The sequence below is a fragment of the Sulfitobacter sp. 1A13679 genome (assembly GCF_043557115.1).
GTDB classification, from domain to species: Bacteria; Pseudomonadota; Alphaproteobacteria; order Rhodobacterales; family Rhodobacteraceae; genus Sulfitobacter; species Sulfitobacter faviae.
This window is the reverse complement of record NZ_JBIFFO010000011.1, coordinates 55,095-110,472: the sequence shown is the minus strand read 5'-3', so window position 1 is coordinate 110,472 and position 55,378 is coordinate 55,095. Positions and strand designations below refer to the sequence as shown.

At 63.3% G+C, this 55,378-nt stretch carries 55 protein-coding genes, 1 pseudogene and 1 riboswitch (1 of these 57 running past the window's edge); of the genes and pseudogenes, 24 read left to right on the top strand and 32 right to left on the bottom strand.

Annotated features, from left to right (window positions below; genetic code table 11):
- A protein-coding gene (rpmB, locus tag ACGYLA_RS10700; protein ID WP_067268014.1) for a 50S ribosomal protein L28 crosses the window boundary here: on the bottom strand, positions 1-46 show its beginning. 254 nt of this gene lie to the left of the window's left edge; the window shows 46 of its 300 coding nt (coding positions 1-46); its start codon is at positions 44-46; the stop codon falls past the left edge of the window.
- Positions 47-315: 269 nt separating this feature from the next.
- Between rpmB and ACGYLA_RS10695 the strand changes: the two genes are divergently transcribed.
- Positions 316-1,011, top strand: coding sequence for a CDP-alcohol phosphatidyltransferase family protein (locus ACGYLA_RS10695; protein ID WP_394432311.1), 696 nt, complete (start codon positions 316-318; stop codon positions 1,009-1,011).
- A 15-nt stretch (positions 1,012-1,026) separates the two neighbouring features.
- Here the strand turns inward: ACGYLA_RS10695 and ACGYLA_RS10690 are convergent, their stop codons facing one another.
- From ACGYLA_RS10690 to ileS, 3 genes are all read right to left on the bottom strand, one after another.
- Positions 1,027-1,482 (bottom strand): methylated-DNA--[protein]-cysteine S-methyltransferase, encoded by a 456-nt coding sequence (locus tag ACGYLA_RS10690; RefSeq protein ID WP_394432309.1) that lies wholly within the window; start codon positions 1,480-1,482, stop codon positions 1,027-1,029.
- 249 nt (positions 1,483-1,731) lie between these two features.
- Positions 1,732-1,992, bottom strand: coding sequence for a hypothetical protein (locus ACGYLA_RS10685; protein WP_394432307.1), 261 nt, complete (start codon positions 1,990-1,992; stop codon positions 1,732-1,734).
- Entirely contained in the window at positions 1,989-4,916 is a 2,928-nt protein-coding gene (ileS, locus tag ACGYLA_RS10680; protein WP_394432305.1) for an isoleucine--tRNA ligase, read from the bottom strand. Before ileS ends, ACGYLA_RS10685 begins: the two co-directional genes overlap by 4 nt.
- Positions 4,917-5,288: 372 nt before the next feature.
- Here ileS and ACGYLA_RS10675 point away from each other — a divergent pair, with 372 nt between their 5' ends.
- Positions 5,289-6,038 (top strand): Crp/Fnr family transcriptional regulator, encoded by a 750-nt coding sequence (locus tag ACGYLA_RS10675; RefSeq protein WP_394432303.1) that lies wholly within the window; start codon positions 5,289-5,291, stop codon positions 6,036-6,038.
- On the opposite strand, the gene ACGYLA_RS10670 is transcribed toward ACGYLA_RS10675, so the two are convergent.
- Genes ACGYLA_RS10670 through ACGYLA_RS10655 form a run of 4 tightly spaced genes read right to left on the bottom strand, consistent with a single transcriptional unit; the run spans position 6,035 to position 11,310 of the window.
- On the bottom strand, positions 6,035-7,192 hold the full coding sequence (locus ACGYLA_RS10670; protein ID WP_394432301.1) for a glycosyltransferase: 1,158 nt from the start codon (positions 7,190-7,192) through the stop codon (positions 6,035-6,037). The genes ACGYLA_RS10675 and ACGYLA_RS10670 overlap by 4 nt on opposite strands.
- Positions 7,189-8,133: a glycosyltransferase family 2 protein gene (locus ACGYLA_RS10665; RefSeq protein ID WP_394432299.1), complete on the bottom strand. Its 945-nt coding sequence runs from the start codon at positions 8,131-8,133 to the stop codon at positions 7,189-7,191. Before ACGYLA_RS10665 ends, ACGYLA_RS10670 begins: the two co-directional genes overlap by 4 nt.
- Positions 8,105-9,262: a glycosyltransferase gene (locus ACGYLA_RS10660; protein ID WP_394432297.1), complete on the bottom strand. Its 1,158-nt coding sequence runs from the start codon at positions 9,260-9,262 to the stop codon at positions 8,105-8,107. The genes ACGYLA_RS10665 and ACGYLA_RS10660 overlap by 29 nt, the downstream gene beginning before the upstream one ends.
- The gene (locus ACGYLA_RS10655; RefSeq protein ID WP_394432295.1) at positions 9,259-11,310 is read right to left on the bottom strand and encodes an HAD-IIB family hydrolase; all 2,052 of its coding nucleotides are present in this window, start codon (positions 11,308-11,310) and stop codon (positions 9,259-9,261) included. Before ACGYLA_RS10655 ends, ACGYLA_RS10660 begins: the two co-directional genes overlap by 4 nt.
- Before the next feature lie 152 nt (positions 11,311-11,462).
- On the opposite strand from ACGYLA_RS10655, the gene ACGYLA_RS10650 reads away from it, so the two are divergent.
- On the top strand, positions 11,463-12,242 hold the full coding sequence (locus ACGYLA_RS10650; protein WP_394432293.1) for a sulfotransferase family protein: 780 nt from the start codon (positions 11,463-11,465) through the stop codon (positions 12,240-12,242).
- 4 nt (positions 12,243-12,246) lie between these two features.
- On the opposite strand, the gene ACGYLA_RS10645 is transcribed toward ACGYLA_RS10650, so the two are convergent.
- The 3 genes from ACGYLA_RS10645 to ACGYLA_RS10635 are packed head-to-tail and all read right to left on the bottom strand — an operon-like array spanning position 12,247 to position 15,139.
- Entirely contained in the window at positions 12,247-13,251 is a 1,005-nt protein-coding gene (locus ACGYLA_RS10645) for a YcjF family protein (RefSeq protein WP_394432291.1), read from the bottom strand.
- Positions 13,251-13,703 (bottom strand): GNAT family N-acetyltransferase, encoded by a 453-nt coding sequence (locus ACGYLA_RS10640; protein ID WP_394432289.1) that lies wholly within the window; start codon positions 13,701-13,703, stop codon positions 13,251-13,253. The genes ACGYLA_RS10645 and ACGYLA_RS10640 overlap by 1 nt, the downstream gene beginning before the upstream one ends.
- An 8-nt stretch (positions 13,704-13,711) precedes the next feature.
- Positions 13,712-15,139 (bottom strand): YcjX family protein, encoded by a 1,428-nt coding sequence (locus ACGYLA_RS10635; protein ID WP_394432287.1) that lies wholly within the window; start codon positions 15,137-15,139, stop codon positions 13,712-13,714.
- Positions 15,140-15,228: 89 nt separating this feature from the next.
- Between ACGYLA_RS10635 and truA the strand changes: the two genes are divergently transcribed.
- The gene (gene truA, locus ACGYLA_RS10630) at positions 15,229-16,002 is read left to right on the top strand and encodes a tRNA pseudouridine(38-40) synthase TruA (RefSeq protein WP_322329316.1); all 774 of its coding nucleotides are present in this window, start codon (positions 15,229-15,231) and stop codon (positions 16,000-16,002) included.
- Positions 16,003-16,171: 169 nt separating this feature from the next.
- Here the strand turns inward: truA and gndA are convergent, their stop codons facing one another.
- Positions 16,172-17,620 carry an NADP-dependent phosphogluconate dehydrogenase gene (gndA, locus tag ACGYLA_RS10625; protein ID WP_394432333.1) on the bottom strand — a complete coding sequence of 483 codons (1,449 nt, stop codon included), beginning with the start codon at positions 17,618-17,620 and terminating at the stop codon, positions 16,172-16,174.
- 169 nt (positions 17,621-17,789) lie between these two features.
- On the opposite strand from gndA, the gene ACGYLA_RS10620 reads away from it, so the two are divergent.
- Together ACGYLA_RS10620 and ACGYLA_RS10615 are read left to right on the top strand one after the other, a co-directional pair.
- Positions 17,790-18,218 (top strand): NUDIX hydrolase, encoded by a 429-nt coding sequence (locus ACGYLA_RS10620; RefSeq protein ID WP_231886276.1) that lies wholly within the window; start codon positions 17,790-17,792, stop codon positions 18,216-18,218.
- Positions 18,219-18,378: 160 nt separating this feature from the next.
- Positions 18,379-19,860, top strand: coding sequence for an inorganic phosphate transporter (locus tag ACGYLA_RS10615; protein WP_394432284.1), 1,482 nt, complete (start codon positions 18,379-18,381; stop codon positions 19,858-19,860).
- 19 nt (positions 19,861-19,879) lie between these two features.
- Here the strand turns inward: ACGYLA_RS10615 and ACGYLA_RS10610 are convergent, their stop codons facing one another.
- The 3 genes from ACGYLA_RS10610 to ACGYLA_RS10600 form a co-directional block, all read right to left on the bottom strand.
- Entirely contained in the window at positions 19,880-20,914 is a 1,035-nt protein-coding gene (locus tag ACGYLA_RS10610; RefSeq protein ID WP_394432282.1) for a 2-dehydropantoate 2-reductase, read from the bottom strand.
- Positions 20,911-21,816, bottom strand: a complete 906-nt coding sequence (gene argF / locus ACGYLA_RS10605; RefSeq protein ID WP_271691836.1) for an ornithine carbamoyltransferase — start codon at positions 21,814-21,816, stop codon at positions 20,911-20,913. The genes ACGYLA_RS10610 and argF overlap by 4 nt, the downstream gene beginning before the upstream one ends.
- Positions 21,817-21,889: 73 nt before the next feature.
- Positions 21,890-23,065, bottom strand: a complete 1,176-nt coding sequence (locus ACGYLA_RS10600; protein ID WP_394432279.1) for an aspartate aminotransferase family protein — start codon at positions 23,063-23,065, stop codon at positions 21,890-21,892.
- 361 nt (positions 23,066-23,426) lie between these two features.
- Here ACGYLA_RS10600 and ACGYLA_RS10595 point away from each other — a divergent pair, with 361 nt between their 5' ends.
- On the top strand, positions 23,427-24,044 hold the full coding sequence (locus ACGYLA_RS10595; protein WP_394401407.1) for a GcrA family cell cycle regulator: 618 nt from the start codon (positions 23,427-23,429) through the stop codon (positions 24,042-24,044).
- Positions 24,045-24,120: 76 nt separating this feature from the next.
- Here ACGYLA_RS10595 and ACGYLA_RS10590 read toward each other — a convergent pair whose 3' ends face one another.
- A complete protein-coding gene (locus tag ACGYLA_RS10590) occupies positions 24,121-24,927 on the bottom strand; it encodes an SseB family protein (protein WP_394432277.1) in 807 nt (268 codons plus the stop codon).
- Positions 24,908-25,507 (bottom strand): uracil-DNA glycosylase family protein, encoded by a 600-nt coding sequence (locus ACGYLA_RS10585; RefSeq protein WP_136720430.1) that lies wholly within the window; start codon positions 25,505-25,507, stop codon positions 24,908-24,910. The genes ACGYLA_RS10590 and ACGYLA_RS10585 overlap by 20 nt, the downstream gene beginning before the upstream one ends.
- 109 nt (positions 25,508-25,616) lie before the next feature.
- Between ACGYLA_RS10585 and ACGYLA_RS10580 the strand changes: the two genes are divergently transcribed.
- Together ACGYLA_RS10580 and ACGYLA_RS10575 are read left to right on the top strand one after the other, a co-directional pair.
- On the top strand, positions 25,617-25,958 hold the full coding sequence (locus ACGYLA_RS10580; protein WP_271689446.1) for a helix-turn-helix transcriptional regulator: 342 nt from the start codon (positions 25,617-25,619) through the stop codon (positions 25,956-25,958).
- Positions 25,951-26,982 (top strand): permease, encoded by a 1,032-nt coding sequence (locus ACGYLA_RS10575; protein ID WP_394432275.1) that lies wholly within the window; start codon positions 25,951-25,953, stop codon positions 26,980-26,982. The genes ACGYLA_RS10580 and ACGYLA_RS10575 overlap by 8 nt, the downstream gene beginning before the upstream one ends.
- Positions 26,983-27,110: 128 nt before the next feature.
- Here ACGYLA_RS10575 and ACGYLA_RS10570 read toward each other — a convergent pair whose 3' ends face one another.
- On the bottom strand, positions 27,111-28,514 hold the full coding sequence (locus ACGYLA_RS10570; RefSeq protein ID WP_271689444.1) for a cell wall metabolism sensor histidine kinase WalK: 1,404 nt from the start codon (positions 28,512-28,514) through the stop codon (positions 27,111-27,113).
- A 465-nt stretch (positions 28,515-28,979) separates the two neighbouring features.
- Between ACGYLA_RS10570 and ACGYLA_RS10565 the strand changes: the two genes are divergently transcribed.
- From ACGYLA_RS10565 to ACGYLA_RS10545, 5 genes are all read left to right on the top strand, one after another.
- A complete protein-coding gene (locus tag ACGYLA_RS10565) occupies positions 28,980-29,603 on the top strand; it encodes an acyl-homoserine-lactone synthase (RefSeq protein ID WP_067261478.1) in 624 nt (207 codons plus the stop codon).
- A gap of 231 nt (positions 29,604-29,834) precedes the next feature.
- Positions 29,835-30,494, top strand: coding sequence for an ABC transporter ATP-binding protein (locus ACGYLA_RS10560; RefSeq protein WP_067261436.1), 660 nt, complete (start codon positions 29,835-29,837; stop codon positions 30,492-30,494).
- Positions 30,472-32,208 (top strand): capsule biosynthesis protein, encoded by a 1,737-nt coding sequence (locus tag ACGYLA_RS10555; RefSeq protein ID WP_394432273.1) that lies wholly within the window; start codon positions 30,472-30,474, stop codon positions 32,206-32,208. Before ACGYLA_RS10560 ends, ACGYLA_RS10555 begins: the two co-directional genes overlap by 23 nt.
- Positions 32,205-33,038 (top strand): 3-deoxy-8-phosphooctulonate synthase, encoded by an 834-nt coding sequence (gene kdsA / locus ACGYLA_RS10550; RefSeq protein ID WP_209217344.1) that lies wholly within the window; start codon positions 32,205-32,207, stop codon positions 33,036-33,038. The genes ACGYLA_RS10555 and kdsA overlap by 4 nt, the downstream gene beginning before the upstream one ends.
- Before the next feature lie 27 nt (positions 33,039-33,065).
- Positions 33,066-34,562, top strand: a complete 1,497-nt coding sequence (locus tag ACGYLA_RS10545; protein ID WP_394432270.1) for a phosphomannomutase/phosphoglucomutase — start codon at positions 33,066-33,068, stop codon at positions 34,560-34,562.
- 75 nt (positions 34,563-34,637) lie between these two features.
- Here the strand turns inward: ACGYLA_RS10545 and ACGYLA_RS10540 are convergent, their stop codons facing one another.
- From ACGYLA_RS10540 to ACGYLA_RS10520, 5 genes and pseudogenes are all read right to left on the bottom strand, one after another.
- Entirely contained in the window at positions 34,638-35,285 is a 648-nt protein-coding gene (locus tag ACGYLA_RS10540; RefSeq protein WP_394432268.1) for a phosphoribosylanthranilate isomerase, read from the bottom strand.
- A gap of 9 nt (positions 35,286-35,294) precedes the next feature.
- Complete coding sequence (locus ACGYLA_RS10535; RefSeq protein ID WP_271691852.1) at positions 35,295-35,645, bottom strand: lipopolysaccharide assembly protein LapA domain-containing protein; 351 nt, start codon at positions 35,643-35,645, stop codon at positions 35,295-35,297.
- Positions 35,645-35,929, bottom strand: a complete 285-nt coding sequence (ihfB, locus tag ACGYLA_RS10530; protein ID WP_067261426.1) for an integration host factor subunit beta — start codon at positions 35,927-35,929, stop codon at positions 35,645-35,647. Before ihfB ends, ACGYLA_RS10535 begins: the two co-directional genes overlap by 1 nt.
- Before the next feature lie 284 nt (positions 35,930-36,213).
- A pseudogene (rpsA, locus tag ACGYLA_RS10525) lies at positions 36,214-37,908 on the bottom strand (30S ribosomal protein S1); the annotation flags it as partial.
- A 397-nt stretch (positions 37,909-38,305) separates the two neighbouring features.
- The gene (locus ACGYLA_RS10520) at positions 38,306-39,058 is read right to left on the bottom strand and encodes a response regulator (RefSeq protein ID WP_394432265.1); all 753 of its coding nucleotides are present in this window, start codon (positions 39,056-39,058) and stop codon (positions 38,306-38,308) included.
- A 130-nt stretch (positions 39,059-39,188) separates the two neighbouring features.
- Between ACGYLA_RS10520 and trmB the strand changes: the two genes are divergently transcribed.
- From trmB to ACGYLA_RS10500, 4 genes are all read left to right on the top strand, one after another.
- Positions 39,189-39,890, top strand: a complete 702-nt coding sequence (gene trmB / locus ACGYLA_RS10515) for a tRNA (guanosine(46)-N7)-methyltransferase TrmB (protein ID WP_394432263.1) — start codon at positions 39,189-39,191, stop codon at positions 39,888-39,890.
- 106 nt (positions 39,891-39,996) lie between these two features.
- Positions 39,997-41,349 (top strand): 3-phosphoshikimate 1-carboxyvinyltransferase, encoded by a 1,353-nt coding sequence (gene aroA, locus ACGYLA_RS10510; RefSeq protein ID WP_394432261.1) that lies wholly within the window; start codon positions 39,997-39,999, stop codon positions 41,347-41,349.
- On the top strand, positions 41,346-41,849 hold the full coding sequence (locus ACGYLA_RS10505) for a hypothetical protein (protein ID WP_394432259.1): 504 nt from the start codon (positions 41,346-41,348) through the stop codon (positions 41,847-41,849). Before aroA ends, ACGYLA_RS10505 begins: the two co-directional genes overlap by 4 nt.
- Positions 41,846-42,472, top strand: a complete 627-nt coding sequence (locus ACGYLA_RS10500; protein WP_394432257.1) for a (d)CMP kinase — start codon at positions 41,846-41,848, stop codon at positions 42,470-42,472. Before ACGYLA_RS10505 ends, ACGYLA_RS10500 begins: the two co-directional genes overlap by 4 nt.
- Positions 42,473-42,516: 44 nt before the next feature.
- Here ACGYLA_RS10500 and metK read toward each other — a convergent pair whose 3' ends face one another.
- The 7 genes from metK to ACGYLA_RS10465 all read right to left on the bottom strand — a co-directional run bounded on the left by metK (position 42,517) and on the right by ACGYLA_RS10465 (position 48,745).
- Positions 42,517-43,698 carry a methionine adenosyltransferase gene (gene metK, locus ACGYLA_RS10495; protein WP_394432255.1) on the bottom strand — a complete coding sequence of 394 codons (1,182 nt, stop codon included), beginning with the start codon at positions 43,696-43,698 and terminating at the stop codon, positions 42,517-42,519.
- 4 nt (positions 43,699-43,702) lie between these two features.
- A riboswitch (SAM-SAH riboswitch) is annotated at positions 43,703-43,751 on the bottom strand.
- A 31-nt stretch (positions 43,752-43,782) separates the two neighbouring features.
- Entirely contained in the window at positions 43,783-45,282 is a 1,500-nt protein-coding gene (lnt, locus tag ACGYLA_RS10490) for an apolipoprotein N-acyltransferase (RefSeq protein WP_394432253.1), read from the bottom strand.
- Positions 45,279-46,181, bottom strand: a complete 903-nt coding sequence (locus ACGYLA_RS10485; protein WP_394432251.1) for a hemolysin family protein — start codon at positions 46,179-46,181, stop codon at positions 45,279-45,281. Before ACGYLA_RS10485 ends, lnt begins: the two co-directional genes overlap by 4 nt.
- Before the next feature lie 27 nt (positions 46,182-46,208).
- The gene (ybeY, locus tag ACGYLA_RS10480; RefSeq protein ID WP_394432249.1) at positions 46,209-46,754 is read right to left on the bottom strand and encodes an rRNA maturation RNase YbeY; all 546 of its coding nucleotides are present in this window, start codon (positions 46,752-46,754) and stop codon (positions 46,209-46,211) included.
- Positions 46,729-47,718, bottom strand: coding sequence for a PhoH family protein (locus ACGYLA_RS10475; RefSeq protein WP_394432331.1), 990 nt, complete (start codon positions 47,716-47,718; stop codon positions 46,729-46,731). The genes ybeY and ACGYLA_RS10475 overlap by 26 nt, the downstream gene beginning before the upstream one ends.
- A 147-nt stretch (positions 47,719-47,865) precedes the next feature.
- Positions 47,866-48,189 (bottom strand): hypothetical protein, encoded by a 324-nt coding sequence (locus ACGYLA_RS10470; RefSeq protein ID WP_197470808.1) that lies wholly within the window; start codon positions 48,187-48,189, stop codon positions 47,866-47,868.
- Positions 48,190-48,202: 13 nt separating this feature from the next.
- On the bottom strand, positions 48,203-48,745 hold the full coding sequence (locus tag ACGYLA_RS10465) for an OmpA family protein (protein ID WP_394376182.1): 543 nt from the start codon (positions 48,743-48,745) through the stop codon (positions 48,203-48,205).
- A gap of 457 nt (positions 48,746-49,202) precedes the next feature.
- Here ACGYLA_RS10465 and ACGYLA_RS10460 point away from each other — a divergent pair, with 457 nt between their 5' ends.
- Positions 49,203-49,547, top strand: coding sequence for a hypothetical protein (locus ACGYLA_RS10460; protein WP_209217356.1), 345 nt, complete (start codon positions 49,203-49,205; stop codon positions 49,545-49,547).
- A gap of 55 nt (positions 49,548-49,602) precedes the next feature.
- Here the strand turns inward: ACGYLA_RS10460 and miaB are convergent, their stop codons facing one another.
- Entirely contained in the window at positions 49,603-50,907 is a 1,305-nt protein-coding gene (gene miaB / locus ACGYLA_RS10455) for a tRNA (N6-isopentenyl adenosine(37)-C2)-methylthiotransferase MiaB (protein WP_394403097.1), read from the bottom strand.
- Positions 50,908-51,029: 122 nt separating this feature from the next.
- Here miaB and ACGYLA_RS10450 point away from each other — a divergent pair, with 122 nt between their 5' ends.
- From ACGYLA_RS10450 to ACGYLA_RS10435, 4 genes are all read left to right on the top strand, one after another.
- Positions 51,030-51,899, top strand: a complete 870-nt coding sequence (locus ACGYLA_RS10450) for a hypothetical protein (RefSeq protein WP_394432247.1) — start codon at positions 51,030-51,032, stop codon at positions 51,897-51,899.
- Between the two features lie 240 nt (positions 51,900-52,139).
- A complete protein-coding gene (locus tag ACGYLA_RS10445; RefSeq protein WP_209217358.1) occupies positions 52,140-52,832 on the top strand; it encodes a phosphatidylserine decarboxylase in 693 nt (230 codons plus the stop codon).
- 10 nt (positions 52,833-52,842) lie between these two features.
- Positions 52,843-53,622 (top strand): CDP-diacylglycerol--serine O-phosphatidyltransferase, encoded by a 780-nt coding sequence (gene pssA / locus ACGYLA_RS10440; protein WP_067261404.1) that lies wholly within the window; start codon positions 52,843-52,845, stop codon positions 53,620-53,622.
- Position 53,623: 1 nt separating this feature from the next.
- Entirely contained in the window at positions 53,624-54,241 is a 618-nt protein-coding gene (locus tag ACGYLA_RS10435) for a class I SAM-dependent methyltransferase (RefSeq protein WP_394410569.1), read from the top strand.
- 31 nt (positions 54,242-54,272) lie between these two features.
- On the opposite strand, the gene irrA is transcribed toward ACGYLA_RS10435, so the two are convergent.
- Positions 54,273-54,692 carry an iron response transcriptional regulator IrrA gene (gene irrA, locus ACGYLA_RS10430; protein ID WP_394432245.1) on the bottom strand — a complete coding sequence of 140 codons (420 nt, stop codon included), beginning with the start codon at positions 54,690-54,692 and terminating at the stop codon, positions 54,273-54,275.
- Between the two features lie 164 nt (positions 54,693-54,856).
- Between irrA and fabA the strand changes: the two genes are divergently transcribed.
- Complete coding sequence (gene fabA / locus ACGYLA_RS10425) at positions 54,857-55,366, top strand: bifunctional 3-hydroxydecanoyl-ACP dehydratase/trans-2-decenoyl-ACP isomerase (RefSeq protein ID WP_067261401.1); 510 nt, start codon at positions 54,857-54,859, stop codon at positions 55,364-55,366.
- The last annotated feature ends 12 nt before the right edge of the window (positions 55,367-55,378 follow it).

Here is a 55,378-nt window from a genome sequence, read left to right as displayed (position 1 = left end):
TGCCCGTCATCGGGCCTTTTCCGGTCAATTCGCAACGGCGCGACATGGGTTCATCCTTTTGCTGTTGTGTCCTTCCAGCGATCCGGAAACACACATAACGTGGGGGCCGCGCAGAGCCGACCCTGAATTGGTTCGCTGGCTTTAAGGGGAATCGCGGTAGCCGTCAACCCGGTGCGCGGGACTTGGCCATATTTCCTGCGCCCACCGCCGATCGCGTCAAGCGCAGCTGCCCCGCCCTGCCCCCGCTACGCTGGTTTTTGCCATCGGGGCCAGAGTTTCCTTTGCATCCCCTCGGCGGATTTGCGATGCAGACGCATGACCATACAGATGCGCGCCCTCTTCGTTCACCTTTTCACTGCCACCGGAGCAGTGCTGGCCATGCTCGCCATGCTCGCCGCCGTGGAAGAGAAATGGGACCTCATGTTTCTATGGCTGGTGATCGCCTTTTTCGTCGATGGCATCGACGGGCCGCTGGCGCGCAAATATGACGTGAAGACCAACGCGCCTGAGTTCGATGGCGTCTTGATGGATCTGATCATCGATTATCTGACTTATGTCTTCATCCCGGCCTTCGCGCTCTTTACCTCGGGGCTGATGGACGGCTGGAGCGGTTGGGCGATGATCATTATCATCACCTTCGCCAGTGTCATGTATTTCTCTGACACGCGAATGAAAACAAATGATAATTCCTTTAAAGGTTTCCCCGGCTGCTGGAACATGCTGGTGCTGGTGCTCTTTGCCTTGCAGCCCGAGTGGTGGATCAGCCTGATCGTGGTCACGATCCTTGCCGCAGCGATGTTTCTGCCGATCAAATTCGTCCACCCCGTCCGGACCGAGCGTTGGCGTCCCGTGACGCTGCCCATGGCGCTGGCATGGACCTTCTTCGCGGGCTGGTCCGCTTGGGTGAACTTCCACCCCGAAAGCTGGGCGCATTGGGGCCTGGTGATCACCTCGGTCTACCTGATCTGCGCCGGTGCCGCGCAGCAATTGATCCCGTCGGGCGACGACTGAACCCGCCTAAGCTCCTCAAATCAACAGCCCCGCCGCGCCTTCATGCCGCAGCAGGGCGACCTTGGTCTCGACCCCGCCTGCGCCGCTGAAACCGGTGAGCCCCTTGGCGCCCATGACGCGGTGGCAGGGGATGAGGATCGGGATCGGATTGCCGCCGCAGGCCCCACCCACGGCCTGCGCTGGCACGCCGAGGTCACGGGCGATCTCGCCGTAGGTGCGGGTGTGGCCGAAGGGAATGGCCGCGATGGCGGCGCAGACCGCGCGCTGGAAATCGCTGCCGGTGACGCGCAGCGGCAGGTCAAAGTGCTGACGTTGGCCTGTGGCGTATTCGTTAAGTTGGCGCAGTGCGGTGTCGAGCAGCACCGAGCGGTCTCGCCCCGCCGCCTGCCCCCAGCCGAGCGCCGTGATGGCGCCGTCTTCTTCAGTGACGATTAGATCGCCGAAGGGCGTGGAGAGAGAGGCCTGTTTCATCGCCCTACTCTGCGCCAGAATTCACGCCTGCGAAAGAGCGCTGAGGGCATCGCCCTCCCTGGGGGGCGATACGACCTATCTGGCGTGCAGATAGGCGCGTGAGACGCTGACCAAGCAAAGCGCGCAAACGCTGCAAAATCGCCCTCCGGGGGGAGGGAGGGCGATGCCCGTGGTTCCCACGGGCGGGACGCTTGACCAGGATTGCGCAAAAAGAAACGGGCGCCGGTTACCCCGACACCCACAGCCCTCTTACTGAACGTGGCGGACTAGCCGCCAACGTTTCTCTGGCCCGAACTGTTCTGCAACGCCGTCACTTTCAAGCATTGCAAGGACCGTTCTAGAAATGTGTCCTACATGTTCAACATGTCCGCAATAGATGCCCAAACATTTTCCGACATCCACGTTTCTCAGTCCTTCTTCAGGGCCATTTTCGAGAACAGTTCTTACTGCTGCTTTCAATGCTGCCAGCGCCCCCTGTGCAGTTTCGAAAGCCTCACTAATAGTTTTCATGCTGTTTCCTCCGCCAATGCCTCACGAACCGCCTCATCACAGCGCCCGCAGACGCCGGGATATTCATGCGTGCCGACATCCGGCAGCACCTTCCAGCAGCGCTCGCATTTCGCGCCCTCGGCCTTTTCAAACACCACGGCCACGCCGTCGGTCTCCGGCATGCGGAAAGCCTCGGCAGGTGCCGGATCGCCCGTCACGGTGATGTCGGAGGTGATGCTGACATCCTCGAAGGACACGCTCTCCAGCGCCTCCCGCTGCGCCGCGTCGTCGACATGTACCACGGGGGCCGCCTCGAGCGAGGCGCCGATGACCTTCTCGGTCCGCTGCACTTCGAGCGCTGCGGTCACCACCCGGCGCGCGGCGCGGACCTTGGCCCATTTCGCCGCCAGTTCCGGGTTCAACCATGCTTCGGGCGTCTCGGGCATGTCGACCAGATGCACCGAGGAGTCGTCGCCCGGGAAGCGCTCCAGCCAGACTTCTTCCATGGTGAAGACCAGCACCGGGGCCAGCCATGTGGTCAGACGGTGGAAGAGGATATCCAGCACCGTCCGCGCCGCGCGGCGGCGCAGGGTGTCGCCATCGCAGTAAAGCGCGTCTTTGCGGATGTCGAAGTAGAAGGCCGAAAGATCGACGGTGGCAAAGGTGAAGACCGCTTGGAACACGCCTTGGAAGTCGAAACGCGCAAAACCGTCGCGCACCACCTTGTCGAGTTCCGCCACCCGGTGCAGCACCCACTGCTCAAGTTCCGGCATCTCCGCCGGGTCCACGCGGTCCGCCTCGGAGAAGTCACTCAGCGCGCCCAGCATGTAGCGCATGGTGTTGCGCAAGCGGCGATAGCTGTCGGCCACGCCTTTCAGGATCTCGTCCCCGATGCGCTGGTCGGCGGTGTAATCGGTCTGCGCCACCCAGAGCCGCAGGATATCGGCGCCATACTGCTGCACGATCTTTTCGGGCACGATGGTGTTGCCGATGGACTTGGACATTTTCATGCCCTTGGCGTCCAGCGTGAAACCATGGGTCACAACATTGCGGTAGGGCGCGCGGCCGGTGGTGCCCACGGATTGCAGAAGCGAGGAATGGAACCAGCCACGGTGCTGGTCGGTGCCCTCCATGTAGACGTCCGCAATGCCGTCCTCAGTCCCGTCCTCGCGGTCGCGCAGGGTGAAGGCATGGGTCGAGCCGCTGTCGAACCAGACGTCGAGAATGTCGGTTACCTGATCGAACTTCGTCGGGTCGACGATACCTTCGAGGAACCGCTCCTTTGCGCCCTCGGCATACCACGCATCCGCGCCCTCGGCCTCGAAAGCCTCGACGATGCGCTGGTTCACCTCTTCGTTGCGCAGCAGGAAGTTCTCGTCCGTGGGCGCGACGCCCTTGCGCACGAAACAGGTCAGCGGCACGCCCCAGGCGCGTTGGCGGCTCAGCACCCAGTCGGGCCGCGCCTCCATCATCGAATAGAGCCGGTTGCGGCCGGATTTCGGCACCCAGTTGACCTTGTCGATGCAGGTCAGCGCACGCTCGCGGATGGTCTTGCCGTTCTGGTCCAGACCGTCGCCCACCTCCTTGTCGATGGCGGCGAACCACTGCGGCGTGTTGCGGTAGATCACCGGCGCTTTAGAGCGCCAGCTGTGCGGATAGCTGTGCTTGATCTTGCCGCGCGCCAACAGGCCGCCGACCTCCACGAGCTTGTCGATGATGGCGCTGTTGGCGTTGCCCTCCTTGCCGTTCGGCTTGAGGATCGCCTTGCCACCGAAGAACGGCAGATCGTCGCGGAAACGGCCATCTTCCATGACGTTGTAGGTGATGACCTGCGGCAGCATGCCGAGATCACGGTAGAGCTCATATTCCTCCAGACCGTGCGAGGGCGCGCAATGCACAAAGCCCGTGCCCTCGTCCGAGGTCACGAAATCGGCGGCACGGAAATCGCGCAGATCGTCCCATTCGCCGTTTGCCCCTTCGGCCCCGGCCAGCGGGTGCTGAAGCGAAATCTTGGCCAACTCATCATTGCTCACGCCGCGCACCCGGCGCCACATGCCATCTTCCAGCCGCGCCCGGCCCAGCACGTCGGCGGCCAGATCGTCGGCCAAGAGGTAACGGTCGCCCACATTGGCCCAGCATTCCTCGGGCGTGACGGTAACCTCGTAAAGGCCGTAGGAGATGCCCTCGCCGTAGACCACGGCCTTGTTCGAGGGCATGGTCCAAGGCGTGGTGGTCCAGATCACCACCTTGGCGCCATCCAACTCGCTGTCGGTGCCCACGACGTTGAACTTGACCCAGACGGTGAAGCTTTCCTTGTCATGATACTCGACCTCGGCCTCGGCCAGCGCGGTCTTCTCGACCGGCGACCACATCACGGGCTTGGAGCCTTGGTAGAGCGTGCCGTTCATCAGGAACTTCATGAATTCCTCGGCGATCACCCGCTCGGCGTGGAAATCCATGGTCAGATAGGGATTTCCCCAATTGCCGGTGATGCCAAGGCGTTTGAACTCCTCGCGCTGCACGTCGACCCATTTGGCGGCGAAGTCGCGGCATTCAGCGCGGAATTCGTTGATCGGCACCTGATCCTTGTCGCGGCCCTTCTTGCGGTACTGCTCTTCGATCTTCCACTCGATCGGCAGGCCGTGGCAGTCCCAACCGGGGATGTAGCGCGCGTCATAGCCCATCATCTGGTGGGAGCGCACGATCATGTCCTTGATAGTCTTGTTCAGCGCGTGACCGATGTGCAGGTTACCGTTGGCATAAGGCGGGCCGTCATGCAGGGTGAAAGGCTCCCGCCCCTCTTTCTCGCGCAGGCGGTCATAGACGCCGATCTTCTCCCAGCGTTCCAGCCAGCCGGGCTCGCGCTTGGGCAGTCCGGCGCGCATCGGGAAATCGGTTTTGGGCAGGTTCAGCGTGGCTTTGTAGTCGGGGGTCTCGGCGCACATGGGGGGCGTCCTTTAGGCATTTGGGGGGTTATTCAATCTCGGTCGGTGCGAATGGCTCAAGCACCTCGGCCCGGCGTCTCAATTGCTTAGAGCGCCGGGAATATAATTCGAATAATGATCGCGGTGAGGCGTGTCATGAACCCGCTTATAAACAGCCCCCCCTGCCCCGACAAGCCCCGGAAGACGCGCCAGAATCCATGTCGGAATCACACCGAACAAGCCGCCCGCCGGACTTAACATTTTTTATGATCCCCGGCCTTCGCTTGAATTTTTCGGCGAAAACAGCATCATAAGGTATTCGACAAAGCTTTATTACCGCGGACTCCGTTTAGGGGGAACCGCGACAATTCTAATGGGCAGAAAGACCTACGTGTGACCATCAAAGACACCTTTTATCACGATATGGCCGTAAAACCGTCGGGCATGGTCGACCATCTAAGCGGCGCGCAATGGGCCAAGCTTGCCCCGCTGATGACCCAGCACGAGCGTTTCACGCCCGGAACCGTGATCAGTCGCAGGGGGGATTTTCTGGATCACAGCCTGTTGCTGCTCGATGGGTTGATCGCCCGCAGCGTGCCGCGCGGACAGCGTGCCCGCAGCACCTTCGTCGCCCTCCAATTCCCCGGTGAGTTTGTCGATCTGCACGCCTTCCCGCTGAAGCAACTCGACCATGATGTGATCTCGCTGACCGATACCCATGTCGCCATCATCTCGCATGAGCCGCTGCGCGAGTTGCTCAATGGCGATGTCGAGATGGCCCGGAAGCTCTGGCTGATGACCTTGGTCGATGCCTCCATCCACCGCCATTGGGTGATGCGCAACAGCGCCATGCGTGCGCTGGCCCGGGTGGCGAATTTCCTGAGCGAATTCGATGCCCGCATGACCGCTGCGTATGGGATGGAGCGTCAGAGCCTGCCCTTCAGCCTGCGCCAGACTGATATCGCCGATGCCACCGGCCTCACCTCGGTCCATGTCAGCCGCACCCTGCGTGAGCTGCGCGAACATGGCTGCTGCGCCGTGACGGGCGGCAAACTGCTGATCCACGACCGCGCGGGGCTGCATAAAGTGGGCCAGTTCGAGCCTGCCTACCTCTATATGCCCCAAGCCGAAGCGGCGCTTTAGCCCGCCTCTGCCAGAGGCTGGGGCGCACCTTCCACCTGCAAAGCAATCGCCGGATAGGTTTTACACGGCAGCGCGACATCCCTCTGCGCCCGGACCGCGTGATAGAGCCGTTCGAACTTCGTCACCATCGCCTGCGCATCAAAAAGCCGTGCCACACGGGCGCGGGGCACCTCGGCGGGGATATCGCGCGCCTGTAGCAAGGCCTGCGCCAAGGCAACTGCGCTATCTTCCGCCGTGATGACACCTGCCTCGCCAAGCACCTCCTCAACTGCGCCATGCGGGGTCGCGGCAACAGGCAGGCCCGTCGCCATCGCTTCCACCGCGGCGAGGCCAAAGGGTTCCTCCCACTGTGGGGTGAAGAGCGCCACCGAGGCCCGCCCATAGGCCGCCCCAAGCGCCGCCGTTTCCAGATGCCCGACATAGGCCACATCGCCATAAAGATGCGGTCTTACCATATCGTTAAAGTAATCCCGATGCTCGACCACCCCGTAGATGCGCAGGGGCACCCCTGCGATCTGCGCCGCCTCTGCCGCCAGATGGGTGCCCTTGGTCGGGGTGATCCGCCCCGCCCAAACGGCGCTGCCATCCCCCGGCCCGACTTGCGGCCATTCGTCAAGGTCGATCCCGTTGTGCACCACATGCGCCGTGTCGGGCGCGCCCTCGGGCCACCAGATGCCGCGCTGCCGGGCCGAGACGACGGAGGACAGATGCCAAGGCGCCGCCCCATCCATCAGCGCACTGCGCAACACTTTGAAGGGCGGGATGTGCAGCGAGGTCACCATCGGCAGCCGTTCCGCCCGCGACAGGCGCGGCAGGAAGCGGTGCAGCGCGTTGTTGTGCACCACGTCAAAGCCGCCTTCCAGCAAGAGCCGCGCGGCGCGGGCATAGCAGGCGTCGAGATGGTCGTTCAGCGCGTCGGTGCCGTGAAAGTCATGCCATGGAAAACGCGCGTCGTAATGCGCGTCACAGATCGGCAGCAGCTTCACCCCCGGCGGCAGGCTCGCCGCGCTGTCTTCGCTGGCCAATAGGGTCACCTCATGCCCGCGCTCGGCCAAGATCCGGGCAAGACCGTGGGTAAACGCCTCCATCCCGCCCTTGAAGGGGGCGGCGATGGGGTGGCGAATATGGCCGACGATGGCGATGCGCAGGGTCATTCCGCCGCGATCCGCTCTTCGCCGCGCAGATAGCGCAGCACCCGCGCGGTATTGGCGTAAGGCTGGTCCGACTGCTGCTCGCAAAGCGCGAAGTCATCCGCATCCGGCTCGCGCAGCTGCACCAGCGCGTCTCCGTCGCTCCCCACCAGCCCCATGAGGCGAAAGGCGGTGAGCCAATGGTTCATGGTACGGTGCCCCCATTTGTCGGCGAAAATCTCGGTATTGCGCAGGATCGAGGGGATGTGGTGGATCGGCGGCATGCAATGCGGGTGATGCTGGTGAAAGACCTTCGCGCCCTTCGCCCAGTGGATCGGCACGCCGCGTTCGTCCAACTCACGGCCAAAGTCGGTATCCTCACCTCCGTAGCCGGTGAAACGCTCGTCAAACCCGCCGGAGCGGTCCCAATCTTCGCGGTGGATCGCAAAGTTCAGCGACCAGAAGCAGCGGTAATCGTTGCAGCGTTTCAGCCCCTCGGCGGGCGGCCCCTGACGGTCGGAATGGCGCACGGCAACGGCCTCCAGTTTGGGATAGCTCCAACCTTCGGTGGCGGTTCCGGCGGGGAGGTAGTTGACCTCGCCCATGATCAGCCCGTTGCCCGGCACCGCATAGCCCATATAGTCGGCGATTAGCTCCGGCGCGGGGATGCAATCGACGTCGAGGAAGACCAAACAATCGCCCCTGGCCTCTGCCGCGACGGTATTGCGCGCGCGTGACAGCGGCAGTTCGCTACCCGTCACCTGCACCTGCCGGATCGGGAAATCGGTCTGCGGCAGGTCGTCGTAAAGCCTGTCCTGCATGACCCCGATCACAAGCTCATCCGGCTGGCGGGTCTGACGGGTCAGGCCAAGGATCACATTGCGCAGATGCGCCGCCCGCCCCCGCGCGAGCGTCAGCGCGCTAACTGTGGTATTTTCAGGCACGGATGGGGTGAACGACGTCATGTAAGTCTCCGGTAATTCTGGGTGTTTCAGATAGCAACTGATCGGTGAGGCCGATCAGCCAATTGGCCGTCTCGGCGGCGGCATCTTCGTTGACCAAGGCACGTTGCAGGGCGGGGTCATGGGCATCGAAGGTGTCTTGAATCGCGCGGCGCCATGCCGCGACGGAAGACGGGAAATGCGGCAGGTGATGCGCCGCCCCCGCCCGCGCTAGCGCCTCGGCCTTTTCGACCTGTTCGTCGAAATAGCGCCACTCCGGCACGGCGAGCCACGGGGTCTCTGCCGCTAGGATCTGGTGGCAGGTGGTGTTCCCGGTCGAGGCCACGATCATATCCGCCGCCGCCAGATAATCCGCCGCGTTATCGACCCAGCCGTGATGGCGCAGGTTGGCAGGCTCGGTGGCATGCCAATCGCGCGCCATGCGCCCGATGGTGATGAAAGCCGTGTCGGGCATCGCCCGCGCCGCGATGCCGAAGGGGGCGGAGGCGAAACCCGTGCCGCCCCCGCCCGACATGACCAGCACCATGCGCTGCTCTGGCCCGACACCAAGCCTTTCGCGCAACATCGCGCGCCGCGCCGGATCGGGGCGTTTTACATCGACGCCCAAGCCCCCGGCGAAATGCGTCTTGGCCATATGCCGCGCCGGCCAATCCGGCTGCGCCAGTGCTTTCGCGGCGGGACAAAGCAACCCGACCGCCCCGTCATAGGCCGCCTGATGCCCCGGATCGCCGCGCTGACCGTGTTGCAGCACCTTCACATGCGGCACCGAACAGATCCGCGCAAGCTGCGCCACCTCTGCCGAGACATCACTGATCATCAACACCGGATTGGTGCTGGCGAACCAAGCGGCCAGTTGCGCCATGGCCTGCCGGATGCCGGGCCAGCCAAGCGGTGCGCAATGCACCGTATCCGGCGCGTTGGTGGTGTCATTGATGTCCTCGGCCCCGGTCGCCTCGAAAAGCGATGGCAGGGTGATGACTTCCACCGCCCGGATGAAGGCGGGGAAAATGTCCGGTTTCGCGCAGAAGACGGTCACCGGCTGGCTCTCAGGCAGCGCGTTGACGACCGCCGCGCAGCGCTCCGCATGGCCGCGGCCCTGATGATGGACGAAGTAACCGATGGGCCGCGTCATTGCGCCACCATCTTCACCGGCGGCTCCATCGCGTTGAGGGCGAAGCCGAAGGTTTCCAGCCCCTCCAAGACCCCAGCCGCATGGGCCGCGCGGGCGTGGTAAAGCCGTCTGCCGCTTAGGCGTTCGCGCAGCCCGTCCATCGCATTGCCGACCAAGATGCCCCGGCCCGGACCATCCTCCACCGCCTGCAACATGTCGAAATCATTGCCACTGTCCCCGGCCACCACGACCCGGTCCATCGGCATTCCCAACCGCCGCGCCGCGGCGCAGACCGCAGGCCCCTTGCCCGCCGCCAAGGGTAGAACATCGATCAGCCGCCCATGCGAGGCCACGATCTGCGCCGCAGCACCGCGTCGGGCCAGATGCCGCTCCAACCGGCGCGCGGTGCGCATGTCGCCGAAACCGCTGAGCTTCCACCGCCGCTGCTCAACCGGCGCTTGCCAGTTAAAGCCGAACTCCTTCAGCGCCCGCTCCACCCCGGCCCGGTCCCATCCGGCGTCAAGCTTTTGGGCGAAACGCTCATCCAGACACAGCCGCCCTTCGGCATCGGGCAGATAGACCTCGGTGCCGACAGAGGTGATGAAGACGCGCGGCCTGGGCAGGTTCCAATCGCGCAGGATGCGGCGAGCTTCCGGCAGGCTTCGCCCCGTGGCCACGGCAAAAAGCGGGCGGTCGCGGGCGATCCATGCGTTGAACAGGGCAGCGGATGGCGCGCAGCCCGTCAGCGTGTTGTCGATATCGCTGGCCAGCAGGACCGGCGCGGGCATCGTCACCGGCGCGGCGTGGCGGATATCTTCGCAGATGTGCTGCACGTCCTCGGCCCATTTCGACCAGTCGTAGCGCCCGACATGGGCGCGCCCGGCCTCAGATGCCTCGGCCCAGAATGCGCGATCGTCCAACAGCTTCAACAGCGCCGCTTCAATCGCATCCATGTCACGCGGCGGCACGCAGAGACCATGGCCAAGGTCCGCCACGATATCGGCGGGCCCGCCTTCGCGCGTGGCCACCACCGGCAGGCCATGCGATGCCGCCTCCAACATGGTCAGGCCAAAGGGCTCATGCAGTGCGAGGTTAACAAAAACCCCACCGGTCTGCGCCGCGCGGTCGTAGAGGGCCGCCACATCGCCCTGCGTATGGCTCGGCGGCAGCGCCACTTTGCCGCGCAGTTCCGGCCCCTCCAACGTCTCCCGCAGGCGGATCAGCTCCGCGCGGGCTTCTGCATTCGCCTGTAGCGCATCGCCATGCTGGCCGGCGAGGATCACAAGGTTCGCCCGCGCCTGCAAAGCGGGGCTTTGCGCATAGACCCGCGCCAAGGTCGCAAGGTTCTTGCGGGCCACGGGGCGTGCCACGGCGAGCAGCGTCGGGCGGTCAGGGTCGCTCAGCTGATCGGCCAAGAGGGCACGGCCCGCCCCCGCCTCAGCCGGGCGGCGCAGCGATACGCCCGGAGAGACCCGGTGCACCCGCGCCTGCGCATCCGCCCCATAGGCCGCGACCTGCACCTCGGCCTCATCGCGCGAAGAGAGCACCACCGCATCGGCCTCCAACAGCGCGCGGCGCTCCGCCGCCACGCGCGGGGCATCCACCTTAGCCCCTGACTTGCTCAAAGCCAGCGAATGGGGGGTATAGATCACCGGAATGCCGAACCGAGCACGCGCTGCCAGCGCCAATTGCGCCGCATCGGCGAAATGCGCGTGGATCACATCCGGCAGCCGTTTGGCCTGCGCCAAGTCCTCAAGGAACGCCTCGACCAATGCGGGGATTTCCGCGGCGAGGTTTTCCTTGCTCAGATACCCCCGCTCCGCCGTCCAAAGCCGCCGGATCGACAGGCTGCGGCTGACTTGCTGATCGGTCTGGGCATGCACGGCCCCAAGGCTTGGTTCATCGAAAGCACGGGTCACGATCTGCACCGCATCCACATCGCCCCGCGCCGCCTGCGCGCGGGTCGCCCCCAAGATATAGGCGATGTGACCGCCGGTATCTTCGGTCACGCCATAGTTGACAGACGGCGCCGTGAGGCAGCCCCCGAGGGCAATGTGACAAATGAACATGAATGGGTCTCCTTATGGAGGGGTGACCCCCCTCACAGCCCATCCGTTCCGATAACAAATGTTAATGCATACATCGCTGGACAGCGCGGTTGGACGTCCTAGCTGCCTGCCATTGAACCCCGCCTCTCTCTCCCCCAATCAGAGCCGTCGTGATGCCCTCAGAAATCCCCCCGCGCTACCTGTTCATCGGCGGGCTGCACCGCTCTGGCACGTCGCTGGTCAATCGCTTGGCCAATGCCCTCCCCGGCGCGGGCGGCATCACCGGATCGTCGGCGCCCGAGAATGAGGGGGTCTACCTGCAAGGGGCCATCCCCCATACGGCGCAATCCGGGCGGCCCATGCATTTCGCGACCAACCCCGAGGAACATCTGACCGAGGCGCATCCGCTCAACAGTTTGGAGACGAAGACCCGGCTGGCGCAGGATTGGGCGCCGTGGTTTGCCCCGGACCTGCACTGGCGGGTTGAGAAGTCGCCGGTGAACCTGACCCGCATGCGGCTGATGCAGCAACTTTTTCCGATGTCGCAATTCATCGTCGTCCTGCGCCACCCCGAGGCCGTCGCCGCCTCGGTCGCGTCATGGGTAGATGCGCCGGCGCAGGCGTTGATCGATCATTGGATCGCGGCGCAGGCGCAGATGCTGGATGACCTGCCCTATCTGCATGCGGTGATGGTTCTGCGCTACGAGGATATCGTCGCCGACGCCCCCCGCGCCCTGCGCCGGATCGCGCGTTTCGTCGACTTGCCAGAGGCGGCATTGCCCGAAGGCATCGCGGATGGAAACCAGACCTACGCCGGGGCCACGCAGATGACGAAGGCACAGGCGGCTGAGGCCGCGCGGTGGGGCTATGCCCCCGGGTTGCAGGCCTCGTCTTGGCCCGGCCTGATCCAGCACCCGCTGCGCGCGGTGCGCGAGGCGGTCGAGGCGGCCTGATCGGTTAACCCTCGCCCAGCACCCCGGTCAGCGCGCTTTTGATGATGCCCCGCACGCCGGGGCGTTTTTCGCGGGCAAAGGGCAACGGGCGGCAGACCTCGATGGCGGCCACGCCAACGCGGGCGGTCAGCGCACCGTTCACCAGCCCCTCGCCGAAACGGCGGCTCAGCTTGGCGACGATGGACCCGCCCAAGAGCGGCTCGATCAGATCATCCCCCACGGCCACGGCCCCCGTCGCCACCAAATGCGACAGCACCGCGCGGGTCAGCCGCCATGAGCCGAAAAAGCCCGAGCGCCCGCCGTAGATTTCGGCGATGCGTCGGATCATGCGCAAGTTGCTGCTAAGGGCCGCGGCGACATCGGCCAGCGCCAGAGGCACCAGCGCGGTCACGGCGGCGACCTGCCGGGCGGCGGCCTCGACCTCGCGGGTGGCGGCACGGTCCAGCGGGGCCAGAACCTCACTCTCGGCCAGCCCCAGAAGCGCTTCGGCATCGAATTGATCGCCCCGCAGCTCCGCCAGCCGGTCGCGGCCCCAGCGGGTATCCTCGCGATGCTTGTAGAGCGCCTCAAGCCGGTCCGTGACGCTGCGCGCGGCGGTCAGATCCCCCTGCGCCAGCGCTTCGCCCGCATCATGGCGCAGCCCGTCGAGCCGCGCCAGCCGTCCAAAGGCCGCCATCTCGCGCAGCGATAGCAACAAGAGGACCAGCAGGAACGCCCCGATCAGCAGCGTCATCGCCCAGCCGAGCAGCGGGTAGCGCGCCATCAGGTCTGTCACGAAGGTCCAAGCCGCGATCGACACCAGCGCGGTGACCAATGCCCCCGCCAGCGCCCAGAACAGCCGCACCAAGCGCGACGGTTTGCGCGCCGCGAGCCGGGCCGCGATCTGCATCGCTTGGCCCTTGGGCGGCGGAGCCTCGACGTCCAACTCGGGCACGGCGGGCGCATCGGCGACCGAGGGCTGCGGCTTGGTGTCTTCTTCAAGGTGGAACAGGATCGGTCCGCGGGCCATCAGGCGGCCTCCCTTTGCCAGTGCAATGTCAAATCGGGCAGCCCTTCGTCATTGGCGCGGCCATCGCTGCGCGCGGTCTCGGCAAACCCGTGTTGGCGGTAGAAGGCGATAGCCCGCGCATTGGCCTGAAAGGTCCAGCAGGTCAGCGACTTATGCCGTGTCTTTAACGCGCCCAAAAGGGCCGAGCCGATGCCCTGCCCCCGCGCCGATTGGGCCACAAATAGCGCATCCAACGCGCCGCCCTCGCAGGCCGCGAAACCAGCCACGCGGCCCTCCCGCTCGGCCACCGTGACCCAGCCCCGGGCGATCATCGCATCCGCATGGGCGATATCCTCGGCACCGGTATGAATGCGCGGCAACCACGCTGTGTTTCGGGCGAAATCGCTCATGATGCCGCCCACGGCGCCTGCGTCGAGGGGCTGGGCCGGGCGCAGGGTGGCGGGGCGTGTCACAACCGCACTCACAGCCGGTCCCCAATCAGGAATTCCGCCGCACGGTCGAGCCGGATATGCGGCGGCCCATCGCCGGGGCGCAGGTCCAACACCGCAGGGGCAAAGCGCATGATCTGATAATCCGCCCCCAGCCATTCCTGCGCGCCCTGCCGCGCGGGGGTCAGCAGATGCGCCGGATCTTCGGGCAGTTCACCGGGGTAGAATGCCGCCTGCCGCCCGCGCGTCTCGTCGTCGTTCAAAAGCGTGCCGCGCACCACGTCGAGCGGCTCTCCCCCATAGGTCATCACGTCTTCGGTCGTGGCGCGCAGGCTGGCGATGGCCATGGCCCGCGTGCCCGCACCCGCATATTGCGCCCGGTCCCGCGCCTCGCGGATCAGCGCCTGCATGATACCGCTCAGCCGGGGATGCTGGCTGTGGTGCAGATGGTCGGCCTTGGTCGCGGCAAAGAGGATTTTCTCGACCCGTTTGCCCCGCAAGAGGGTGGTCAGAAAGTTGTTCGTCCCCGGCCGGAACGCGGCCAGAATATCGGCCATGGCGCCGCGCAGGTCTTCGACCGCCTGCGGCCCTTGGTGGATCGCGCCAAGCGCGTCAACCAGCACCACTTGCCGATCGATCCGCGAAAAGTGATCGCGGAAGAAGGGCTGCACCACCTGTTTCTTATAGGCCTCGAACCGCCGCGCCATTTCGCGGATCAGCGATTTGCGCGGCGCGCCTTCCGATCCCGGCAGCGGCGCAAAGGTCAGCACCGGCGATCCGGCGAGATCACCGGGCAGCAGGAACCGCCCCGGCGTGCAGTCGGAATAGCCATTAGCACGGGCGGTTTGCAGATAGTCGGCAAAGCTGTCGGCAAGCTTGCGGGCCCTAGTTTCCTCCAACTCCGCATGAGGATCGGTCTGCGCGGCCAGCGCGCGGTAGCCCGCCGCCTCTTCACGCGACGCGATGCGTTCAATGACTTGCGCCGACCATTCGGCATAGGTGACATCCATCAGCGCCAGATCTAGCAGCCATTCGCCGGGGTAATCCACGATATCCAGATGCAAGGTGCGCGGCCCTTGCAGACCTGCCAGCAACCCATTGGGCCGCACCTTGAGCGAGAGCCGCAGTTCCGAAATCGCCCGCGTGCTTTCGGGCCAATGGGGCGTCTTTCCGGTCAGCGCGGCAAGGTGGGTCTCATACTCGAACCGGGGCACGGTATCGTCGGGCTGGGGCTGCAGAAACGCCGCCTCGATCCGCCCCTCAGAGGCCGCGAGCAGCCCCGGCATCCGCCCCCGGTCCAGCAGGTTGGCCACCAGCGAGGTGATGAAAACCGTCTTGCCCGAACGCGCAAGCCCCGTGACCCCGAGCCGGATTACCGGCTCGAAAAACGTCTCGCCCACCGTGTCGGTGACATTCTCAAACTGCCGCCAAATCCCGTCGGCAATGCCTGTGATACCCAAAGCTGCGCCCGTCCTTCTTTCTTTGGCCTCAACATAGGGTCGGCAGGCAGGGATTGCCAGAAGCGCCCGCCCGCGCTAAGGCCCCGGTCATGCCCAGATATGCCCTGAAAATCGAATACCACGGCGCGCCCTTCAACGGGTGGCAGCGTCAGGTTGACCAGCCCACAGTGCAAGGCGCGATCGAGGCCGCTTTGGCCAAGCTGGAACCCGGTGACCACACCATCGCCGCCGCCGGGCGCACCGATACCGGGGTGCATGGGCTGGCGCAGGTTGCGCATTGCGACATGGCCCGCGATTGGTCGCCCTTCCGGCTCGGCGAGGCGCTGAACTATCACCTCAAGCCGCAGCCCATCGCGATCACCGATTGCGTGCTGGCGCCCGAGGATTTTCACGCCCGCTTTTCGGCGCTTGAGCGGCGCTACCACTTCCGCATCCTCAGCCGCCGCGCCCCGGCGGTGCATCAAGCGGGGCTGGTCTGGCAGATCAAACACCGCCTAGATGTCGCGGCCATGCAGGCAGCGGCGGATCTTTTGGTGGGCAAGCATGATTTCACCACCTTCCGCTCGACCGTTTGTCAGGCGGAAAGCCCGGTGAAAACGCTCGATCGGTTACAGGTCTCGCAGGTCGAGACCATGGCCGGGACGGAGTATCATTTCGACGTGCGCGCGCGGTCCTTCCTGCACAACCAGGTGCGCAGCTTCGTCGGCTCGCTGGAGCGGGTCGGCGCGGGGTCATGGAGCGTGGCGGATATGGGTGCAGCACTTGCGGCGAAGGATCGGGCTGCCTGCGGGCCAGTCTGCCCGCCGCAGGGGTTATATCTGGCGCATGTGAGCTATCCGGTGGACCCGTTCGCTAAGGCGTGACGAGGACCATCGCCTGCCCGCGGGGTGGCGATGCTTCAGGCGGTTCATACCACTTTATCGTGCAGCCTAGGGGCGCGTTACCCAGAGGACACCGCCCTTGGCGAGTTCGCCTCCCCGCGGGCAGGCGATGGTCCGGCGCCTTAGGCTGATTCCGGACCTATAAGCCCTCTTACGGCAGAGGCGTCCACGTCCCGTGGAATTTCCCCTCTTCGCTGATCCGCTCAAACCCATGCGCACCAAAGAAATCCCGCTGCGCTTGGATCATATTCGCCGTGCCACGCGCCCGGCGCATGCTGTCATACCACGCCAGCGCCGCCGACAGCGCAGGCAGCGCGACACCGAGCAATGCGCCCGCCGCCACCACCCGGCGCAGCGCCGGAATGCTCTCTTCCAAGCGTTTGCGCATCGCGGGGGCGAGGATCAGATGCCCACCGGGCAATTCGCCCCGGAAGGCATCGGCAAACTCGTCCAAAAGCGCCGAGCGGATGATGCAGCCCGCGCGCCAAATCTCAGAAATACGCGCCATGTCGAGCGACCAGTCAAACTCCTCCGATGCCGCCGACAGGATGCGAAAGCCCTGCGCGTGGCCAATGATCCGCCCTGCCAAAAGCGCCATTTCCAGATCCGCCACCTCGGGCAGCGGCGCGTCCTGCACACCTTCGGGCAACAGCGGCTCGGCCATTTCGCGCACAGACTTCTCGCTCGACCATCCACGCGCGCCGACGGCGGCTTCGATGGTATTGGCCGATTGCCCCATCTTGAGCGCTTCGATCAAGGTCCAGCGCCCGGTGCCCTTTTGCCCGGCCTGATCGCGGATCACATCGACCATCGGCGTTCCGGTCTGGGTGTCGACCGACAAGAGCGCCGCGGCCGAGACTTCGATCAGATAGGAGTTCAGCGGCCCCTTGCGCCAGTCGGCAAAGAGATTACCAATCTCAACCGCGCCCTGCCCGCCCGCATCGCGTAGCAGGCCGTAGACTTCGGCGATCATCTGCATGTCGGCATATTCGATGCCGTTATGCACCGTTTTGACAAAATGCCCCGCCCCGTCGGGGCCGAGATGCGCCACGCAAGGCGTGCCCTCGAATTGCGCGGCAATCTTCTCGGCCATCGGTTTGAACCGGGTCCAGGAATGCGCGCTGCCGCCGACCATCATCGACGGGCCATTGCGCGCCCCGGCCTCGCCACCCGACACGCCCATGCCGACGAAATGCAGCCCCGTGCCTTCGAGTTCGGCACTGCGGCGGCGGGTGTCGTGGAAATCGGCGTTGCCGCCGTCGATCAAAGTGTCGCCCTCATCCAGTAGCGGTTTGATCGCCTTGATCATCGCATCGACCGGCGCGCCGGAGGGGATCATGAAAAGGATGCTGCGCGGGCGGGCGATGGCGGCGACGAACTCCTCAAGCTGCTCGGTCCCGATCAGGCGCTCGGCCAGCGGCCCCGCCTCGTCAAGGAATGGCGCGATCCAATCGGCCTCTCGGTTGCTGACCGCCACGGTAAATCCATTGTCGGCCAAGTTCAGCGCCAGTGCCGAGCCCATGGTGCCCAGACCGTATACCCCGATATCGGCGCCTGCGCCCTGTGCCGCGCCCCCGTCCGCCTGCGTGCCAGTTGCCATAACGATCATGCCTCATATCTAGCCTGTCATACTGCCAAGCCCACCTATCCGGCGGGCCGCAGTTTGATTTGCGTTCGGGAAGACTATATAATGTGCGGATAACAAGAAAAACACCCGACCGAGGCATAGTTCTGTAATGACACAAGTATTTAGACGCGCATGGGAGGATATGGTCCTTCCTATTTTTAAACGTCCCCGCCGTGTACAGGTTGCCGCCCTGTGCTACCGCGACACCGAGGCGGGTAAAAAGGTCCTGCTGATCACCAGCCGCGACACGGGCCGCTGGATTTTGCCCAAGGGCTGGCCGATCGATGGGCTGGACGGCGCCGGCGCCGCCTTGCAGGAAGCATGGGAAGAGGCCGGGGTGACCAAAGCGGATATCGAATCCGATCCGATGGGCATTTTCGACTATGACAAGGGTCTCGGCGAAGGCCTGACCGTGCCCGTGACCACACAGGTCTATCTCACCCGCGTCCGCGATCTGAGCGAGGAATACCCCGAAGCGGGCATGCGCAAACGCGCGTGGTTCACCCCGCAGGAGGCATCGGAACTCGTGGATGAGCCTGATCTTAAAGCAATCTTATCCGCCTTCCATTAAGCCCCTTCGGCACCGGGCCGCTGTCCGGTGCCATATCCCCCCTGCCCCATTGCCGCCCCTGCCCGTTTCGGGATGTTACAATTTTGTGACAGGGTGACTTGCGCCCTCGGTAGCCTTATGTCACCCCCCGCTGAACGTTAGGATCGGAGATCATACAGGAATGGCAACGGAACCGCAGGGCAGCCAGTGGAAGACACTGGACAAGGACCTCAACCGTATTTCGCAAGTCGAACTGGCCGCGACCTATGTCGCCCGCCCCCTTGTGGCGCCGGGCATCGCGCTGGCCTTTATCGTGGTGGCAGGTGCCGTTGCGGCGGTATTCTTCGGGCAGCAGCCCTCCAGTTTTGTCGTAATCGCAGCGGCGGTTTTCGGTGCCTATATGGCGGTGAACATCGGCGCGAATGATGTGGCCAACAACATGGGCCCCGCCGTTGGGGCCAACGCGCTGACCATGGGCGGCGCGATTGTCATCGCGGCACTGTGCGAATCCGCCGGGGCGCTTCTGGCGGGGGGCGATGTCGTCTCGACCATTTCCAAGGGCATCATCGATCCGGCGAGCGTGGCGGACACGCGCATCTTTGTCTGGGCGATGATGGCCGCGCTGGTCTCCTCCGCGCTTTGGGTCAACCTTGCCACATGGGTCGGCGCGCCTGTCTCGACCACCCACTCGGTCGTGGGCGGGGTCATGGGCGCGGGCATCGCGGCTGCGGGCCTTGGCGCGGTCAACTGGAGTTCAATGAGCATGATCGCCGCAAGCTGGGTGATCTCGCCCGTGCTGGGCGGTGCCGTGGCGGCGATGTTTTTGGCCTTCATCAAGGCGCGCATCCTGTACCAGGACGACAAAATCGCCGCATCGCGCACTTGGGTGCCGGTTCTGGTTGGCCTGATGGCCGGGGTCTTTGCCGCCTATCTGGCGCTGAAGGGGCTGAAAAAGATCATCAGCATCGACATGCCGGTCGCCCTGATCATCGGCCTTGTGACGGGGCTTGTGGTCTATGCCATCTCCGCCCCGCTGATCCGCCGCGCCTCGGAAGGGATGGAGAACCGCAACCGCTCGGTCAAAACGCTCTTTGGCCTGCCGCTGGTCCTCTCTGCCGCCCTGCTCAGCTTTGCCCATGGCGCGAATGACGTGGCCAATGCGGTTGGCCCGCTGGCGGCGATCGTCCATGCGACCGAGTTCGGCGGTTTCGAGGATAAGGTGAGCATTCCCACATGGGTGATGATCATCGGGGCCTTCGGCATCTCCTTCGGTCTGTTCCTATTCGGGCCGAAACTGATCCGCATGGTCGGCAGCCAGATCACCAAGCTGAACCCGATGCGCGCCTATTGCGTGGCGCTTTCGGCGGCGATCACGGTGATCGTGGCGTCGTGGCTGGGCCTGCCCGTGTCTTCGACCCATATCGCCGTGGGCGGGGTCTTTGGCGTGGGCTTTTACCGTGAATGGCATATGGAACGGCGCCTGCGCCGGATCGGGGCCAAGACCGGTGAGGTCAAGCGCATCGCCAAGGAAGAGCGCCGCCGCCGCAAGCTGGTGCGCCGCTCGCATTTCATGACCATCGTCGCGGCTTGGGTGATCACCGTGCCCGCAGCGGCGCTGCTCTCTGGCATCGTCTTTTGGGTGCTCAACGCCTTTGTGAACTAAGGTCAGGCGCGGGCGCGCCTCACCCCTCTTGCCGGTCCTGCCTTGCCGCCATTTCGGCCCGAAGGGCGGTGACCGGCAAATGCGGCAGCCCTTCATTCGCAAGCTCTGCCCAGCCCATCACCCGCAGCACCATATCCGTCACCGGCGTCGCGCGGCCAAGCACCCTTGCGCGGCGCTGCACCTCGCCTTGAAGCGCGCCGATCTCGGTCGGGCGGCGCGCGGCGAGGTCTTGCGCCATGGAGGTCCGCGCCTGCGGGTCGATCTGCAACATGGCCGCAGCGACGCGGGTAAAAATCGGCGTCGGCAGGCGCAAGAGCGTCGGGACCAATCGAGCCGGGATTGGCGTGGTCATGGCGGGGCGGATCTTATCGGCGCGCAAGACCGCCAGCGCCTCGGCCCATTGATCGGCCATTAGACGCCGCCACGCCCGATCCTGCAACTGCGCTTGAAGCGGCAAACCGCTCAGCGCATTCAGGGCGTTGTTGAGGTTCATCAGAAACTTGCCCCATTGCAGAGCGGTGATATCGGCGCGTTCCTCTACCTTTAGGTCCGGCAGCGACAAACGTGCGGCCAGATCGGCGGGGCCACCCTCGATCACCAGATCGCCCGAACTTGCCCTGTGGTAGCAACCCTGCCCCATGGCCACGACATTGAACGGCACCAGCCCTGCGCGCAGATCATGCTGCGGCAGGTGCTGCGCCAGAACCGCGCGATTGCCCATGCCGTTTTGCAGGCTGATGACCTGCACGCCCGGCGCGCAGTGGCGGGCGATCAGACGGGCCATGTCTTCGGTGTCGCGTGACTTGACCGTGACCAGCACGATATCCGCATCGCGCAGACAGGTCTCATCCCCGGCAAGGTTCAGATCATCCGGCGAGAGGTAGCGCGCCATGCCGCCGAAATCCGTCAGGGTCAGCCCATGGGTGCGGATTTCAGCCTGAATGCGGGGCCGCGCCAGCAGGGTCACGGCATGGCCTGCCCCGGCCAGCAGCCCGCCGACAAAGCAGCCCACCGCCCCCGCGCCCGCAACAACGATGCGGGGGCCGTCGCTCATGCGCCCAGACACCAGCGCATGACAGCTTTCTGCGCGTGCAGACGGTTCTCAGCCTCGTCAAAGATCACCGAATGCGGCCCATCCATGACCGAGCTTGTCGCCTCGTCATCGCGGTGCGCGGGCAGGCAATGCATGAAAAGCGCGTCCGGTTTCGCCAACGCCATCAGCGCATCGTTCACCTGATAGCCGCGCAGCTGATTGTGCCGCCGCTCCCGCGCGGACTGCGGATCATGCATGCTGACCCACGTGTCAGTGACCACCAGATCGGCACCCTCCACGGCCTTCTGGGGGTCGCGCTCGGTGGTATAAAGCCCGTCGAGCGCGCGCTCGGGATCGAGCGGCTCCGGCCCGGTGAAGACAAGGTCGAAGTCGAACTGCTTGGCCGCATGGGCGAAACTGGCGAAGACGTTGTTGCCGTCGCCCGACCAGACCACCTTGCGCCCTTTGATCGGGCCGCGGTGTTCTTCAAAGGTCTGGATGTCGGCCATGATCTGGCAGGGATGCGTGCGGTTGGTCAGCCCGTTGATCACCGGCACGGTGGCATATTCCGCCATCTCCAGCAGGGTCTGCTCCTCAAAAGTGCGGATCATGATCATATCCACATAGCGCGACAGCACGCGGGCGGTGTCGGCGATGGTCTCACCATGGCCAAGCTGCATGTCAGCACCCGAAAGCACCATCGTCTGCCCGCCCATCTGACGCACGCCCACGTCGAAGGAGACACGCGTCCGGGTCGAGGGCTTCTCAAAAATCAGCGCGACCATGTGATCCTTCAACGGCTGGTCATCATCCGGCGCGCCGCGCGGGCGGCCGTTGCGCGCGGCTTTCATGGCGGCGGCATTGTCGATGATCTGCCGCAGATCGGCGGGGTCGGTTTGGTGGATATCGAGGAAATGGTTCATCTGTCGTCTCTGTCTTGCGGGGTCCAAGGCCACGGCCTTGAAAGCCCGAGGAATGTTTTGGGGTGAATGGCGCTCAGGCCGGGGTCAGGTCACGCGCGATGGCATCAAGGCGGGTCACCGCCTCGGCAATCTCATCGTCGGAAATGGTCAGCGGCGGAAGCAGGCGGATCACATTATCGGCGGCGGGCACGGTGATCAGCTCATGGGCATAGCCCGAGGCGACCACATCGGCATTCGCCGCTTTGCATTTCAGCCCCAGCATCAGCCCCGCGCCGCGCACCTCCTCAAAGACCTCCGGATGCTCAGCCACCAGCCCTTCGAGACGCTGACGCAGCAGCCCCGCCTTGCGGCTCACCTCGGCCAGAAAGGCCGCGTCGGCCACCACATCCAGCACGGCGCAGCCCACGGCACAGCCCAGCGGGTTGCCGCCATAAGTCGACCCATGGGTGCCTGCGGTCATGCCCGAGGCCGCCTTTTCCGTGGCCAGTACGGCGCCCAGCGGAAAGCCCCCGCCGATGCCCTTGGCGACCATCATGATATCAGGGGTGATCCCGGCCCATTCATGGGCAAAGAGCCGCCCGGTCCGGCCCACGCCGCATTGCACCTCATCGCAAATCAGCAAGAGCCCGTGGATGTCGCAAAGCGCGCGCATCTGCTGCAACTCCGCATCCGGCACGGCGCGGATACCGCCTTCGCCCTGTACCGGCTCGATCATGATGGCGGCGGTCTTGTCGGTGATGGCGGCCTCAAGAGCGGCGCTGTCGCCAAGGTCGAGATGCACGAAACCCGGCAGTTGCGGGCCAAAGCCTTTGGTCATCTTCTCAGACCCCGCCGCCGCGATCCCGGCAGAAGAGCGGCCGTGAAAGGCCCCGTTAAAGGCGATGATCTCGACCCGCTCGGGCTGGCCTGCCTCGTAAAAATACTTGCGCGCCATCTTCACCGCCAATTCGCAGGCCTCGGTCCCCGAATTGCAAAAGAAGGCGGTGTCGGCAAAGGTCTCGGCCACCAGCCGGTCGGCCAGCGCCTCTTGCTGCGGAATGTGGTAGAGGTTCGAGGTATGCCACAGCGCCTGCGCCTGATCGGTCAGCGCCTTCACCAGCGCCGGATGCGCATGGCCAAGCGCGTTCACCGCGATCCCCGCGCCAAGGTCGAGAAAACGTCGCCCATCCGCCTCGATCAGCCAAGTGCCTTCGCCTTTGACGAAAGTCAAAGGGGCGCGATTATAGGTTGGCAGAACGGAAGGGATCATCTGTTTGTCCTTGAAAGAGGGCCGTGTCACGCCGGTAAAAGGGCATGGGGCTGGCGCAGGGTCAATGGGATTTGCTTGTTTTTGAAAGGATGCAGCACGCAGGCTGCGAGATCAGGCCATCACGCCGCCCCAAGGGGGCGCCATGTTATCGGACGAAGCGTCGTCGGATGGAATATGCGGCAGATTTGATCATGGCTCTTGCATAGCCGCCCTTCATCCCCCACGTAAAGTCCCAATCGCAGCGCCCCGTGCCCAGAGGGCATCGGCGCTTGCACCTGCGGCCCCAGAAGATAAAATGGGGGCCGATACACTGACAAAGCGGTCCGGGCTAGGGGGCCGCTTTTTAACTGGGGAACCCCGTATGTCCTGGACTGATGAGCGCGTAGAGACACTGAAAAAGATGTGGGGCGAAGGCCAGTCCGCCAGCCAGATCGCGAAGGAACTGGGTGGGGTGACGCGCAATGCCGTGATCGGCAAGGTGCACCGTCTGGGCCTGTCGAACCGCACCGCGGGCGCGCCCGCCGCCGCGGCGGCGACTGCCAAGCCGGAGCCCAAGGCCAAGCCCGCAGCCCCCAAGGCCGAGGCCAAGGCGAAGCCCGCCGCGAAAGCCGCGCCCGAGCCGGAGGCCGAAGCCGCCCCCGCGCCCGAAGCCGAAGAGCCCGCCGCAGCCCCGGCGCCCAAGCCCAACCTGCCCGCACGCAAGCAGATCATCCCCGCAGGCCAACCCCTGCCGCCGCAGCCGTCGGCGAATGAGATCAGCCCAGAGGCGCTTGCCAAGGTCAGCGAAGTTGAGAAGAAGGCCAAGAAGATCGGCCTGATGGAACTGACCGAACGCACCTGCAAATGGCCCGTGGGCGACCCGGCGACCGATGATTTCTGGTTCTGCGGCCTGCCCGTGCAGCAGGGCAAACCCTATTGCGAGGCCCATGTCGGCGTCGCCTTCCAACCGATGAGCGCCCGGCGCGACCGCCGCCGCTAAAACTGGCAGGATAAAATGAAAAAAGGCGGGCGGGCTTGAGTGCCCTGCCCGCCTTTTTCTTTGCCTCAAGATAAAATTAGCGCAGCTTCGGCGGTTTCGCCGGATCGCCGCCCGGGGCCATCCGGGGCGTCTTCTGCAAAGGCTCCATCTGCGGCAGGTCAAACCGCAGGCCGACGCGGGCCAGCTTCTCGACCACCGCGTCATTGGGGCCGAAGAAGCCGACATCCATCGCCCCCGCCTCGATCCCCGAAAAGGTCAGCGCCTCGGACGCGGCGCGCACCAGCGCGACTTGCGCCCGGGGGATCGCGCCGACGAAGGCCAGCAGATGCCCGCGCCCGCCGCCGCTGTATTCGACACCGACAAGGAAGGCCCCTGCCGCCATGCCCGTGGCCGTGGCGAGCTTTGCGTCAATCGCGGCGATCAGCGTCTCGGGCAAGCCCTGCGGCGGGAACACGCGGTCGATGCCCGCCTCCACCTCGCCCGGCGCATGGGCCAATGTGCTGCGCAGCCAGTCCATCGCCTCGGCAGGCAGCAGGATCTCGGACGGGGCCACGCCGATGTTCACCGCCATGCCCAAGGGCTGCCCCTCCAACATCGCGGCAATCGCACGGCCCGAGAGCGCCACGTAAGGAGACGCCTCCCCCACATGGGCCGAGAGCCGCGCCGCGCGGTCGAAGACCATAACATAGCTATCGTCAAGCAGCACCGGGCTGATCTGATCGCCCTGCGGCTCATCCTCAAGCAGCATGAAAAGCTCGACATCCGCAATACGCTCGTAAAAACGCAGCCGCGCCGCGTCGTCGTCGGGGGCGGAGGTCATCGCGGCATGGGCTTGGTCGAGCGGGGTCGGCTCGGTCTTGGGGTCAGTTTGGCGGTCGGTCATTCATCACCTCGGACACGGCGGCGCGCAGACGGGGCAAGACCTCTTCCGCGAACCAGGGATTCTTGTTCAACCATCCGGTATTGCGCCACGACGGATGAGGCAAGGCAAAGACCCCCGGCGGATGATCCCGCCAGCCCGCCACGGCCTCGGTCACATTGCGAAATCCGGGGAGGTGATATTTCATCGCATAGGCCCCAATCAACACCGTTAGCCGCAGATCGGGCAGCATCTCCAGCACCGGCTTGCGCCAAGTCTGCGCACAGATACGCGGCGGTGGCAGGTCACTGCCCTTGGCATCATAGCCCGGAAAGCAAAATCCCATCGGCACGATGGCGACCCTGTCGCGGTCATAGAATGTCGCCTCATCCAGCCCCAGCCAGTCGCGCAGGCGGGTGCCGGACATATCCCAGAACGGCTTGCCCGCCTCATGCACCCGTTTGCCGGGCGCTTGGCTGGCGATCAGCAGCCGCGCGCCGGGTTTAAACCAGACGATGGGCCGCGGGCGATGCTGGGTGGCGGTCACGGCGAAACGCTCGGCACAAAGGCGGCAGGCCGCCAGATCATCTCGGATATCTTTCATGAGCAGGAGATAAGCGATAGGACCAAAAGATAAAGGGCGGCGGGCCATCACTTCGACAATTATCGAAATAAACCTTGCATCGCGCTGACGTTTCGATATTTCTAGAATCATGAAACAAGAATCCGCAACCCCCGCCCTCACCCTTGCCGCCAGCAGCTTTGCGGCGCTTGGATCGGAACAACGCCTTCTGGTGCTGCGCACGCTGGTGCGCGCCGGATCAGAGGGACTGAACATCGGCACGCTGGGCGAACGCACCGGCGTGACCGGCTCGACCCTGACACATCATCTGAAACTCTTGGCCTCTGCCGGTCTGGTGAAACAGGAAAAGCAAGGCCGCAGCACCATCTGCGCCGCCGTCGCCTATGAAGAGGTGCAGGCGTTGGCGAATTTCCTGCTGACCGAATGCTGCGCGGACGCAATCGAAGGCTGCACGGAGCATAACCATGGCTGATACCACACAAACCCTCCCCGTGCTGCACCGCTTGGCCTTTCTGAAAGGCGCTTGGGGCATCACGCTGGCGCTCTTGGCGCTGATCGCGCTGCTGGATCCGCCGCAGGTCATGCCGACGGTCATCTTCGCGTCTGAGGCGCTTTTGCACACCGCCCCCTTCATCGCCTTCGCGGTGCTGGCCGTGGCCTATCTCAAAGCCAGCGGGGCGGAGAGCCTGCTTGCCCGCGCGTTCGAGGGCAACCCGGCCCGGATGGTGGTGATGGCGGCAGCACTCGGCGGCTTGTCCCCCTTTTGCAGTTGCGAAGTGATCCCCTTCATCGCCGCGCTGCTGGCGGTCGGTGCCCCGCTCGGCGCGGTGATGGCCTTTTGGCTGGCCTCCCCGCTGATGGACCCGGCGATGTTCGCGATCACCTCAGGCACGCTCGGCTTCGACTTCGCCTTGGCGAAAACCATCGCGGCGCTTGGCGTCGGCATGTTCGGGGGTTTCACCGTCATGGCCCTGTCCCGCACGCCGATTTTCAACGACCCCCTGCGCCCCCAGCCCGCGAAAAGCAGCTGCTGTTCTTCGGCCAAACCCTTTTCCGGCGCGCCGGTTTGGAAGTTCTGGCAAGAGGCCGAGCGCCGCGCGAGCTTTGCCGACACGGCGCTGACCAATGCGCTGTTCCTCGTCAAATGGCTGACCCTCGCCTATGTGGTCGAAGCCCTCATGCTGACCTATGTGCCCGCGGAATGGATCGCCAATGTCTTGGGCGGCACCGGGATCATGCCGATCATTCTGGGCGCATTCGTGGGCGCACCGGCCTACCTGAATGGCTATGCCGCCGTGCCCCTGATCGACGCGCTGCTGGCGCAAGGGATGACTCAAGGCGCGGCCATGTCCTTTGTCGTGGCGGGCGGGGTAAGCTGCATTCCGGCGGCCATCGCGGTCTGGGCACTGGTCAAACCGCATGTCTTTGCCGCCTATATCGGCTTTGCCTTCGTCGGGGCGATCTTTGCGGGTGTGATCTGGCAGTTGGTCGCGTGACCGCATCAAACTGACGACCCGAATGCGGGGGCGGTAGAAATGCCGCCCCCTTTTCCGTTTGAGATTGTCTTTGCGGTGAGGGCAGATGTCGCCCGCGCCGACAGGACGGGCAGCGAGGCGCTCGCGACTTACGCAGCCGCGCGCTCCCCATCTGGCTTTTCGGAGGGTTCATCCCCAATCGGCCCCTCGCCATTCACCATGTCTTTGACAGCCATCCCATGGGGCAATTCCTTCCCCGTACCATTGCCCAAGGGCATATCGATATAGAAGGTCGTGCCGGGGCCGTCGTTCTTGAAATAGTCGATCTGCCCGCCCAAAGCTTCGATGATCCGTTTCGAGATGTTCATCCCCAGCCCGGTGCCGCCGACGGCCCGCTGGTCCGAGGAATCGATTTGCGAGAATTCGTCGAAGACCTTCTCGCGCTCGGATTCGGCCAGGCCGATCCCCTCGTCGATCACGCTGATCCGCACCTTGTCGCCAAGGTTGACCGAGGTGACCTTGACCGTCGACCCGGCGGGCGAGAATTTGGCCGCGTTCGACAGAAGGTTGGACATCACCTGTTGCAGGCGCTTTTCATCCGTGGCGATCCCCGCAGGCTCCGACGGTTTGGCATAGCGCAGCGTCACGCCAAGGTTGCCTGCAAAGGATTGGTTCAACTCTATCGCATCTTCGATAATGGTCTGAACCTCAAGCGGTTCGATATCAAAGCTGATCTTGCCCGCCTCGAACTTTTGCAGGTCGAGAATCTCGTTAATGATCGACGTCAGCCGCGCCGAATTGCGCTGCGCGATCTTCAAGACCTTCTCCATCTGGGGGGTCATCTCGCCCAAAACCCCCGCGCAGGCCATATCCAGCGAGCCTTTGATCGAGGTCATCGGCGTGCGCAGCTCATGGCTGATGGTAGAGACGAACTCGGTCTTCACCTTGAACGCGATCTTGGTTTTCTCATGCTCGACCTTCAGTTCTTCAAGCTGGCGCAGATTGGTGCGGTACATCTTCAGGAAGATGCGTGAGCAATCGACGATGAAGTAGAGCACGAAGACCACGGTGAACAACTGGGTCCAAAGCTCGGATTCGATGCTCGCCCCCGTGCGCACGATGTCCCAGATCGGGATGAAGAGGAATGTCGCGCCATAGATCGCAAGCCGCAGCATCAGCACCGGCAGGATATGGTGGTTGTTCATCGAGGCGAAGAGCGCCGCGGCGAAAAGGAAGAAGAGCGGCAGGAAATGCGTCGTCGCCCCCTGCTGAAGCGCGATCCCAAGGGCGAAATAGCTGATCACCCCGGCGCTCAGCACCGTGCCGATATAGATCCGGTTCATGAACAAACGCGCCAAACGCGGGCTGCGCCCCCGCCAGCGGGTGATGCGCAGGAAAAGCAGATAGTCGAAAGTCTCGGAAATCGCGATCAGGATGACCGTCGAGATCGACAGCCACAGATCATAGTAGAACGCAGACAGGCAAATGGCCGCCGCAAAGATCATCTGCCGCTGCCAAAACAGGTTAACGCCGACTTGGGAGTAGTCCCGCATCTGCTGCACCTTTGTCGCGTCTGCCAGATGCGGCGTATGAATCGGGCCGTATGTTACTTTTTCCTGCGACATCGCTCTCGTTTTCTTCGGTCGGCTGCTCGAATGCCGGCATTCTGCCGACAAACGCTCTTAACATGTTGCATTTCGGCATCGAAGCACATGTTAGACGCGATCATCTTCCCTTCTACACCCGGAAATGGGACATAAGTATGGCCATTTCATGCAACTAGAGGTTAGCCTCTTGATAAGAGGTATTTTTACAGCGAATTTTCGAGGTCCAACATGAGTCTGCAAGGACGGAGCTTCAGTGGAAAATCTTGGCAGGATGTTCTTCCCGAACTGACGCCACAGGACGCTAAGGCGCTGGAAGTAAAGAACAACAGCTTCCCACGAAAACTGCTTAACAGCAAATCGACTGAGGCCGACGCCTATAGCCCCGAGGCCCTTGCCCGTGCCAACCCCTATATGCGTGCCACAACTTTGTCATTTTTGAACATGCATCAGCACGGGGAATTATTCGTTAACTTCCTCCGGGCGCGGCGCCGAATCTTTATCGACGATAAGCAGTGGGATCTCCCTCAGGTTGATGGGATGGAGTTTGACCAATACGACACGCCCCGCGCGCGTTGGATCGTTTTGCATGAATATGGGGAGGTCATGGGCGGGGTCCGCCTGATGCCCACCACCTCGACCTGCGCGCAATACAGCTACATGCTGCGCGATGCGCAACTGGGAATGCTGCCGGATATTCCGCAGGACGTGCTGTTCTTCAAAGCGCCCGTGCGCGATGACATCTGGGAAGCCACCCGCCTGTTCCTGACCAGCGCAGTCCCTGCCCAACGCCGCATCGCCGTACAACGTATGCTGATGAACCAGATGGCCGGTGCCGCCTATGCCATGGGCGCAAGCCATGTTCTGGGCATCGTGCCCGCCACCTTCAGCCGCTGGATGACACGGCTTGGCCTGATGAGCGCCGTGCCCGTAGGCCCGGTGCAAAACATCGACGGTGACCGCACTCAGGCGGCCTTGATGAACGTCAGCTACATCGGCGAGATGGCGCCGACCGAGAGCACCCACACGTTGCACTGACCCCCCGCACGGGCGCGGGCCGATATGCCCTCCTCTTATGCGCCCTCCCCCGCAGGATACCCGTCCTGCGGGCAGCAGGTTTTACCGCCACCAGAAAGCCCCGCACGGCGCCCTGCCCCAGCGAACGCCCGCGTTTCGACATATTGTGGTCAAATTCCGTGAATAAACGGATAAGATACCTCTGATACCAGAGGCGCCGCGACGCCCGCTTAGCACCAACCGGAGCAGCGAATGCTGGAATTTGAAAATGTGTCCAAGTCCTTTTGGACGGGATCGCAGCACAAGGTCATTCTCGACCGGGTGTCTTTTCGCGTGGAGCTTGGCAACTCCTTGGGCATTCTGGCCCCCAACGGCACCGGCAAAACAACCCTGATCAACATGATGGCCGGGCTGGAAAAACCTGACGAAGGAGAGATCAGGCGCGGCTGTAACATCTCGTTTCCTTTGGGTTTTATGGGCGGGGTGGTCAATAAAGTCTCAGCCATGGAGAACGCCCGCTATATCGCGCGGCTCTATGGGCTTGACCCTGATTACGTGGAAAGCTTTTGCCGCTGGCTCTGCGGTCTGGGGGAATATTTCGACCAGCCGCTCGGCACCTATTCTGCCGGGATGCGGGCGCGTTTCTCATTCGCGCTGATGTTGGCGCTGGATTTTGATATCTATCTGATTGACGAAGGCATGCCCGGCACGACAGACGTGGAATTCAACCGCAAGGCGGGCGATATTCTGAAAGAACGGCTGCGGACCACGACGATCATCATCGTCTCGCATCAGGCCCATACGCTTGAGAAATTTGCCCGCTCCGCCGCTGTCCTTTTGGACGGCAAGCTACATATGTTCGACACCTTGGAAGAAGCGAAACAGCTCTATGACTACGAAACCCAAGGCTAGAAAATTCCGCATCCGCAAGGCGCCGCCCCCCTCGGGCAGCAGCACCGCGCCGAGCAGCGCCGAGAAGGCGCAGGCGGGCCAGAGCGATGCCGAAAAGGCCGCACGCAAGGCCAAGCTGCGCGCCGTCGCCGATGCGACCGAGGTAGAGCCCTCGCACAGCAAGGAAGCCTTGGAGCATGCCGCCCGCAGCGGCAAAGCGCCCCATTCCGAAAGCGCCCGCTCGGGCGAGGTGTCCTCCGCCAATGAAGTCTCAGCCGAGCAGGACATTGACGCGATCCGCCGCGAAGGGCTGACAGGCCGGCAATTGCGCATGGCGCGGCGGGTGGCGCAGAAACACGGGCTGGCGCCGACCTCGGATTTTGACGCGGTGCGCCTTTTGCGGGCCAAGGGGATCGACCCGTTTCAGCGGTCCAACATGCTGGAACTCGTGGTGCCGCAGTCGGGCGATCCGGCGGACAGCGGTCTGCCCGCCACCCGCGGCCAGCCTGGCGACCCGAAGGTGCAACTGCCCCAGACCACGCCCCGCGGCCCGCGCGGCCTGCCCTCGACCGATGTCAGCCCCGCCGAGCGCCGCCAGCGCGAGATCTCGGACATTCAGCGTGACATCACCCGCCGCCGCCGCCGCAAAGCGGCCATGCTGCTGGTCCGGCTGGCCTTTTTCGTCATGCTGCCCACCATCGCCGCGGGTTACTATTTCTACAAAATCGCCACACCGATGTATGCTACCGAAAGCCAGTTTCTGATCATTCAGAACGAAGGTGGCGGCGGCTCCAGCCCCTTTGGCGGGCTTCTGCCCACCCAATTCGCCAATAGCGCCGACAGCATCGCCACGCAGGCCTATCTGCAATCGAAAGACGCGATGCTGCGCCTTGACGGAGACGCAGGGTTTCGCGCCCATTTCGCCGACCCTGAGATCGACGCGATCCAACGGCTTTCGAAAAATCCCAGCAACGAAGAAGCCTATAAGACCTACAAGAAGAACGTCAAAATCGGCTACGACCCGACCGAAGGCGTGATCCGGATGGAGGTGATCGCCGCCGATCCCGAGGTCTCGGAAGAATTCTCGAAACGTCTCCTGACCTATGCCGAAGAGCGGGTGAATGACCTGAGCAAGCAAAAGCGCGAAGACGGGATGCGCGACGCGCTGGAGGGTTATGAAACCGCGCTGGAGAACCGCCGCGCCGCGCAGGAGGCGCTCATCAAACTGCAGGTCGACAACAACGTCGACCCCGAGGCGATGATCGCCTCGATCCGCACGCAGATCACCAATTACGAGACCCTGTTGATCGAAAAGGAACTTGAACTCGCCGCCCTGCTCGACAACCAGCGCCCGAACCAAGCCAAGGTCGATGGCGCGCGCGGGGATGTGCGACGGCTGCGCGAACAGCTCACCAAACTGCGCGAGCGGATGACCGCCGCCAACGAAGGCGAAAACTCGCTGGCGCAACAGGCGGTCGCCGCACAGCTTGCGCAGGCCGATCTCGCCTCTGCCGACATGGTGCTGCAAAGCGCGCAAACCGCAATGGAACAGGCCCGAACCGAGGCCGGGCGGCAGGTCCGCTACCTCACCGTGGCGGTCAACCCCGTGGCCCCGGACGAGGCGACCTACCCCCGCAAGTTCGAAAACACGATATTGGCTTTCCTTATCTTTGCAGGCATCTACCTGATGTTGTCCCTGACAGCGTCCATTCTAAGAGAACAGGTAACTTCATGACCCAGCTGCGCATTGGCAATCTGACCGTCGGCAATGATCGTCCCCTCACCGTGATCGCTGGCCCCTGCCAGTTGGAGAGCGAAGACCACGCGCAGATGGTTGCGGGCATTCTGAAAGAGGCATGTGACGCCGCAGGCGCGCAGTTCATCTTCAAGGGCAGCTATGACAAGGCCAACCGCACCTCCCTCTCGGGCAAGCGCGGTTTGGGCATCGAAAAGGGGCTGCAAGTCCTGCAATCCGTGGCGCGTGCCAATGACGTGCCGGTGCTGACGGATGTGCATAATGAAGCGCAATGCGCACAGGCCGGTGACGTGGTCGACGTGCTGCAAATCCCCGCCTTCCTCTGCCGCCAAACCGACCTGCTGCTCGCCGCCGGGGAGACCGGAAAGGCAGTGAACGTGAAGAAGGGGCAGTTCCTCGCCCCTTGGGAGATGCAGAACATCGTCGACAAGATCGAAAGCACCGGGAACCGCAACATCCTGCTGACCGAACGCGGCACGACCTTCGGCTACAACACGCTGGTCGCCGACATGCGCAGCCTGCCGCAGATGGCTCAGACCGGCTACCCGGTGGTGATGGACGCGACCCACTCGGTCGCCCAGCCCGGCGGCAAGGGCGGGTCTTCGGGCGGCCAGCGTGAGTTTGCCCCGGTCATGGCCCGCGGTGCTGCCGCCATCGGCGTTGCGGCGATCTTCATGGAAACCCACGAAGACCCCGACCGCGCGCCCAGCGATGGGCCTAATATGATCTACCTCGACCAGATGCCGGGGCTGATCAACCTGTTGATGCAATTCGACGCACTGGCCAAAAGCCATCCGCTGACTTTCTAAATTTATCTTAAAAAGCGAGTATTTGACGTGAGTAAACCGGCCTCCACCGTGACCCCGAACACTTGGGAATTCCTGCGCGATGCGATGATCACCCCGACAGGTTTCCGCGAATATGACGCGCGTTGGAAATACCCCGACGATATCAATCTGCCCGGCATCACCGCCCTCGGTCTCGGCCTTGGCACACAGATGCATGCGCGCGGGATCGAGCCTGTCATCGCTGTGGGCAACGACTATCGCGACTATTCGCTCTCGATCAAAAATGCGCTGATGCTGGGGCTGATGCAGGCCGGGATTACGGTCAAGGATATCGGCCCGGCGCTTTCCCCTATGGCCTATTTCGCTCAGTTCCACCTCGATGCCCCTGCCGTTGCCATGGTCACGGCGAGCCACAACCCGAACGGCTGGACCGGCGTCAAAATGGGCTTTCAGCGCCCCCTCACCCACGGGCCAGACGAGATGGCCGAGCTGCGCGACATCGTGTTGAATGGCCGCGGCGAACGGCGTCCGGGCGGGGCTTACGAGTTCGTCGACGGCGTGCGCGAAGCCTATCTGGATGACCTTGTCGGTGACTTCAAGATGACCCGCAAACTGAAGGTCGTCTGCGCCACCGGCAATGGCACCGCATCGGCCTTCGCGCCCGAATTGTTCCGCCGCTTGGGGGTCGAGGTCGTCGATAGCCACAACACGCTCGACTACACCTTCCCCCATTACAACCCAAACCCCGAAGCCATGGAGATGCTGCACGACATGGCCGACAGCGTCCGCGCCTCTGGTGCCGATCTGGCGCTTGGTTTCGACGGTGACGGGGACCGCTGCGGCGTGGTGGATGACGAGGGCGAAGAGATTTTCGCCGATAAGATGGGCGTCATCATGGCCCGCGATCTGGCCAAACTGCACCCAAACAGCACCTTCGTCGCAGATGTGAAATCCACCGGCCTCTTTGCCTCGGATCCTGAGTTGCAGAAACACGGAGCCAAGGCGGACTATTGGAAAACCGGCCACAGCCACATGAAACGCCGTGTCAAAGAACTGGGCGCGCTGGCGGGCTTCGAAAAGTCCGGCCACTACTTCTTGGCCGAGCCAATTGGCCGGGGCTATGACTGTGGCATGCGCGTGGCGGTGGAAATCTGCAAGCTGATGGACCGCAACCCCGACAAATCCATGTCGGACCTGCGCCGCGCCCTGCCCCAGACCTATTCGACGCCCACAATGTCGCCCTATGCCTCGGACACCGAGAAATACGACATCCTCGACCGGATCGTGCAAAAGCTCACCGCCAAGGCCGATGCCGGGGACAAGATCGGCGGTCGCGCGATTGCCGAGGTCATTACCGTCAATGGCGCACGCGTCATGCTCGACAACGGCGGCTGGGGCCTTGTGCGGGCCTCCTCCAACACGCCGAACCTCGTCGTGGTCTGCGAAAGCCCCGAATCTGACGCCGAAATGCGCGCGATCTTCGCCGATATCGATGCGGTGATCCGCACAGAGCCGGGCGTGGGCGATTACGATCAATCGATCTGATCGCCAGTTACGGCACCAGAACGACAAAGGCCCGGGGCATCGCCACCGGGCCTTTTTTCTTTGAACCAGAAGGTCTTACTTCAGCGCCGCTTCACAGAAGGCGCGAATGCGCTCGGCATCCTTCACCCCCGGCGCGCTCTCGACCCCCGAAGAGACATCGACCTGCCGCGCCCCGGTGAGGGCAATCGCCTCCCCCACATTCTCGGCGTTCAGCCCCCCGGCGAGCATCCAAGGCTTCGGCCAGCGACGCCCAGCGATCAGCCGCCAGTCAAAGGCTAAACCGTTGCCCCCCGGCAGCACCGCGTCCTTGGGCGGTTTGGCATCGACCAAAAGCTGATCCGCGACGGTGACATAGTCGTTCAGCAGCGCCAGATCATCGCGATCGGCCACGCCGACGGCTTTCATCACCGGCAGCCCATAGCGCGCCTTGACCTCGGCCACCCGCGCCGGGCTTTCGCTGCCGTGCAGCTGTAGCATGTCTAGAAAGGGCACCGCGGCCAGCAGCGCATCCAGCGCCGCATCGTCGGCATTGACGGTCAGCGCGACCTTGCAAATGCCGTCAGGCACTGCCTCGGTCATATGCGCCGCGGCCTCCAGCGACAGATGGCGGGGAGATTTTTCGAAAAAGACGAACCCCAAGGTGCGTGCGCCCGCCAAAAGGGCGGCGGGCACATCGGCAGGGTCGGTCAAACCGCAGATTTTTACGTTAACGTTCTCAGGCATGGGTGGGGTTTAGCCTGCTTCGTCGAGCAGCGCCAGCACCTCATCCTTGCCCTGATGTTTCTCTTCCTTGAGGCGGATAACCTCACGCTCCAACCGACGACGCTCACGCGCTTGCCGTGCCAGTTCGGCCCGGTGGCCGTGTTCGCGGATCCATTCCCAAACGAAGCCCACCAAAAGCCCTGCGATGATCCCGCCAAGGATCACGACAAAGAGCGGCAGTTCAATAGAGGGGTTCACGGCAAACCAACCTGAAATCTCGGTCGGAAGGACTTGAAGTGTCACGATATTCCGGTTCGCCAGAGCAACGGAAACCAGCGCAATCGCGAAAAGCGCGATGCAGGCATAACGAATGTAACGCATCAGCTTTTCCCGTTCAGCCGGTCACGCAAGAGCTTGCCCGTCTTGAAGAAGGGCACATGCTTTTCTTCGACATTCACCGTCTCACCGGTGCGCGGGTTGCGCCCCACACGGGCATCGCGTTTCTTGACAGAAAAAGCACCGAAGCCTCGCAATTCGACCCGGTCCCCACGCGCCATGGCGCCCGTGATCTCATCAAAGACCGTGTTTACGATCCGCTCAACATCACGTTGATAAAGATGCGGATTGTCGTCAGCGATCTTCTGGATCAGTTCCGACCGGATCATGGCACGTCCCCCGAGAATTTATTGATGTCTTACCCGACTATAGGAAATAACGCCCCACACGGGAAGGTGTTCCACCAGCGCCGCGATAGATTTTTCGCAGCGAAACCCCTGTTATTTCGGCCCTTTTCCGCCGCCTGCCGCCGCTGGAGGCCATGGCGCGTAGGGATTGGGTATAAGGGCCAAAACCCGCTTCGCGATTCGACCCCGCCCTCGGAACAGCAAAAGGCCCCGCATGTCGCCATGCGGGGCCTTCGATAAGGTCACATATTCAACGTGGAATATGCTTACTCGTCGTCGCCTTTCAGCGCCGCACCAAGGATGTCACCCAAGCTCGCGCCGGAGTCGGAGGAACCGTACTGCTGTACCGCCTCTTTCTCTTCCGCGATCTCGCGTGCCTTGATGGAGACGCCCAGACGGTGTGCTTTCGCATCAACGTTGGTGATGCGCACGTCGACCTTGTCACCGACCGAGAAACGCTCGGGGCGCTGTTCGGCACGGTCACGGCTGAGGTCGGAACGACGGATGAAGCTCTTCATGCCTTCGTATTCGACTTCGATGCCGCCATCTTCGATGGAGGTCACAGTCACGGTCACGATCGAGCCGCGCTTCACGCCGCCCACGGCTTCGGCGAACTTGTCACCGCCGACGTTCTTGATCGAAAGCGAGATGCGCTCTTTCTCAACGTCCACTTCGGAGACAACGGCCTGAACCACGTCACCTTTGCGGTAATCTTGGATCGCTTCTTCGCCGCGCTGGTCCCAGCTGAGGTCGGAGAGGTGAACCATGCCGTCGATGTCGCCGGGCAGGCCAACGAACAGACCGAATTCGGTGATGTTCTTGACTTCGCCTTCGACTTCGGTGCCCTCGGGGTGGGTCTCAGCAAAGACTTCCCACGGGTTGCGCATGGTCTGCTTGAGACCAAGGGAAACACGACGCTTGGCGCTGTCGATTTCCAGAACCATGACTTCGACTTCTTGGCTTGTGGACACGATTTTGCCGGGGTGCACGTTCTTCTTGGTCCAGGACATCTCGGAGACGTGGACCAGACCTTCGACACCGGGCTCCAGCTCGACGAATGCGCCGTAGTCGGTGATGTTGGTCACGCGGCCGCTGTGCACGGAACCCAGCGGGTATTTCGCGCCAACCAGATCCCACGGATCTTCCTGCAGCTGCTTCATGCCGAGGCTGATGCGGTGGGTCTCTTTGTTGATCTTGATGACCTGAACCTTGATGGTCTCGCCGATCGACAGGATCTCGGACGGGTGGTTCACGCGGCGCCATGCCATGTCGGTGACGTGCAGCAGGCCGTCGACACCGCCAAGGTCAACAAACGCACCGTATTCGGTGATGTTCTTGACCACACCATCGACGGTCTGACCTTCGGTCAGGTTGCCAATGACTTCGGCACGCTGTTCGGCGCGGGACTCTTCGAGGATCGCACGGCGCGACACCACGATGTTGCCACGACGGCGATCCATCTTGAGGATTTGGAACGGCTGCTTGAGACCCATGAGCGGGCCTGCGTCGCGCACGGGGCGCACGTCGACTTGGGAGCCGGGCAGGAATGCAACTGCGCCGCCGAGGTCGACGGTGAAGCCACCTTTGACACGGCCAAAGATCGCGCCTTCGACACGCTCTTCTGCGGCATAGGCTTTTTCCAGACGATCCCAGGCTTCCTCACGGCGGGCCATTTCGCGGCTGATGACGGCTTCGCCACGCGCGTTTTCGACTTGGCGAAGGAAAACTTCGACTTCGTCGCCAACTTCGATTTTGGGGGATTCGCCGGGATCAGCAAATTCTTTCAGCTCAACGCGGCCTTCCATTTTGTAGCCGACGTCGATGATGGCTTGGCCCGCTTCGACAGCGATCACCTTGCCTTTGACGACTGTGCCCTCTTGGGGCGTGTCCATTTCAAAGCTCTCGTTAAGAAGCGCTTCGAATTCGTCCATTGCTTTGGTCATGTAGCTTTTCGTATCCTTATCAAATGTTTCTGGCCGCGCGGTTGTCTCCGCCGGTCTGGAGTTGCAATTGGTCGTTGTGGTGGCACCGTGCCGATCTTGTCAGAGAAGCTCCGACATAAAAGCACAGCGGTTGACCCGCAGCCGAACGCAAACAAAAGAGGGCCGGTTAGTACCGACCCTGCCCGCTATATCGCGTCCGAAGCTGTAACCGCCCCTTAGACAAGGCGCGTATAGGCGAATTTTGACGCTCCTGCAAGGGCTATGGCGTGCTGGCCGGGGGATATGCGGGGTTCTGCCGGGCGAGGGTTCCGTAGCGCGCCCGGGGATAGTGGGCACCACAACGGATCAGGGCCATCGCGGCGCTGCAACCTTTTCCTAGCGATTTGCACGACCCCTGCCGCGGTAAGCCTGCCGCTCACCCGCCCCAACCCGCGCCCAGCCCCGGCGCGGGTTTCGGCGGATCGGCAAGATCGCCTTCGGCAAGGTCACTGCCTTGATAGCTAGCAAGATCCTCAACGAACTCCCACAGACGCAAGAAAGTGTAATCGACCTTTCCCAACGCCTCCGCCACGGCGGCGGGGTTCGACCGGTCCAAGGCGCATAGCGCGCGCATGCTCTCATTCACCATCGGCTTGATATCCTGCGCGCATTCCTCGGTGAACCGCCGTAGAACGCTTTGCAGCTCAGACCGTTTTTGCTCTTGCGTGGCCACGCCCAGTTGCAGCGCGGTCTTGTGAAGCGCGTGAAAGGCGGAACGCCTGAGCGTGCTTTGCGACAATTCATCCTTGGCGATATAGTCACTACAGCCGCCGCGCAGCGCTTCGATTGCGACGTCGCTCTGCTCCGTCCCTGTGACCATCACCGTGGCCACACCACCGTTACGCGGGTGGGCGCGGATCATCTGCAAGCCGCGCAGGCCATCCCCATCGGGCAGGTTGTAGTCCAGCAAGATCAGGTCGAACGCCCCCTCATCCAACTGCTGAGCAAGGGCGGCGAGGCTCTCCGCCTCTGTCAGGGAGACCGGAAAGTCCAAGCCACCGCAGAGCCGTTTGATCCGCATCCGGTCAAAACGCTGGTCATCGACGATCAGGATACGCGCCGCCGCCAAAGGCTCAGCCGCGCCATCCGCCCTATCGCCTGCACCGCTTCCGCGCCTTGCCACGCTCATCAGCCGTCCCCCTGCTTTGCCTCGGCATTTACGCCCACGGAGCCTAACAAATGGTTAACCCGCCCCTATTCGCCGCCAGCCTTGCAGAGGAATGTTGCGGTGGCGCGGCGGGGCCGCTACATGAGCCGCCATGAGTGATACAACACGCCCCCGCCGCAACTTCTATGGCCGCCTCAAAGGCAAAGCGCTGAAGAAGTCGCAAAAGACCTATATTGACGAAGACCTCGACGCATTGTCGCCGGGGGCCGTCGATTGGGAGAGCAATCCCGACCGTAGGCCCCTCGACCTCGATACGCTGTTTGGCGGGCGCAAGGTCTGGCTGGAAATCGGCTTTGGCGGCGGTGAGCATCTGGTGCATCAGGCCGGGCAGAACCCCGATGTAGGCATCATCGGCTGCGAGCCTTACATCAACGGCGTCGCCATGTTGCTGGGTAAAATCCGGCGCGCGGGTGTGGACAACCTTGCCATTCACCCCGGTGACGTGCGCGATATGTTCGACGTGCTGCCCGAAGACTCCATCGACCGGGCATTCCTGCTCTATCCCGATCCTTGGCCGAAAACCCGCCACCACCGCCGCCGTTTTGTTACGCCCGAGCATCTGGAGCCCTTGGCCCGCGTGTTGAAACCCGGCGCGATCTTCCGCGTGGCGACGGATATCGAGGATTACGTTCGCCAGACGCTCGAACAGGTGCCGCAGCATGGGTTTGATTGGCTGGCCGAAGGGCCTGACGACTGGCGCGCGCCTTGGGATGACTGGATTTCGACCCGCTATGAGCAAAAGGCGCTGCGCGAAGGGCGCACCCCGCATTACCTGACCTTCCGCAAACGCTAAGTATTTGCGCCTGATACCACCCCGTTTCCAATCCATCGCACGCGCGGCGATGGACGCTGCCGCCCGCCTGCGATAATAGGAACCTTGAGCAGATCAGAGGTACCTCATGTCCAGTCACGGCAGCCCCATTCCCATGTCATCGCGCGCCTGCGGGCCGCTTAGCGGCACCGCCGAAGTGCCCGGCGACAAGTCGATCTCGCACCGTAGCCTGATCCTTGGCGCCATGGCCGTGGGCGAGACCACGATCACCGGGCTTTTGGAGGGGCAAGACGTGCTCGACACCGCCAAAGCCATGCGCGCTTTCGGGGCCGAGGTGATCGACCACGGCGGCGGCTCCTATTCCGTGCACGGCGTCGGCGTCGGTGGTTTCGCCGAGCCTGACAATGTGATCGATTGCGGCAATTCCGGCACCGGCGTGCGGCTGTTGATGGGGGCGATGGCGACCTCTCCGATCTCGGTCACCTTCACGGGCGATGCCAGCCTCAACAGCCGCCCGATGGCGCGGGTGACCGACCCGCTGGCGCTGTTCGGCACGCAATCCGTGGGCCGCGCCGGGGGCCGCCTGCCGATGACGCTGGTCGGCGCGGCCGAGCCTGTGCCAGTGCGCTACACCGTGCCCGTGCCTTCGGCGCAGGTCAAATCCGCAGTGCTGCTGGCCGGGCTGAATGCCCCCGGCAAAACCGTGGTGATCGAGGCCGAGGCCACCCGCGACCATACCGAACGGATGCTGGCGGGCTTCGGTGCCGAGATCACAGTTGAGGATACCGATGAGGGCCGCGTCATCACCCTGACCGGCCAGCCCGAGTTGAAGCCGCAGCATATCGACGTGCCGCGCGACCCCTCCTCCGCCGCCTTTCCTGTCTGCGCGGCGCTGATCGTCCCCGGATCGGACGTGCTGGTGCCCGGCATCGGGTTGAACCCCACGCGGGCGGGGCTGTTCACCACCCTGCGCGAGATGGGCGCGGACCTGACCTATGAAAACGAACGCACCGAAGGCGGCGAGCCTGTGGCCGATCTACGCGCGAAATTCTCGCCCAACCTCAAGGGCATCGAAGTCCCCGCCGAACGCGCGGCGAGCATGATCGACGAATACCCCGTGCTCTCGGTCGTGGCAGCCTGTGCGACGGGCGAGACCGTGATGCGCGGCGTCAAGGAACTCCGCGTCAAGGAAAGCGACCGGATCGAGGCCATGGCCAGCGGGCTGCGCGCCAATAGGGTCGCGGTCGAAGACGGGCCGGATTGGTGGACCGTCAAAGGGCTGGGCCACGGAAATATCCGCGGCGGTGCGACCTGCCAAAGCCATCTCGACCACCGTATCGCCATGTCGTTCCTGATCCTTGGCATGGTCGCACAACAGCCGGTGCAAGTCGATGACGGAGGACCCATCGCCACCTCCTTCCCGATTTTCGAGCCGCTGATGGCCTCCTTGGGCGCGCAGGTCGAACGGTTGCCTGCGTGACAGGCGACCGGCTGACCTGGCTCAGCCTTTGCGCTGCACTGGCCTTTGCAGCCCTCGCGGGCTTTGCCGAGACACATCTGCGCGCGGCAGACATGGGCGTTTTGGACGGGCGGCTTCTGGGCTATGATCTGCCCGAGGCGCGCGCCTATCTGTCAGCACTCAGTCCCGAGCAGACGGCGCTGTATCTGGGCCAGTTCCGGCTGGCCGACACCGCCTTTCCCGCCCTCTTGGCACTGTCCCTCCTGCTGTGGTTCCGGCACTGGTCGTCGGGCGGGCTGCGGCTGGGGCTGACTCTGGCCGTGGCGCTGTATCTGGGGGCGGATTACACCGAAAACATGCTGATCGCGCGGTTGGTCGAATTGGGCCCGGACCGGATCACCGCACAGGCCGTCGCAACGGCGAGCCTGTTCACAAAGGCGAAATGGGTGATACTGGCGGGCTGTTTCACGGCGGCCCTGCTGCTTGGCCTGCGGGCCCGGAACAAAAGGAATTTGCAATGACGGATAACAAAACCAACGGCATCACCGTTGCCATCGACGGCCCCGCCGCGGCGGGCAAGGGCACCGTGGCCAAGGCCGTGGCGGCGCATTTCGGCTTTGCGCATCTCGACACCGGGCTTTTGTACCGCGCGGTCGCGGCCAAGACCCTCACCGGGATGGACCCGGAAGAAGCGGCCCAGACCCTCGCCCCCGTCGATCTGGAAGACCCTACTCTGCGCAGCCCCGAGGTTGCCCAAGAGGCCAGCAAAGTGGCGGTGATCCCCGCGGTGCGTGCCGCCCTTGTGCGGTTCCAGCGCAGCTTTGCCACCCGCGCGGGCGGTGCGGTGCTCGACGGGCGGGACATCGGCACGGTGATCTGCCCCGACGCGCCGGTCAAACTCTTCATCACCGCCAGTCCCGAAGTGCGCGCGCAGCGCCGTTTCGCTGAGCTATCGGGCAAGGGGATCGAGACCAGCTATGAAGATGTGTTGGAAGACGTGCGCCAGCGCGACCTGCGCGACATGAGCCGGGACCAAGCGCCGCTGAAACCTGCTGAGGACGCTAAGCAGATCGACACGACGGAAATGGCGATTGAAGATGCAGTGGCCGCCGCCGTTTCCTTGGTCGAAGCGAAACGGGGCTAACCCCCGCCGCGAAAGGGGGGGCGCTGTCGCCCACCCCTGAATACTTACACAGCCGCCTTCAACTGATCGACCAGATCGCGGCGCTCCCAGCTGAAACCGCCATCCGCGTCGGGCGCGCGGCCAAAGTGGCCATAGGCCGCCGTGCGCTGATAGATCGGCTTGTTCAACTGCAAATGCTCACGAATGCCGCGCGGGGTCAGGTCGATGATCTGGCGGATCGCCTTTTCGATCGCCGCGTCATGGACGTCACCGGTGCCATGGGTATCGCAATAGATCGACAGCGGCTCGCTCACGCCAATCGCATAGCTGAGTTGGATGGTGCATTTGTTCGCCAGCCCCGCCGCCACGACGTTTTTGGCCAGATAGCGCGCCACATAGGCCGCCGAACGGTCGACTTTGGTCGGGTCTTTGCCCGAAAACGCGCCGCCGCCATGCGGTGCGGCACCACCATAGGTGTCGACGATGATCTTGCGGCCCGTGAGGCCCGCGTCGCCATCCGGCCCGCCGATCACGAAGACGCCGGTGGGGTTCACATGCCAAACGGTGTCGGCGTCGATCCAACCCTCGGGCAGCACCTCACGGATATAGGGCTCCACGATATCGCGGATATCGGCGCTGGTCTGGCTTTCGCTCTCATGCTGGGTCGACAGCACGATGGAGCTTACGCCCACCGGTTTGCCGTTCTCGTAACGCACCGAAAGTTGGCTTTTCGCATCGGGCCGCAGGGTCGGCTCGGTCCCGTCTTTGCGCACCTCGGCCAGACGGCGCAGGATCGCATGGGCGTAATGGATCGGGGCGGGCATCAACTCGGGCGTCTCGTCGGTGGCGAAACCGAACATGATGCCCTGATCGCCTGCGCCCTCTTCCTTGCCATCGGCGGCATCGACGCCTTGGGCGATATGCGCCGACTGCGGGTGCAGCAGATTGGTGATCTCACATGTCGCGTGGTGGAACTCATCCTGCTCGTAACCGATGTCTTTGATGCAGGCGCGGGCGATATCCTCGACACCCGCCAGGTACTCGTCCAGTTTGGTCTTGTTGGCCAGCCCGACCTCGCCCCCGATCACGACGCGGTTGGTGGTGGCAAAGGTTTCGGCGGCGACCCGCGCTTCGGGTTCCTCGCTGATGAAAGCGTCGAGGATGGCATCGGAAATCCGGTCGCAGACCTTATCCGGGTGCCCCTCGGAAACGGATTCCGAAGTGAAAGTATAGTTCTGACGGGACATGTAGTGCTCCAATAAAAATTACGCACCACGTCAGGAAGCCGTTGTGGTGCTCTCCCAACGGCTTAGACAACCGCTGGTGGATGGTCAATCGGCATTCCCCGGGCTGCGACGGCGGGCCACGGCGAGCCCGCCAAGGCAGAGGGTCAGAAGCAGGATCAAAGGCAAATCACCGCTGCGGCTATAGAGCGTGGGCGCCAGTGGCGCCGGCAGCGGCGCGTCGATGAAGCCTGCGGAATTGAGCGGCAGCGAAGCGATCACCCTCCCCTGCGGGTCGATCATCGCCGAGATGCCAGTATTGGCCGCCCGGGCCATGGGCAACCCCTGCTCGATCGCGCGCATCCGCGCTTGGGCCAGATGCTGACGTGGGCCTGCGGCCTTGCCGAACCATGCGTCATTGGTGACCTGCATCAGAAAGGCGGGCCGCGCCGGGGCGGCGTTCACGTCATGGGCAAAGACGGCCTCGTAGCAAATCAACGGCAATGCGGCACCGAGCGGCCCCAGATCCAAAACCTGCGCGCCCGGCCCGCTGGAAAAGCCGTTCCCCTCCTGCGCGGCGAGGCCGTGGATGCCGAAACGCGCCATCAGATCCCCCAAAGGCATATATTCGCCAAAGGGCACGAGGTGATGTTTGTCATAAAGCTGATCGACCGCGCCGCCTTCGTCCAACACAACAAGCGAGTTGTAATAGCGCATGTTCGACCGGCGCTGCACGCCCAGCACAACCGGCACGTCCGAGGCCGCGCCGATCTCATCCAAGGCGCTCCCCGCCATGTCCAACGACCAAGGGATCGCGGTCTCGGGCCAGATCACCAGATCGGGGGCCGTGCCTTCGTCCTGCGGTGCGGCGGCGGTGTAGTCGAGTTGGCGGGAGAAATAGAATTCAAAGGTATCGGGGTTCCACTTATCGCGTTGCGCGGCATTGGGCTGCACCAAACGGACCACGTTCTCGGTCAGCACCGCGGGCGGCGCTTGCGGGGGCAGCAGCAACAGCAGCACCGTCGACAAGGCCAGCGCCCCCTGCCCCAACCGCAGGCTCAAAGGGCCGCGCAGCAGCAAGATCGCGGCAATGGCGAAGAGCCAGAGGTTCAGCGCATAGGGGCCGACCCAGGCGAGGCCCTGCCCCGCCATCACGCCAACCAGTCCTTGAGCGGGCATGGCCCATGGGAAGCCGGTGAAAATATAGGCGCGCAGCAGTTCCACCGCCGCCCAAGTCAGCGCCAGCGCCAGCCCACGCTTCGGCGCGATCCAGCGGGCGAGGCCGAAGGCCAGCCCCCAGAACAGCGCCATGCCAGCGGCCAGAAGGATCAGCGCAAAAGGCGCCATCCACCCATGCCGCGCCACATCGACCATGAAGGGCGAAACGATCCATTGCAGGGCGTGCAGGAAATACCCAAACCCAAAGCCCCAGCCCAAAAGCGCCGCCCGCACTGGCCCGCCGGATTGTGCGCGAAACAGCCAAAACGCCGCCACCAGCCCGGCGAAGAGCAAAACAGGCAGTTCATAAGGCGCTTGCCCGAAGGCTGCGATGGCCCCGGCGAGGGGGGCCAGCAGCAACCGGCCCCGCATCGCCAGCCGTTGCCTCATCCCCCGGCCCCTTGGGTGCGGACCCGCAACCGTTTGATACGGCGCGGATCGGCGTCGATCACCTCGAACTCCGGCCCATCGGGGTGCAAGACCACCTCGCCCCGCGCAGGCACGCGGCCCGACAGCATGAAGACCAAGCCGCCAAGCGTATCGATCTCTTCTTCGTCGACGGTCTCATGATCGGTCAGGGAATGGCCAATCTCAGCCTCGAAATCCCCCAGCGGGGTCTTGGCGAGGGCCAGATAGGTGCCGGGCTTTTCGACCGTCCAATAGGTGCCCTCGTCGACGTCATGTTCGTCTTCGATCTCACCTATGACCTGTTCGATCAGATCTTCGATGGTCACCAGCCCGTCGACACCGCCATATTCGTCGATCACCAGCGCCATATGCCGCCGCTCGGCCTGCATCTTGGTGAGCAGCACGCCGATGGTCATCGACGGCGGCACATAGACCAAGGGCCGCAGCAGGGTGCGCAGATCAAACTTGATGTTTTTGCCATTGAAACCGTGGTTTAGCGCAAGGTCTTTGAGGTGGACCATGCCCACGGGCGTGTCGAGCGTGCCATCATAGACCGGCAGGCGGGTCATCCCGCTTTCCTTGAAGACCGAGACCAGCTCATCCAGCGTGGCGCTGACCGGCACGGCGGTGATATCCGCCTTTGGGATCGCCACGTCATCGACCCGCATCCGGCGCAGGTTCATCATGCCATGGCCCGTGGGCCGCTCGGCCTCTGCCGAGGTCTCTGGCGTGTCGTCCTCACTGTCCGATGGGCTTAGCGCCTCGAACACCCGAGAAAAGAAATTACCGGTGCGCATCGCGCCATCATCCGGCTGCTCATGTCTGTCTTCATCTGTCAGCGCGCTCTGCGCCGCGTCAGATGATCCGTCTGTATCGCCCATTGGGTCCCGTCTGTGTTACAAAGCCCCTCAAGGCCCATTTTCCTTATATGGGTCATCATAACCCATTTTGCCAAGTATTTCGCGCTCCAACCCCTCCATCAACGTCGCGTCGGGGTCATTTTCATGGTCATAGCCCAGAAGATGCAACAGCCCGTGCACGATTAAATGGGTCACATGGGCATCTAATGGCTTCTCCGCCGCCGCGGCTTCGGCGGCGCAGGTCTCGAAAGCCAAGGCGATGTCGCCCAGTTCGAGCATCCCGTCAATGCCGGGGGCGACAGGCAGCGGATCACCGCCCGGGGTGGCCGCCCCGCGTTCCTCGGCAGGCCAGCTTAGCACATTGGTCGCCCGCGCTTTGCCGCGAAAGTCTTCGTTTAGCGCCGCGATGCGGCTGTCGTCGCAGGCCAGCAGGGTCATCTCAGCGGCTTCGGCATCAAGGCCGAGATGGCCCAGGGTAGCCCGCGCCGTGGCATGAGCGCGCGCCTCAAGGTCGACCGCCGCCCAGCGGTCGTCTTCGATCACGATGTCGAAATCTTCCAGCATCACGTCAAGCGGCACCGCTATCGGCTTCATAAGCTTCGATAATCGCGGCGACCAGCGGATGGCGTACCACGTCTTTGGAGGTGAAGTAGTTAAAGCTGATGCTGGGGATTTGCTTGAGCAAGCGCTCTGCATCCTGAAGCCCAGACTGCACCCCGCGCGGCAGGTCGATCTGGGTGCGGTCGCCGGTGATCACCATGCGCGAATTCTGCCCCAGCCGGGTCAGGAACATCTTCATCTGCATCGAGGTGGCGTTTTGCGCCTCGTCCAGCACCACGAAAGCGTTCGACAGCGTGCGGCCCCGCATGAAGGCCAGCGGCGCGATCTCAATGCGCTTTTCCTCTAGCAGTTTGGCCAACTGCTTGCTCGGCAAAAAGTCGTTCAGCGCGTCGTAGAGCGGCTGCATATAGGGGTCGACCTTGTCCTTCATGTCGCCCGGCAGGTAGCCCAGCTTCTCGCCCGCTTCGACCGCAGGGCGGCTGAGGATGATCCGGTCCACATGGCCGCCGATGAACATCGACACGCCCACCGCGACAGCCAGATAGGTCTTGCCGGTGCCCGCAGGGCCGATGCCAAAGGCCAGTTCGTTATCGAAAAGCGATTGCACATAGGCTTTCTGCGCATCGGTGCGCGGCTCCACCCGTTTTTTGCGGGTCTGGATCTCGATCGCGTCCGAGATCGGCATCTCCAACTGGTCGCCCTGACGCACGCCGGTGCCCGCGCCGGAGTTGCCCATGCGCAGCAGACCGTCCACATCCGCAGGCTCAACCGCGCGGCCACCTTCCAGCCGGACATAAAGCGCATTGAGCAGGCTCTCGGCCTTCTCCACGGCCTCGCCTTCGCCCAGAATTTGCAAGTGGTTGCCACGCCTTATGATCTGCACCTCAAGCGATTTTTCGATGGCCGCCAGATGCGCGTCATAGGCGCCGCAGAGGTCGATCAAAAGGCGGTTGTCGGGAAATTCCACCACCCGTTCGGCCGCGGTTTCCGGTGTCATCAGATCAGTTGAAGGCAATGCGCGTATCCTTTGTGAAGCACTAAATGTTGAAATAGTCAGACCGGATCGATTTACCAACCCGTCGCGACAAAAAGGGCCGAAGCGCAACGCGCTCCGGCCCGGGGTCTGTGATATGGCCCGCCAAGGTCAGTTCGGGTCTTTGATGTTGGAGCCACCCTTGAAGTGGCCCGCGGTATGTGTCGGCGGTGCCACGCCCGAGCAGACCGGCTTCCCGAATTTATCGAGCCGTGCCGAAAGATAGCCCTCGACCCCGTCGTCGATGATCCAATGGTCGCAACCGTTCGGATCGACCCAGATGCCCGCCTGAAGGTTGCTCAGGTGCTTTTTGTCGATGCCCCGGTCAAAGGTCTTGTCCGAAGGGTAGCCCCGGCCCAGACCGCCTTCGTAATCGGTACAGGCCGAAAGGCCGACGGCACAGGCTGTGACCATGAGAAGTTTTGTCTTAATCACTTTTACGGTCCCTTCAGCGAATGCAGATGATTTCGACACGGCGGTTCTTGGCCATGTTCGCAGCGGAATTGTTCGGCACGGCGGGCATCCGTTCGCCATAGCCCCGCACATCGGCGATCTTGGCACCCACTTGATTGGCGATGCGCGCCACGGCATTGGCCCGATTGTAGGACAGGCGCATGTTATAGGCGTCCGATGCGCGGCTGTCGGTATGGCCGGTGATGATGTAGGATACCGCCCCGGTCGATTGGAAGAAGTTCGCCAGCCGCGCCCGGCCTTGCGGCGAGATGCTGTATTTGTCGGTGGCAAAGAACTGATCCGCCTCCATCACGCCGCAGACATCGCCGCGGCGGCACACCGGAATGCCCTGCCGGGTGACATGGGGGGTCATATAGCCCTCGGCCCCGTCATCCATAACCCAATGTTCACAGCCATCCGGGTCCACCCAGATGGTCGGCGTGTAAACGCCCTTGTCGCGGCCCTGTTGCGAGGGTGTCTGCGCATCGACCGAGGTGCTGGCCACGGTCAGCGCCGCTGCCATCGTCAGGCTGGCCATGGCGCGCAGTGCTTTGGAAATAGTGGGTCCCACAGCGTTTGTCCTATTCTAATTTCTGGTTCTTATCTTTGGCAAATGCGACCCCTCCCCGGACCCGCGCCTTTTGAGTATAGGGTCAGGTTAGGTAAAAACGGTCTCGCTGTGAAGCTGTGAAATCAACATTTTGTGGCCGAACCTTGGCGGCTTACAACGAATCCACCGCGGGGTAGCGGCAAAACGGCTTCGGAGCGCGGCCATTTCACCCTGCCCCGATCCGCCGAAAACAGGCCATTGAGGACGGCTTGGCGACAATCCCGCGCAAGCCCTTGGGATTGTTCGCAAACAGCAGCCCCTGCCATTGAATTTTCTTGAAAATCGCACCTTTAGACCTAAACCTCTTTCCATCGGATCGCGAGGGTGGGACTTCGCGCGGCTTTGCCGATCTTGATTGCTGCAATGAAAACTGGGGGACCAACTTATGATGAAAACGCTACTCGCCACCGCCGTCACCGGCCTGCTTGCCCTGCCCGCTTTCGCGGGGGGCGTGAAATACGCCTATCACAACCAAGGTGTGGCCCACCCCACGGGCAATGTGATCCACGTCAGCTGCTACCGCGGCCCGTGGAACGACGTGATCTGGGACCGGCCAAACTCGGTCTTCGTGGATAGCCTCGTGGCCGTGGGCTATGACTTTGCCACCGCCCATGCCGTGGCCGAACGGGTCTGCCGGGATCACACACTCGTCGGCAACCCTGAGGGGCTGAAAGCGACGATGAAACGGATCTTTGCGGATGCCGCGTCGCACCGCAAACACAACTACTGACAAGCCAAGGGTGCGCGGCGACGCGCACCCGTTGCAGGCCCTTTAGGGCTGCGGATCAGACCAGAACGGCGGCCAGAGAGTTCGTTTTGGCCTCGGTTACCCGCACGCGCTGGATGTCACCGATCTGCGCTGTGCTATCCTCGATATGCACCGCATGCAGATACTCCGACTTGCCCAGCATCTGACCGGGTAGACGGCCCTTCTTCTCAACCAGAACCGAGACTTCGCGCCCCACCATCGACTGCTGGATTTCCTGCTGGTGCTGGGTGATCAGCCCTTGCAGACGCTGCAAACGGTCATCGGCCACGGCTGGATCGACCAGCGGGCGTTCGGCGGCGGGGGTGCCGGGGCGGGTGGAGTATTTGAACGAATAGGCATAGCCGTAGCGCACCTGCCGAACGAGTTCCATCGTGGCCTCGAAATCCGCTTCGGTCTCTTCCGGGAAGCCGACGATAAAATCACCCGACAGCACAATATCGGGCCGCGCTTCGCGGATGCGCTCCAGCAGTTTGAGGTAGCTTTCGGCGGTGTGGCTGCGGTTCATCCGTTTCAGGATATGGTCGCTGCCCGATTGCACCGGCAGATGCAGATAGGGCATCAGTTCGGGCACCTCGCCATGGGCCGCGATCAGATCGTCGCCCATGTCGTTGGGGTGGCTGGTGGTGTAGCGGATACGCTCCAGCCCGTCGATCTTGGCCAGCGCCCGGATCAACCCGGCGAGCGTCATGCCGCCGTGGTAGGCGTTGACGTTCTGGCCCAGCAGAGTGACCTCGCGCACGCCGCGCTCGACCAGATCGCGCGCCTCTTCCAACACCTTCTCGGCGGGGCGAGAGACTTCGGCGCCGCGGGTATAGGGCACGACGCAGAAGGCGCAGAACTTGTCGCAGCCCTCTTGCACGGTCAGAAAGGCAGCGGGGGCGCGTTTCGCCTTGGGGCGGCCCTTGAGGTGGTCGAATTTGTCTTCTGCCGGGAAATCAGTGTCGAGCGCGCTTTGCCCGCCCTGCACCTTCGCCTCCATCTCGGGCAGACGGTGATAGCTTTGCGGGCCAACCACCAGATCGACGGCAGGCTGGCGGCGCATGATCTCTTCGCCCTCGGCTTGGGCCACGCAGCCCGCCACGCCGATCTTCAGATCGGGCCGCGCGTCTTTCAGCGGTTTCAGACGGCCCAGTTCGGAATAGACCTTCTCCGCCGCCTTCTCGCGAATGTGGCAGGTGTTGAGCAGGATCATATCCGCGTCATCGGCGCGGTCGGTGGTGACATAGCCCTGACCGCCCAGGCTTTCGGCCATGCGTTCGCTGTCATAGACGTTCATCTGGCAACCATAGGTCTTGATGAACAGCTTTTTCGGTTGGGTCATGGCGGGCATCCAAGGGTTTTGACGGATTTCGGGCAGATGGCGTCGTCTAACAGCGGTGGCCGCGTCTTGCAATGCACCCGGAATTGGCCGACTTTACCGGCGGCAAATTCCAGCGGGGGCCTATGCGGTATCGCGATCTCGACCAGCTTATCAAAGAGGCCCGCACGGCGCTGAACGCAGGCCCTATCGCCATGATCTTGGTCGAGGATGAGGTTGAGGTCGACACCACCCTGCGCCACCACCAGCAGGCGGGGTTCGACAGCGTCGTGGCGCTGATGCCGCCCGGTTTCGACCTGCCCCGCGACCTAGAGGGAAGCGTGCTGCGGGTCGACTATGACACCACCGCCGAAGCCGCGTTGGAGCGGGCCGTGAACCGCATGATCGCGGCGGTGCCGGGGCAATGGCTTTATTACTGTTACAACGCCGAATACCTGTTCCACCCTTTCAGCGAGACACGCAACGTCAAGGAATTGCTGGCCTTTCACAGCGAAGAGCGGCGCGATGCCATGCTGGGCTATGTGGTGGACCTCTATGCGCTGGACCTCAAGCAACACCCCAATGCCGTCTCACTGGATCAGGCGCATTTGGACCGGTCGGGCTATTACGCGCTGGCGCGCAAGGATGCGGCCCGACAGGGGCATCCCAAGGAACGGCAGCTTGATTTCTTTGGCGGGCTGCGCTGGCGGTTCGAGGAACATGTGCCGCCGCACAGCCGCAAGATCGACCGTATTCCGTTGTTTCGCGCCAAGCCGGGGCTGAAGCTGCGCGGCGACCACACGTTCAACGACGAGGAATACAACACCTACGCCTGCGAATGGCATCACAACGTCACGGCGGCGATCTGCTCATTCCGCACCGCCAAGGCGCTGAAGCGCAATCCCGGCAGCCGCTATGACATCGCCACATTCCAGTGGCACAACTCCGAGCCGTTCGAGTGGCATTCCCGGCAGTTGATGGATTTGGGTTTGATGGAGCCGGGGCAGTGGTTTTGAGCGCGGCCCCTCTGAACTGTCCCGCCCGTGGGAACCACGGGCATCGCCCTCCCTCCCCCCGGAGGGCGACACCCTCAGCACATGGCGGCTAACCTTTTCGATGCCCGGACAAGACGCCGCCGGTATCCGCCACCCTCACCGTTCAGCCCGCAACCGCCCAAAACCCGCGCCCGTCCAAAACCTCCTTGCACTCACCCGCCATGCACCTATGACGGAAGACAGCCTGAACGGGAGGGTCCGATGGCCGTCAACTTGCTCGACACATTCATCAAACCGATGCACCGCGAGGGCATCAAATTCGTGGCGATCTTCGCCGCTGTCACGCTGGTGCTCTTCGCCATCGAAGAAGTCCTCGGCTGGATCGGGGTGGGCCTGACGATCTGGTGCTACTACTTCTTCCGCGATCCCGAGCGCGTGACCCCCGACCGGCCCGACCTGATCGTCAGCCCCGCCGACGGCATCGTCTCACTCATCGAGCCTGCGGTGCCGCCCGCCGAACTGGGGATGCCGGATGTGCCGCTGACCCGCGTCAGCGTTTTCATGAGCGTCTTTAACTGCCACATCAACCGCGCCCCCGTCGCGGGCAAGGTTCAGGCCGTCGCCTACCGGCCGGGCAAGTTTTTCAACGCCTCGCTCGACAAGGCCAGCGCCGACAATGAGCGCAACAGCCTGTGCATCCGCATGGACGACGGGCGCGACATCGCCGTGGTGCAGATCGCGGGCCTCGTGGCGCGGCGCATCGTCTGTTTCGTGAAATCCGGCGACGGGCTTGAGACCGGCGAACGCTTCGGCTTGATCCGCTTCGGCTCGCGGCTAGATGTTTACCTGCCCGAAGGCGTCGACCCGATGGTGCGCATCGGGCAGACCATGGTCGCCGGGGAAACCGTGCTGGCCGAGTTGAAACAGCCGGTCATAGAGACCGCCCCGCTTTAGGAAAGACCCCATGCGCCCCCCTTCTGAAAAGACCGGCGCGGACCTTGCGCTGATCCAGCTTCTGCCCAATGCGCTGACGATCACCGCGATTTGCGCAGGGCTTTCGGCGATCCGCTTTGGGGTGCAGGGCAACTATGTGCTGGCGGTGCAACTGATCCTTCTGGCCTGCGTGCTGGATGGCTTGGACGGGCGGCTGGCGCGGCTGTTGCGCTCCTCAAGCCCGATGGGCGCGGAACTGGACTCCCTGGCCGATTTCCTGAACTTCGGCGTGGCCCCGCCGCTGATCCTCTATTTCTGGGCGCTGCAAGACATGCGCAGCGCAGCTTGGATTTCCGTGCTCGTCTACGCAGTCTGCTGCGTGGTGCGGCTGGCGCGGTTCAACGTCAACGACAAGGCCGAAGCGGCCAAGGCCAAGAACGGCGATGCGGTAGGCGAATCCGGTTCCTTCTTCACCGGCATCCCCTCGCCCGCAGGCGCGCTTTTGGTGCTCTTGCCGATGACCCTGTCCTTTGCCTTTCACAACCGGCCCATTCTGCCGGATTGGATGATCTGCCTGCATATGGTGCTGATCGGTTTTCTGATGATCAGCCGCATCCCCACATGGTCTTTCAAAACCACCAAGGTCTCCCGACGCCATGTGAAATACCTGCTGGTGGGCGTGGCAATTTTCGCGGCCGCCTTGGCCACCTACGCTTGGACCACGCTCGTCGTGCTCTGCTTAGCCTATATCGGCATGGTGATCTGGGGGCTTTTGAGAGCACGGAAAACGAGTTTAACCAAAAGGAATTGAAATGGACATCAAGGCGGTCGAGACTTCCTATGCCCGTTGGGCACCGATCTACGACAAGACCTTCGGCGCGCTGACCAGCGGCGGTCGCCGCCATGTCGTGGCCCATATCAACAAGGGCAGCGGCTCTGTCCTCGAAGTGGGTGTCGGCACCGGCCTGTCCTTGCCCCACTACGCGCCACACCTCTCCGTCACAGGCATTGATTTCAGCGACGAGATGCTCGCCAAGGCCCGCCAGCGCGTCACCCGCGAAGGGCTGCAACATGTAGCTGACCTGCGCCAGATGGACGCGCGCGACCTCGACTTCCCCGATGCCAGTTTCGACACGGTTGCTGCGATGCATGTGCTCTCCGTGGTGCCCGAGCCTGAGCGCGTGATGGAGGAAATCGCCCGCGTGCTCAAACCCGGCGGTCAGGTGGTCATCGCCAACCATTTCATGCGCACCACGGGCGTGCTGGGCTTCCTGGAAAAAGTCTCGGCACCCTTTGCGAATACGCTCGGCTGGCATTCGGATTTCGAGATGGAAACCGTGTTGCAACAAGACGCGCTGGAGGTCGAAGACGAACGCGCCCTGCCGCCCATGGGCATGATGACCTTCCTAGTGTTGCGCAAACGCGGCTGATCAGGCAGGCGGCGGGGCCTGCCCCGCCGGTTCAGGTCTTCCGGCGCAGCCGGATCACCACATCGACCGAGGCAATCTCGGCCCCCTCGGGCGCGTCGGGAAGCTGAGCGATCACCAACTCTTCCGAGGGCGCATCGGTCAGCTTGCTGTCGTCTTCCCAAAAGAAATGCGGGTGGTCGTGGGTGTTGGTGTCGAAATAGCTTTTCGAGCCATCCACGGTCACCTCCTGCAACAGCCCCGCATCACAAAAGGCGCGCAGCGTGTTGTAGACCGTCGCCAGCGACACTGCCTCGCCCTGCCCCTTCGCGGCCTCAAACAGGCTTTCGGCGGTGACGTGGCGGTCTTGCCCATCGCCCACCAGAAGGCTCGCCAGCGTGACACGTTGGCGCGTGGGGCGCAGCCCGGCCTGAGCCAACCAGCGCGTTCCGACCTCTTGTACCTCTACGGACATCAGTTCCCTGCCTTTCAGGGTCATATAAAGGATCAAATCCCCGGTTTTCAATTGAAAACCTTGCGCCAATCGTCGCGGCGCCTTTGCCGCGGCCCTTGCGGCACGCCGCAGCGGGGTGCTAAACGGGGCCGGATGTTATAACAGAGCAGCAGGAGAGCCGCAGGATGGCCGACTACCCCACGAGTTTCGACAAGGAAGATCTGCTGAAATGCGCCCGCGGTGAGCTTTTCGGCCCCGGCAACGCACAGCTTCCCGCCCCGCCGATGCTCATGATGGACCGGATCACCGATGTCTCGGCCGATGGCGGCGCCCATGGCAAGGGCCATATCACCGCCGAGTTCGATATCACCCCGGACCTGTGGTTCTTTGAGTGCCACTTCCCCGGCAATCCGATCATGCCCGGCTGTCTTGGCCTTGACGGTCTGTGGCAGCTCACGGGCTTCAACCTCGGCTGGCGCGGCTGGCAGGGGCGCGGCTATGCGCTTGGCGTGGGCGAGGTGAAGCTGACCGGCATGGTGCGCCCGGACCGCAAGATGCTGACCTACAAGATTGATTTCACCAAGGCGATCCAAACCCGCCGCCTGACCATGGGCGTGGCTGACGGCATCGTCGAAGCCGATGGCGAAGTGATCTATCAGGTGAAAGACATGAAAGTGGCGCTGAGCGAAAGCTAAAGCGCTGCGACT

Coding starts and splice junctions, on each gene's coding strand:
- truA (WP_322329316.1), top strand. CDS start 15,229: ATGCCCAGATATGCCCTGAAAATCGAATACCACGGCGCGCCCTTCAAC.
- ACGYLA_RS10585 (WP_136720430.1), bottom strand. CDS start 25,507: ATGAAAGATATCCGAGATGATCTGGCGGCCTGCCGCCTTTGTGCCGAG.
- ACGYLA_RS10600 (WP_394432279.1), bottom strand. CDS start 23,065: ATGATCCCTTCCGTTCTGCCAACCTATAATCGCGCCCCTTTGACTTTC.
- ACGYLA_RS10460 (WP_209217356.1), top strand. CDS start 49,203: ATGATGAAAACGCTACTCGCCACCGCCGTCACCGGCCTGCTTGCCCTG.
- ACGYLA_RS10615 (WP_394432284.1), top strand. CDS start 18,379: ATGGCAACGGAACCGCAGGGCAGCCAGTGGAAGACACTGGACAAGGAC.
- ACGYLA_RS10450 (WP_394432247.1), top strand. CDS start 51,030: ATGCGGTATCGCGATCTCGACCAGCTTATCAAAGAGGCCCGCACGGCG.
- ACGYLA_RS10695 (WP_394432311.1), top strand. CDS start 316: ATGACCATACAGATGCGCGCCCTCTTCGTTCACCTTTTCACTGCCACC.
- ACGYLA_RS10660 (WP_394432297.1), bottom strand. CDS start 9,262: ATGACGCGGCCCATCGGTTACTTCGTCCATCATCAGGGCCGCGGCCAT.
- ihfB (WP_067261426.1), bottom strand. CDS start 35,929: ATGATCCGGTCGGAACTGATCCAGAAGATCGCTGACGACAATCCGCAT.
- irrA (WP_394432245.1), bottom strand. CDS start 54,692: ATGTCCGTAGAGGTACAAGAGGTCGGAACGCGCTGGTTGGCTCAGGCC.
- kdsA (WP_209217344.1), top strand. CDS start 32,205: ATGACCCAGCTGCGCATTGGCAATCTGACCGTCGGCAATGATCGTCCC.
- ACGYLA_RS10565 (WP_067261478.1), top strand. CDS start 28,980: ATGCGTGCCACAACTTTGTCATTTTTGAACATGCATCAGCACGGGGAA.
- ACGYLA_RS10535 (WP_271691852.1), bottom strand. CDS start 35,645: ATGCGTTACATTCGTTATGCCTGCATCGCGCTTTTCGCGATTGCGCTG.
- aroA (WP_394432261.1), top strand. CDS start 39,997: ATGTCCAGTCACGGCAGCCCCATTCCCATGTCATCGCGCGCCTGCGGG.
- ACGYLA_RS10590 (WP_394432277.1), bottom strand. CDS start 24,927: ATGACCGACCGCCAAACTGACCCCAAGACCGAGCCGACCCCGCTCGAC.
- ACGYLA_RS10645 (WP_394432291.1), bottom strand. CDS start 13,251: ATGGCCCGCGGACCGATCCTGTTCCACCTTGAAGAAGACACCAAGCCG.
- ACGYLA_RS10580 (WP_271689446.1), top strand. CDS start 25,617: ATGAAACAAGAATCCGCAACCCCCGCCCTCACCCTTGCCGCCAGCAGC.
- ACGYLA_RS10445 (WP_209217358.1), top strand. CDS start 52,140: ATGGCCGTCAACTTGCTCGACACATTCATCAAACCGATGCACCGCGAG.
- ACGYLA_RS10540 (WP_394432268.1), bottom strand. CDS start 35,285: ATGCCTGAGAACGTTAACGTAAAAATCTGCGGTTTGACCGACCCTGCC.
- ACGYLA_RS10575 (WP_394432275.1), top strand. CDS start 25,951: ATGGCTGATACCACACAAACCCTCCCCGTGCTGCACCGCTTGGCCTTT.
- miaB (WP_394403097.1), bottom strand. CDS start 50,907: ATGACCCAACCGAAAAAGCTGTTCATCAAGACCTATGGTTGCCAGATG.
- ACGYLA_RS10595 (WP_394401407.1), top strand. CDS start 23,427: ATGTCCTGGACTGATGAGCGCGTAGAGACACTGAAAAAGATGTGGGGC.
- ACGYLA_RS10500 (WP_394432257.1), top strand. CDS start 41,846: ATGACGGATAACAAAACCAACGGCATCACCGTTGCCATCGACGGCCCC.
- ACGYLA_RS10610 (WP_394432282.1), bottom strand. CDS start 20,914: ATGAGCGACGGCCCCCGCATCGTTGTTGCGGGCGCGGGGGCGGTGGGC.
- ACGYLA_RS10555 (WP_394432273.1), top strand. CDS start 30,472: ATGACTACGAAACCCAAGGCTAGAAAATTCCGCATCCGCAAGGCGCCG.
- ACGYLA_RS10520 (WP_394432265.1), bottom strand. CDS start 39,058: ATGAGCGTGGCAAGGCGCGGAAGCGGTGCAGGCGATAGGGCGGATGGC.
- ACGYLA_RS10650 (WP_394432293.1), top strand. CDS start 11,463: ATGCCCTCAGAAATCCCCCCGCGCTACCTGTTCATCGGCGGGCTGCAC.
- ACGYLA_RS10685 (WP_394432307.1), bottom strand. CDS start 1,992: ATGAAAACTATTAGTGAGGCTTTCGAAACTGCACAGGGGGCGCTGGCA.
- ACGYLA_RS10475 (WP_394432331.1), bottom strand. CDS start 47,718: ATGACACCGGAAACCGCGGCCGAACGGGTGGTGGAATTTCCCGACAAC.
- ACGYLA_RS10690 (WP_394432309.1), bottom strand. CDS start 1,482: ATGAAACAGGCCTCTCTCTCCACGCCCTTCGGCGATCTAATCGTCACT.
- ACGYLA_RS10665 (WP_394432299.1), bottom strand. CDS start 8,133: ATGACGTCGTTCACCCCATCCGTGCCTGAAAATACCACAGTTAGCGCG.
- pssA (WP_067261404.1), top strand. CDS start 52,843: ATGCGCCCCCCTTCTGAAAAGACCGGCGCGGACCTTGCGCTGATCCAG.
- ACGYLA_RS10570 (WP_271689444.1), bottom strand. CDS start 28,514: ATGCGGGACTACTCCCAAGTCGGCGTTAACCTGTTTTGGCAGCGGCAG.
- ACGYLA_RS10620 (WP_231886276.1), top strand. CDS start 17,790: ATGGTCCTTCCTATTTTTAAACGTCCCCGCCGTGTACAGGTTGCCGCC.
- ACGYLA_RS10560 (WP_067261436.1), top strand. CDS start 29,835: ATGCTGGAATTTGAAAATGTGTCCAAGTCCTTTTGGACGGGATCGCAG.
- gndA (WP_394432333.1), bottom strand. CDS start 17,620: ATGGCAACTGGCACGCAGGCGGACGGGGGCGCGGCACAGGGCGCAGGC.
- trmB (WP_394432263.1), top strand. CDS start 39,189: ATGAGTGATACAACACGCCCCCGCCGCAACTTCTATGGCCGCCTCAAA.
- ybeY (WP_394432249.1), bottom strand. CDS start 46,754: ATGAAGCCGATAGCGGTGCCGCTTGACGTGATGCTGGAAGATTTCGAC.
- ACGYLA_RS10485 (WP_394432251.1), bottom strand. CDS start 46,181: ATGGGCGATACAGACGGATCATCTGACGCGGCGCAGAGCGCGCTGACA.
- argF (WP_271691836.1), bottom strand. CDS start 21,816: ATGAACCATTTCCTCGATATCCACCAAACCGACCCCGCCGATCTGCGG.
- ACGYLA_RS10435 (WP_394410569.1), top strand. CDS start 53,624: ATGGACATCAAGGCGGTCGAGACTTCCTATGCCCGTTGGGCACCGATC.
- ACGYLA_RS10655 (WP_394432295.1), bottom strand. CDS start 11,310: ATGTTCATTTGTCACATTGCCCTCGGGGGCTGCCTCACGGCGCCGTCT.
- metK (WP_394432255.1), bottom strand. CDS start 43,698: ATGTCCCGTCAGAACTATACTTTCACTTCGGAATCCGTTTCCGAGGGG.
- ACGYLA_RS10465 (WP_394376182.1), bottom strand. CDS start 48,745: ATGGCCAGCCTGACGATGGCAGCGGCGCTGACCGTGGCCAGCACCTCG.
- fabA (WP_067261401.1), top strand. CDS start 54,857: ATGGCCGACTACCCCACGAGTTTCGACAAGGAAGATCTGCTGAAATGC.
- lnt (WP_394432253.1), bottom strand. CDS start 45,282: ATGAGGCAACGGCTGGCGATGCGGGGCCGGTTGCTGCTGGCCCCCCTC.
- ileS (WP_394432305.1), bottom strand. CDS start 4,916: ATGTGCGCCGAGACCCCCGACTACAAAGCCACGCTGAACCTGCCCAAA.
- ACGYLA_RS10670 (WP_394432301.1), bottom strand. CDS start 7,192: ATGACCCTGCGCATCGCCATCGTCGGCCATATTCGCCACCCCATCGCC.